The organism is Brevundimonas intermedia, from assembly GCF_027922165.1.
GTDB lineage: Bacteria > Pseudomonadota > Alphaproteobacteria > Caulobacterales > Caulobacteraceae > Brevundimonas > Brevundimonas intermedia.
In genome coordinates this window covers 68,727-122,248 of sequence record NZ_BSFD01000003.1, presented here as the reverse complement: position 1 = coordinate 122,248, position 53,522 = coordinate 68,727, and the positions used below count along the sequence as shown (strand labels likewise).

Annotated in this window: 57 protein-coding genes and 1 other annotated feature (1 of these 58 only partly in view); of the genes, 17 read left to right on the top strand and 40 right to left on the bottom strand. The window is 67.3% G+C overall.

Annotated elements, in window-relative coordinates; genetic code table 11:
* Window positions 1-286, bottom strand: partial view of a murein L,D-transpeptidase catalytic domain family protein gene (locus tag PKE72_RS07805; RefSeq protein WP_271164813.1) — the start only. It extends 362 nt beyond the left edge of the window; 286 of the gene's 648 nt are visible here — the first part of the coding sequence; it begins with the start codon at window positions 284-286; its stop codon lies off the left edge, out of view.
* A 156-nt stretch (window positions 287-442) separates the two neighbouring features.
* On the opposite strand from PKE72_RS07805, the gene PKE72_RS07800 reads away from it, so the two are divergent.
* Window positions 443-1,768 carry a metal-dependent hydrolase family protein gene (locus PKE72_RS07800; protein WP_271164812.1) on the top strand — a complete coding sequence of 442 codons (1,326 nt, stop codon included), beginning with the start codon at window positions 443-445 and terminating at the stop codon, window positions 1,766-1,768.
* Here the strand turns inward: PKE72_RS07800 and lpxK are convergent.
* The 5 genes from lpxK to PKE72_RS07775 are packed head-to-tail and all read right to left on the bottom strand — an operon-like array spanning window position 1,753 to window position 7,117.
* Window positions 1,753-2,769: a tetraacyldisaccharide 4'-kinase gene (gene lpxK / locus PKE72_RS07795; RefSeq protein ID WP_271164887.1), complete on the bottom strand. Its 1,017-nt coding sequence runs from the start codon at window positions 2,767-2,769 to the stop codon at window positions 1,753-1,755. The genes PKE72_RS07800 and lpxK overlap by 16 nt on opposite strands.
* Window positions 2,766-4,058 (bottom strand): 3-deoxy-D-manno-octulosonic acid transferase, encoded by a 1,293-nt coding sequence (locus tag PKE72_RS07790; protein ID WP_271164811.1) that lies wholly within the window; start codon window positions 4,056-4,058, stop codon window positions 2,766-2,768. The genes lpxK and PKE72_RS07790 overlap by 4 nt, the downstream gene beginning before the upstream one ends.
* Window positions 4,055-4,738, bottom strand: coding sequence for a lysophospholipid acyltransferase family protein (locus tag PKE72_RS07785; RefSeq protein WP_271164810.1), 684 nt, complete (start codon window positions 4,736-4,738; stop codon window positions 4,055-4,057). The genes PKE72_RS07790 and PKE72_RS07785 overlap by 4 nt, the downstream gene beginning before the upstream one ends.
* On the bottom strand, window positions 4,735-6,564 hold the full coding sequence (locus PKE72_RS07780) for an ABC transporter ATP-binding protein (protein ID WP_271164809.1): 1,830 nt from the start codon (window positions 6,562-6,564) through the stop codon (window positions 4,735-4,737). The genes PKE72_RS07785 and PKE72_RS07780 overlap by 4 nt, the downstream gene beginning before the upstream one ends.
* 31 nt (window positions 6,565-6,595) lie before the next feature.
* Window positions 6,596-7,117: a COG3650 family protein gene (locus PKE72_RS07775; protein WP_271164808.1), complete on the bottom strand. Its 522-nt coding sequence runs from the start codon at window positions 7,115-7,117 to the stop codon at window positions 6,596-6,598.
* Between the two features lie 86 nt (window positions 7,118-7,203).
* Between PKE72_RS07775 and PKE72_RS07770 the strand changes: the two genes are divergently transcribed.
* Window positions 7,204-7,869 carry a protein tyrosine phosphatase family protein gene (locus tag PKE72_RS07770; protein WP_271164886.1) on the top strand — a complete coding sequence of 222 codons (666 nt, stop codon included), beginning with the start codon at window positions 7,204-7,206 and terminating at the stop codon, window positions 7,867-7,869.
* Between the two features lie 3 nt (window positions 7,870-7,872).
* Here PKE72_RS07770 and PKE72_RS07765 read toward each other — a convergent pair whose 3' ends face one another.
* From PKE72_RS07765 to PKE72_RS07735, 7 genes are all read right to left on the bottom strand, one after another.
* Window positions 7,873-8,076 carry a hypothetical protein gene (locus tag PKE72_RS07765; protein WP_271164807.1) on the bottom strand — a complete coding sequence of 68 codons (204 nt, stop codon included), beginning with the start codon at window positions 8,074-8,076 and terminating at the stop codon, window positions 7,873-7,875.
* A 52-nt stretch (window positions 8,077-8,128) separates the two neighbouring features.
* Complete coding sequence (locus tag PKE72_RS07760; protein ID WP_271164806.1) at window positions 8,129-8,374, bottom strand: DUF4170 domain-containing protein; 246 nt, start codon at window positions 8,372-8,374, stop codon at window positions 8,129-8,131.
* A gap of 93 nt (window positions 8,375-8,467) precedes the next feature.
* Window positions 8,468-9,262: a 3'(2'),5'-bisphosphate nucleotidase CysQ gene (locus tag PKE72_RS07755; protein WP_271164805.1), complete on the bottom strand. Its 795-nt coding sequence runs from the start codon at window positions 9,260-9,262 to the stop codon at window positions 8,468-8,470.
* A complete protein-coding gene (locus PKE72_RS07750) occupies window positions 9,259-10,614 on the bottom strand; it encodes a TldD/PmbA family protein (RefSeq protein WP_271164804.1) in 1,356 nt (451 codons plus the stop codon). Before PKE72_RS07750 ends, PKE72_RS07755 begins: the two co-directional genes overlap by 4 nt.
* A 43-nt stretch (window positions 10,615-10,657) precedes the next feature.
* On the bottom strand, window positions 10,658-11,065 hold the full coding sequence (locus PKE72_RS07745; RefSeq protein WP_271164803.1) for an MAPEG family protein: 408 nt from the start codon (window positions 11,063-11,065) through the stop codon (window positions 10,658-10,660).
* 3 nt (window positions 11,066-11,068) lie between these two features.
* Window positions 11,069-12,901 carry a M14 family metallopeptidase gene (locus tag PKE72_RS07740; RefSeq protein ID WP_271164802.1) on the bottom strand — a complete coding sequence of 611 codons (1,833 nt, stop codon included), beginning with the start codon at window positions 12,899-12,901 and terminating at the stop codon, window positions 11,069-11,071.
* A gap of 38 nt (window positions 12,902-12,939) precedes the next feature.
* Window positions 12,940-13,572, bottom strand: a complete 633-nt coding sequence (locus PKE72_RS07735; protein ID WP_271164801.1) for a hypothetical protein — start codon at window positions 13,570-13,572, stop codon at window positions 12,940-12,942.
* 135 nt (window positions 13,573-13,707) lie between these two features.
* Between PKE72_RS07735 and PKE72_RS07730 the strand changes: the two genes are divergently transcribed.
* Window positions 13,708-13,992, top strand: a complete 285-nt coding sequence (locus PKE72_RS07730; RefSeq protein WP_271164800.1) for a hypothetical protein — start codon at window positions 13,708-13,710, stop codon at window positions 13,990-13,992.
* A gap of 1 nt (window position 13,993) precedes the next feature.
* Here the strand turns inward: PKE72_RS07730 and PKE72_RS07725 are convergent, their stop codons facing one another.
* From PKE72_RS07725 to folE, 8 genes are all read right to left on the bottom strand, one after another.
* Complete coding sequence (locus PKE72_RS07725; RefSeq protein ID WP_271164799.1) at window positions 13,994-15,523, bottom strand: UbiD family decarboxylase; 1,530 nt, start codon at window positions 15,521-15,523, stop codon at window positions 13,994-13,996.
* A gap of 165 nt (window positions 15,524-15,688) precedes the next feature.
* The gene (locus PKE72_RS07720; RefSeq protein WP_271164798.1) at window positions 15,689-16,351 is read right to left on the bottom strand and encodes a Pr6Pr family membrane protein; all 663 of its coding nucleotides are present in this window, start codon (window positions 16,349-16,351) and stop codon (window positions 15,689-15,691) included.
* A 27-nt stretch (window positions 16,352-16,378) separates the two neighbouring features.
* The gene (locus PKE72_RS07715) at window positions 16,379-17,221 is read right to left on the bottom strand and encodes an aldo/keto reductase (protein ID WP_271164797.1); all 843 of its coding nucleotides are present in this window, start codon (window positions 17,219-17,221) and stop codon (window positions 16,379-16,381) included.
* A gap of 33 nt (window positions 17,222-17,254) precedes the next feature.
* On the bottom strand, window positions 17,255-18,139 hold the full coding sequence (locus PKE72_RS07710; RefSeq protein ID WP_271164796.1) for an alpha/beta hydrolase family protein: 885 nt from the start codon (window positions 18,137-18,139) through the stop codon (window positions 17,255-17,257).
* A gap of 59 nt (window positions 18,140-18,198) precedes the next feature.
* Entirely contained in the window at window positions 18,199-18,540 is a 342-nt protein-coding gene (locus tag PKE72_RS07705) for an MmcQ/YjbR family DNA-binding protein (RefSeq protein WP_271164795.1), read from the bottom strand.
* Window positions 18,541-18,555: 15 nt separating this feature from the next.
* The gene (locus tag PKE72_RS07700; RefSeq protein ID WP_271164794.1) at window positions 18,556-20,385 is read right to left on the bottom strand and encodes a gamma-glutamyltransferase family protein; all 1,830 of its coding nucleotides are present in this window, start codon (window positions 20,383-20,385) and stop codon (window positions 18,556-18,558) included.
* A 142-nt stretch (window positions 20,386-20,527) separates the two neighbouring features.
* The gene (locus tag PKE72_RS07695) at window positions 20,528-20,962 is read right to left on the bottom strand and encodes a biopolymer transporter ExbD (protein ID WP_271164793.1); all 435 of its coding nucleotides are present in this window, start codon (window positions 20,960-20,962) and stop codon (window positions 20,528-20,530) included.
* A 157-nt stretch (window positions 20,963-21,119) separates the two neighbouring features.
* Window positions 21,120-21,734, bottom strand: coding sequence for a GTP cyclohydrolase I FolE (folE, locus tag PKE72_RS07690; protein ID WP_271164792.1), 615 nt, complete (start codon window positions 21,732-21,734; stop codon window positions 21,120-21,122).
* 130 nt (window positions 21,735-21,864) lie between these two features.
* Between folE and cysS the strand changes: the two genes are divergently transcribed.
* Window positions 21,865-23,316 carry a cysteine--tRNA ligase gene (gene cysS / locus PKE72_RS07685; protein WP_271164791.1) on the top strand — a complete coding sequence of 484 codons (1,452 nt, stop codon included), beginning with the start codon at window positions 21,865-21,867 and terminating at the stop codon, window positions 23,314-23,316.
* Between the two features lie 161 nt (window positions 23,317-23,477).
* Here cysS and PKE72_RS07680 read toward each other — a convergent pair whose 3' ends face one another.
* Both PKE72_RS07680 and PKE72_RS07675 read right to left on the bottom strand, forming a co-directional pair.
* On the bottom strand, window positions 23,478-25,868 hold the full coding sequence (locus PKE72_RS07680; protein ID WP_271164790.1) for a TonB-dependent receptor: 2,391 nt from the start codon (window positions 25,866-25,868) through the stop codon (window positions 23,478-23,480).
* Between the two features lie 106 nt (window positions 25,869-25,974).
* Window positions 25,975-27,009 (bottom strand): DNA topoisomerase IB, encoded by a 1,035-nt coding sequence (locus tag PKE72_RS07675; protein ID WP_271164789.1) that lies wholly within the window; start codon window positions 27,007-27,009, stop codon window positions 25,975-25,977.
* Between the two features lie 115 nt (window positions 27,010-27,124).
* On the opposite strand from PKE72_RS07675, the gene rlmJ reads away from it, so the two are divergent.
* Both rlmJ and PKE72_RS07665 read left to right on the top strand, forming a co-directional pair.
* On the top strand, window positions 27,125-27,940 hold the full coding sequence (gene rlmJ, locus PKE72_RS07670; protein ID WP_271164788.1) for a 23S rRNA (adenine(2030)-N(6))-methyltransferase RlmJ: 816 nt from the start codon (window positions 27,125-27,127) through the stop codon (window positions 27,938-27,940).
* 29 nt (window positions 27,941-27,969) lie between these two features.
* Window positions 27,970-28,701, top strand: a complete 732-nt coding sequence (locus PKE72_RS07665) for a glutamine amidotransferase-related protein (RefSeq protein WP_271164787.1) — start codon at window positions 27,970-27,972, stop codon at window positions 28,699-28,701.
* Window positions 28,702-28,932: 231 nt separating this feature from the next.
* Here the strand turns inward: PKE72_RS07665 and PKE72_RS07660 are convergent, their stop codons facing one another.
* On the bottom strand, window positions 28,933-30,009 hold the full coding sequence (locus PKE72_RS07660; RefSeq protein WP_271164786.1) for a YeiH family protein: 1,077 nt from the start codon (window positions 30,007-30,009) through the stop codon (window positions 28,933-28,935).
* Window positions 30,010-30,088: 79 nt separating this feature from the next.
* On the opposite strand from PKE72_RS07660, the gene PKE72_RS07655 reads away from it, so the two are divergent.
* Entirely contained in the window at window positions 30,089-30,964 is an 876-nt protein-coding gene (locus PKE72_RS07655; RefSeq protein WP_271164785.1) for a LysR family transcriptional regulator, read from the top strand.
* Window positions 30,965-31,418: 454 nt separating this feature from the next.
* Here the strand turns inward: PKE72_RS07655 and PKE72_RS07650 are convergent, their stop codons facing one another.
* Both PKE72_RS07650 and hemF read right to left on the bottom strand, forming a co-directional pair.
* Window positions 31,419-31,610 carry a hypothetical protein gene (locus PKE72_RS07650; protein WP_271164784.1) on the bottom strand — a complete coding sequence of 64 codons (192 nt, stop codon included), beginning with the start codon at window positions 31,608-31,610 and terminating at the stop codon, window positions 31,419-31,421.
* The gene (gene hemF / locus PKE72_RS07645; RefSeq protein WP_271164783.1) at window positions 31,607-32,488 is read right to left on the bottom strand and encodes an oxygen-dependent coproporphyrinogen oxidase; all 882 of its coding nucleotides are present in this window, start codon (window positions 32,486-32,488) and stop codon (window positions 31,607-31,609) included. Before hemF ends, PKE72_RS07650 begins: the two co-directional genes overlap by 4 nt.
* Before the next feature lie 146 nt (window positions 32,489-32,634).
* On the opposite strand from hemF, the gene PKE72_RS07640 reads away from it, so the two are divergent.
* Window positions 32,635-33,879: a dipeptidase gene (locus tag PKE72_RS07640; protein WP_271164782.1), complete on the top strand. Its 1,245-nt coding sequence runs from the start codon at window positions 32,635-32,637 to the stop codon at window positions 33,877-33,879.
* Window positions 33,880-33,924: 45 nt separating this feature from the next.
* Window positions 33,925-33,986: a sequence feature (sul1 is cis-regulatory element that is thought to sense ions involved in sulfur or methionine metabolism; They are found in Alphaproteobacteria), on the top strand.
* Between the two features lie 59 nt (window positions 33,987-34,045).
* Complete coding sequence (locus PKE72_RS07635) at window positions 34,046-35,527, top strand: SulP family inorganic anion transporter (protein WP_271164781.1); 1,482 nt, start codon at window positions 34,046-34,048, stop codon at window positions 35,525-35,527.
* On the opposite strand, the gene PKE72_RS07630 is transcribed toward PKE72_RS07635, so the two are convergent.
* From PKE72_RS07630 to PKE72_RS07615, 4 genes are all read right to left on the bottom strand, one after another.
* Window positions 35,524-37,095: an EAL domain-containing protein gene (locus tag PKE72_RS07630; RefSeq protein ID WP_271164780.1), complete on the bottom strand. Its 1,572-nt coding sequence runs from the start codon at window positions 37,093-37,095 to the stop codon at window positions 35,524-35,526. The two genes, PKE72_RS07635 and PKE72_RS07630, sit on opposite strands and share 4 nt — an antisense overlap.
* A 78-nt stretch (window positions 37,096-37,173) precedes the next feature.
* A complete protein-coding gene (locus tag PKE72_RS07625) occupies window positions 37,174-37,611 on the bottom strand; it encodes a flagellar basal-body protein FlbY (RefSeq protein ID WP_271164779.1) in 438 nt (145 codons plus the stop codon).
* Window positions 37,608-37,919, bottom strand: a complete 312-nt coding sequence (locus PKE72_RS07620; protein WP_271164778.1) for a rod-binding protein — start codon at window positions 37,917-37,919, stop codon at window positions 37,608-37,610. Before PKE72_RS07620 ends, PKE72_RS07625 begins: the two co-directional genes overlap by 4 nt.
* Before the next feature lie 2 nt (window positions 37,920-37,921).
* Window positions 37,922-39,037 carry a flagellar basal body P-ring protein FlgI gene (locus PKE72_RS07615; RefSeq protein ID WP_271164777.1) on the bottom strand — a complete coding sequence of 372 codons (1,116 nt, stop codon included), beginning with the start codon at window positions 39,035-39,037 and terminating at the stop codon, window positions 37,922-37,924.
* A gap of 183 nt (window positions 39,038-39,220) precedes the next feature.
* Between PKE72_RS07615 and PKE72_RS07610 the strand changes: the two genes are divergently transcribed.
* The 3 genes from PKE72_RS07610 (at window position 39,221) to gltX (ending at window position 41,684) form a co-directional block, all read left to right on the top strand.
* Window positions 39,221-39,646 (top strand): flagellar assembly protein FliX, encoded by a 426-nt coding sequence (locus PKE72_RS07610; protein ID WP_271164776.1) that lies wholly within the window; start codon window positions 39,221-39,223, stop codon window positions 39,644-39,646.
* 176 nt (window positions 39,647-39,822) lie between these two features.
* The gene (gene dksA, locus PKE72_RS07605; RefSeq protein WP_271164775.1) at window positions 39,823-40,257 is read left to right on the top strand and encodes an RNA polymerase-binding protein DksA; all 435 of its coding nucleotides are present in this window, start codon (window positions 39,823-39,825) and stop codon (window positions 40,255-40,257) included.
* Window positions 40,258-40,349: 92 nt separating this feature from the next.
* Window positions 40,350-41,684 carry a glutamate--tRNA ligase gene (gene gltX / locus PKE72_RS07600; RefSeq protein ID WP_271164774.1) on the top strand — a complete coding sequence of 445 codons (1,335 nt, stop codon included), beginning with the start codon at window positions 40,350-40,352 and terminating at the stop codon, window positions 41,682-41,684.
* Window positions 41,685-41,700: 16 nt separating this feature from the next.
* On the opposite strand, the gene PKE72_RS07595 is transcribed toward gltX, so the two are convergent.
* Window positions 41,701-41,994, bottom strand: a complete 294-nt coding sequence (locus PKE72_RS07595; protein WP_271164773.1) for a DUF8200 family protein — start codon at window positions 41,992-41,994, stop codon at window positions 41,701-41,703.
* A gap of 105 nt (window positions 41,995-42,099) precedes the next feature.
* Window positions 42,100-42,705: an LOG family protein gene (locus tag PKE72_RS07590; RefSeq protein ID WP_271164772.1), complete on the bottom strand. Its 606-nt coding sequence runs from the start codon at window positions 42,703-42,705 to the stop codon at window positions 42,100-42,102.
* Window positions 42,706-42,816: 111 nt separating this feature from the next.
* Here PKE72_RS07590 and PKE72_RS07585 point away from each other — a divergent pair, with 111 nt between their 5' ends.
* Window positions 42,817-43,560: a hypothetical protein gene (locus PKE72_RS07585; protein ID WP_271164771.1), complete on the top strand. Its 744-nt coding sequence runs from the start codon at window positions 42,817-42,819 to the stop codon at window positions 43,558-43,560.
* A gap of 109 nt (window positions 43,561-43,669) precedes the next feature.
* On the opposite strand, the gene panC is transcribed toward PKE72_RS07585, so the two are convergent.
* A complete protein-coding gene (gene panC, locus PKE72_RS07580) occupies window positions 43,670-44,530 on the bottom strand; it encodes a pantoate--beta-alanine ligase (RefSeq protein WP_271164770.1) in 861 nt (286 codons plus the stop codon).
* 75 nt (window positions 44,531-44,605) lie between these two features.
* Here panC and PKE72_RS07575 point away from each other — a divergent pair, with 75 nt between their 5' ends.
* The 3 genes from PKE72_RS07575 (at window position 44,606) to PKE72_RS07565 (ending at window position 46,711) form a co-directional block, all read left to right on the top strand.
* The gene (locus PKE72_RS07575) at window positions 44,606-45,310 is read left to right on the top strand and encodes an SPOR domain-containing protein (protein ID WP_271164769.1); all 705 of its coding nucleotides are present in this window, start codon (window positions 44,606-44,608) and stop codon (window positions 45,308-45,310) included.
* A gap of 128 nt (window positions 45,311-45,438) precedes the next feature.
* Window positions 45,439-46,275: a division plane positioning ATPase MipZ gene (locus PKE72_RS07570; protein WP_271164768.1), complete on the top strand. Its 837-nt coding sequence runs from the start codon at window positions 45,439-45,441 to the stop codon at window positions 46,273-46,275.
* 16 nt (window positions 46,276-46,291) lie between these two features.
* Window positions 46,292-46,711 (top strand): J domain-containing protein, encoded by a 420-nt coding sequence (locus tag PKE72_RS07565; RefSeq protein WP_271164767.1) that lies wholly within the window; start codon window positions 46,292-46,294, stop codon window positions 46,709-46,711.
* 21 nt (window positions 46,712-46,732) lie between these two features.
* Here the strand turns inward: PKE72_RS07565 and PKE72_RS07560 are convergent, their stop codons facing one another.
* The 7 genes from PKE72_RS07560 to PKE72_RS07530 form a co-directional block, all read right to left on the bottom strand.
* Window positions 46,733-48,088, bottom strand: a complete 1,356-nt coding sequence (locus PKE72_RS07560) for an ABC transporter permease (protein WP_271164766.1) — start codon at window positions 48,086-48,088, stop codon at window positions 46,733-46,735.
* Window positions 48,085-49,035, bottom strand: coding sequence for an ABC transporter ATP-binding protein (locus PKE72_RS07555; protein WP_271164765.1), 951 nt, complete (start codon window positions 49,033-49,035; stop codon window positions 48,085-48,087). Before PKE72_RS07555 ends, PKE72_RS07560 begins: the two co-directional genes overlap by 4 nt.
* 75 nt (window positions 49,036-49,110) lie before the next feature.
* Window positions 49,111-50,997 (bottom strand): CocE/NonD family hydrolase, encoded by a 1,887-nt coding sequence (locus PKE72_RS07550; protein ID WP_271164764.1) that lies wholly within the window; start codon window positions 50,995-50,997, stop codon window positions 49,111-49,113.
* Between the two features lie 67 nt (window positions 50,998-51,064).
* Window positions 51,065-51,700, bottom strand: coding sequence for a M23 family metallopeptidase (locus PKE72_RS07545; protein ID WP_271164763.1), 636 nt, complete (start codon window positions 51,698-51,700; stop codon window positions 51,065-51,067).
* A 163-nt stretch (window positions 51,701-51,863) separates the two neighbouring features.
* Window positions 51,864-52,088 (bottom strand): YdcH family protein, encoded by a 225-nt coding sequence (locus tag PKE72_RS07540; protein ID WP_271164762.1) that lies wholly within the window; start codon window positions 52,086-52,088, stop codon window positions 51,864-51,866.
* Window positions 52,089-52,124: 36 nt separating this feature from the next.
* A complete protein-coding gene (locus PKE72_RS07535) occupies window positions 52,125-52,607 on the bottom strand; it encodes a TIGR02444 family protein (RefSeq protein WP_271164761.1) in 483 nt (160 codons plus the stop codon).
* A complete protein-coding gene (locus PKE72_RS07530) occupies window positions 52,604-53,203 on the bottom strand; it encodes a UbiX family flavin prenyltransferase (protein WP_271164760.1) in 600 nt (199 codons plus the stop codon). The genes PKE72_RS07535 and PKE72_RS07530 overlap by 4 nt, the downstream gene beginning before the upstream one ends.
* 116 nt (window positions 53,204-53,319) lie before the next feature.
* On the opposite strand from PKE72_RS07530, the gene PKE72_RS07525 reads away from it, so the two are divergent.
* The gene (locus tag PKE72_RS07525; protein ID WP_267516034.1) at window positions 53,320-53,493 is read left to right on the top strand and encodes a YdcH family protein; all 174 of its coding nucleotides are present in this window, start codon (window positions 53,320-53,322) and stop codon (window positions 53,491-53,493) included.
* The last annotated feature ends 29 nt before the right edge of the window (window positions 53,494-53,522 follow it).

Below are 53,522 nucleotides of genomic sequence, written 5' to 3'. Positions count from 1 at the left end.
CGCCGGCGATCAGATCGACCTCGTACAGCCGTTCTTCACCCGAGAATTTCTTGAAGTCGACCAGGTACATCCGGTCGCGAAGCGGGATCTTCCGGTGATGGATGTCCAAGGCCGCCATAGCCCGCTCCATCAACTCCTTACGCACATGACCGCGCGGGTCGAGTGGGGGCGGAGTGACGACGAGGGCTTCGACGACGGGGGCAGGGGGCGGCGGTGCAACCGGCTTGGCAGCGGCCAACGTCGTGACCGGGACCGACGCCCCGGCGCTGGCGCAACCGGCCAGCATGGCCGATCCGCCCAGAATGAGTCCTCGTCTTGAAAGCCGCATGCGACGCCCTCGTTGCGGTTTATCTTCGGAGATGTTTGTTTCAAATGGTTACGGGCGAGGCAACCTGAGCCTTGTGGGGCATTTTTGCGGCGCCGCGCCGCAGGGGAGACATCGATGATGCGTTTCGGTCTGGCGCTGGGCGCGCTGATAGCCTCGGCCACGGTCGCAGTTGCGCAGCAAATCCCCACTGGGCCTCAGGTTTCCCCGATCCAGGCGACGACGTTTGTCGAAGCTGGCCGACTACTCGCCGACCCGTCGAACGGCGTTGTGCAGCGCGGTAAAACTCTCGTGATCAGAGGGAACCAAGTCGTGGAGATCCGCGACGGCTTCGTCGGCGACCCCTCTCAGGGTGCGGTCGTAAACCTTCGCGAATCCTTCGTCCTCCCGGGTTTGATCGACAGCCACGTCCATCTGACGGGCCAACAGAACCCCAATTCCCGCCTTGAGGAAGTCACCCAGTCGGATGCGACCCAGGCCATGGTCGGCGCACGTTACGCCCGCCGCACCCTGATGGCGGGCTTCACCACGGTGGCGGATCTGGGCGCCAGCAACGAAGCCATCTTCGCCCTGCGCGAGGCGGTGAAGGCCGGCGACGTGCCCGGTCCGCGCATCATAGCGGCTGGGTCTTCGGTCTCGATCCACGGCGGCCACGGCGACGCCAATGGTTTCCGCGAGGACGTTCTGCATCTGCTGTCGCCGGAAAGCGTCTGTTCAGGGCCTGAGGACTGCATGCGCGCGGTCCGCACCCAGGTTCGCTCGGGCGCCGACATCATCAAGATCACCGCCACAGGCGGGGTTCTGTCCAACACCGCCGCCGGCCTGAACCAGCAGTTCAGCGATCCCGAGCTGACCGCCATCGTCGAAAGCGCTCACCGCATGGGTCGCCAGGTGACCGCCCACGCCCATGGCGTGGACGGGATCAACGCCTTCCTGCGCGCGGGCGGCGATTCCATCGAACATGGCACCTATCTGGACGACCAGTCGATCCGACTGTTCAAGACCAACGGCGCCTGGCTGGTGCCGACCTTGCTGGCTGGGGACTTCGTCGCCCGGATCGCCTCGGGACCGAACAATTTCTTCACGCCCGCCCAGACCGCCAAGGCGCTGGAGGCGGGGCCGAAGATGCTGGACATGGCCCGCCGCGCCCATGAGGGCGGGGTGAAGATCGCCTTCGGCACGGACAGCGGCGTCTCCGCCCATGGCGACAATGCTCAGGAGTTCGCCCTTCTGGTCCGCGCAGGCCTGACGCCGCTGGAGGCCATCCAGGCCGCCACCGTCGGCGCCGCCGAGCATCTGCGCATCGCCAGCGAAGCCGGCAAGATCGCGCCGGGCATGCCGGCCGACATCGTCGCCGTGACGGGCGATCCGCTGACCGACGTCACCGAACTGGAGCGGATGAAGTTTGTGATGAAGTCCGGCGTGGTCTACCGCGCCGACTGAATTCTGGCGGTTAGGAAGGCGGCGAAAGCCGCCTCATCCTCGAACCGGGCGACGACCGGCCAGGCCGTCACGCGCGCGCGCTGTTCCGGCGTCAGCCGCACCCAGTCCTTTTCCGTGGTCACCAGACCGGCGTCATAGACCGCCGCCCGATCCAGCAGGAAGTCCATGTCGGAGGTGGTATAGGCGGCATGGTCGGGGAAGGGGACGAAGTCCGCCAGGTCGCACCCCGCCGCCTTCAGCGACCGCTCGACCTTCCACGGCTTGGCGATGCCGGCGAACCCGACCTGAGGCCCAGGCGGCGGCGGCCCTTCGGGCGTCAGGCGCGCGACGAAGATGGGCAGCCCGTCGAACATGGCCAGCAGTTCGGGATCGGCCGTCTCCAGATCGGTCGGCAACATCACCACCACCGCATCGGCGCGAGCCAATCCGGCCTTCAGCGGCTCGCGCATCGGACCGGACGGAAAGACCGAGCCGTCGCCGAACGGCCATTCGTCGCCCCGTGTCTCGCCGTCCACGACGATCAGGCTGACGGTCTTCTTCAAGGCGGGGTTCTGATGTCCGTCGTCCAGCACCAGCGCCCGCGCGCCTTCCGAAACGGCGGCCCGCGCCCCGGCGATGCGGTCGCGCGAAATCCAGGCCGGGGCGTCCTGCGCCAGCATCAGGGGTTCGTCGCCGACGTCCTCGGCCGTGTGGCTCCCCAGATCGACCCGCACCGGGCCTTCCAGCTTGCCGCCATAGCCGCGCGACAAACCCTGCGCTTCCAGGCCCGCCGCGCGCAGAAGCCGCAGCACCTCGCGCGTCACCGGGGTCTTGCCCGATCCGCCGACGGTCAGATTGCCGACCGAGATCACCGCGCAGCCCGGATCGACCGGGACCGTCCGTGCGATCCGCCGCGCCGTTACTCCGGCCCAGAGCCAGCCCAGCGGCTTTAATACGGTGCGCGTCAACCGCGCATGATCACGGTCCCGGACATACCACCAGCGAGGCGTGTTCAGCTTCATCGCCTGGGCCTCTTCTGCGGCGTGAGCGGCGAGAGCCAGTTCCACAGCCGGTCCAGACCGCCGCCCGCCTCGGCCGCCGCGCGTCGGGCGCGCTCGCCCATGGCCTTGGCCGTCGCCGGATCGGCCAGCAGGGGCGCCACCGCCTCGGGCAGGTCCCAAGGGGCCTGGACCAGGATCAGACCGCCGGCCTCGGCCAGGGCCGAGGTGACGGTCGCCCAGTTCGAGGCGTCCGGCCCCGTCACTGTCGGTCGGCCCAGCCGCGCGGGCTCCAGCGGATTATGCCCGCCCACCGTCGGCAGGCCCAGGGCCGGAGCGAACGATCCGCCCATCACCACGACGTCCGCCAGTCGCAGGAACAGGCCCATCTCGTTCAGGGTGTCGGCCAGATAGACGTCGGTATCACGCCTGATGGTCTCGCCGCGCGACCGCATGGCGAAGACCACGCCCTCGCGCTGCAAGGCCGTAGCGATATGCGGCCCCCGTTCCGGATGGCGGGGAAGCAGGATCAGACAGGCGCGGTCGGCCAGCTTGTCCAGCGCACGGACGATGGCGATCTCTTCGCCTTCGTGGGTGCTAGCGGCGACCACCACGGGCCGGTCGCCGATGGCGGCGCTCAGGCGGCTGAAGGCGGCCGTATCATGGGGCAGGGGCTCGCCCGCCAGCTTCAGATTGACCAGGCCGTCGATACGCGCGCCCAGGCTTTCCAGCCGCTGTGCCGACAACTGATCTTGAGGCAGCACCAGGTCGAACGCGCCGGTCACCGCCCGCGCCGAGGCCGGGAAACGCGCCCATCCGTCGACCGTCTTTTCGGTCACACGCGCGCTCACTAAGGCCAGCTTCACTCCCCGCTGATGCGCCTCCAGCAGCATGTTGGGCCACAGTTCGCTCTCGACAAAGATCGCCAGGCCGGGCCGCCAGTGATCCAGGAACCGCGCCACAACGCCCGGCCCATCGACCGGCGCATACTGATGGATGACGCCCTTCGGCAGACGGTCGGCCAAGATCTTGGCCGAGGTCACCGTGCCCGATGTGACCAGAACCGTCAGGTCGGGCCGCGTCCTCACGAACCGCTCGACCAGCGGCAGAAGGGACAGCGTCTCGCCCACGCTGACGCCGTGCAGCCAGACCAGATCGCCCTGCGGTCGCTCGATCCCGGTGAAACCCATCCGTTCATCGACGCGTGCCGGATCTTCCTTGCCTTTGGCCGCGCGGGCGTCCAGCAGGCGCGGGGCCAGCGGCTCCAGCGCCCGGGTCATCAGCCGATAGGCCAGCAACGGCACGGGCGTCACGATTTCAGACCCGTAATGGTGTCTGCACGCGCTTCGACAGCGGTCAGGCGAGCAGTCCATTCGGAGACGACGTGGGCCATCTCGGCGCCCTGAGGGTAGTCGGCGCGGTCCCAGACGATGGCGCCCCGGCCGAAAGGCAGGGGCAGCACGGCGCTGTCCCAACTGTTCAGGCGGATCGCGGGCTTGCAGGACAGGCCGATGAACAGGGCCGGCGCACCGGACAGCTTAGCCATCAGGGGCAGACCTTCGGCCATAACCCTTGCCGGTCCACGCGGACCGTCTGGCGTTACGGCCAGGGCGCCGACCTTCAACTGCTTCAGCCCATCACGCAAAGCTTGCGACCCGCCCTTGGCCCGATCGGCCTTGTCCTTGTTGGCGGAGGACCCGCGGACGGCGGGAAAGCCTTGGCGCGCCACGGCTTTGGCGATGAACTCTCCGTCAGCCGACAGCGAGATCAGCCCCTTGGCCGGTTGCGCCCGATCCAGCGGCCACGACGCCGGCGCCAGGCCGATGCGCGAGTGCCAGAAGACGCACAGCACACCGCCGCCCTTGGCCCAGATTTCTTCGGCGACCGACCGGTTCTCATGGGTCCATCGGATCGTGGCGAAACAGAACTGCATCCACTGCGCCAGGACCCAGGCCAGGGCGGACTGGATGAAGGGATTGCGCAGCGGCCTCAAGCGACGGCCTCGACGGTCGGCGCGCCGCCGTCCAGCGACTGCTGACGCGCCAGGCGGGAGTAGAGACCGCCCCGGGCCACCAGGGCGTCGTGCGACCCTTGCTCGACCACCCGCCCGGCCTCGATCACATAGATCCGGTCGGCGTTGCGGACGGTGGACAGACGGTGCGCGATCATCAGTGTGGCTCGGCCTTCCATCAGCCGCTCCAGCGCCGCCTGGACCAGGGCTTCGCTCTCGGTGTCCAGAGCGCTGGTCGCCTCGTCCAGCAACAGGATCGGCGCGTCCTTCAGGAAGGCGCGGGCGATGGCGATACGCTGGCGCTGCCCACCCGAAAGCCGCAGCCCCGCCTCGCCGGCGCGGGTCTCATACCCCTCTGGCAGGGCGGTTATGAAGTCGTGCGCGGCGGCGGACCGCGCGGCGTCCTCGATCTGCTCTTGCGTCGCGCCCGGCCGGCCATAGGCGATGTTGGCGGCGATGGTGTCGTCGAACAGGAAGGGCTCCTGTGTCACCAGGGCGATATGGTCGCGCAGATCGTGGATCCGCAGCGACCGCACATCGGCGCCGTTGATCGTCACCGCCCCGCCCGTCACATCATAGAAGCGCGGCAACAGGCTCAAGATCGTGCTCTTGCCTCCGCCCGACGGCCCGACCAGGGCCACCGTCTCGCCCGGCGCGACCCGCAACGAGACTGCGTCCAGCGTCGGCGCCCCGCCGGGGGCGTAGGCGAACGACACCCGATCCAGCACGACCTCGACTGGACCGGCGGCCAGGGGCGCGGCGTCCGGGGCCTCGCGAATCTCGGCTTCTATGTCCAATGCACCGAACAGGCGACGCGCGGCGGTGAAGCCCTCGCTCATGACGGTCGCCAGATTGGTGACCTGCCGCAGGGCTTGGCCGGCGGCCAGCAGCATGCCGATGAAGGCGGCGAATCCGCCCACCGTCATCTCACCCGACTGCGCCCGCCATCCGGCATAGGCCATTACAGCGGCGACGACGATATAGGCGACTAGATCGCTGGACGGCCCTGCGAAGGCGCGGGCGTTGGCGCCCTTGATGACGTGGCGCTGGCGACGGGCCACCACCTCGGCGACGCGGTCCTGCTCGGCGGCCTCTCGGTTTTCGATCTTGATCAGCCGGACCCCGTCCAGATTCTCCATCAGGGCGGTGGACAGGTTCTCGGTCTCGGCCATGGCGCCGCGCGCCGCCTTGCGGGTCTTGCGCCCGAACCGGCGCAGCACCAGCGCCACCAGAGGCACCCCCAGCAGCACGACCATGGTCAGCTGCCAGTCGATGAACCCCATGTAGATCAGCACGGCGATCAGGGTCAGCAGGTTCTGGGTGTAGTTGACCACGCCCGAGGTAAAAGCTTCGCGCACCATATTGGCGTCGAACAGGACGGAAGAGACGAAGCCGCCTGAATGCTGACTGCGCAGCCGGGCAAGGTCAGCGCGGATCATGGCCCCGAACAGACGGATCTGAATATCGCCGACGATGGTGTGACCCAGACGGTTGACCAGAGCCGCTTGGCCGATGGCGGCCAGGGTCCGCATCACGGCGACCGCCAGGATGGCGGCCGGGATCCAGATAATCGCCTTGTCCGCCGGGAAGCTGACGACCCCGAACAGGGTGATCGGCTCGGTCCCGCCCAGGAAGAGGCCGTTGACGGCCGGCTCCAGCAGCTTCAGCAGGGCCGCGGTCAGCAGGCCCGTCATCGCGGCGCACAGCACCGACAGGATCAGCGATCCCTTGTGCCGGGACAGGTAGTCCCGCCAGATGCGCGCCAGCAAGGCGCGCAGGGGCATGGTCTCGGAAGCGGGCGCGGTCATCGGCTCTCGGTCGTCCGAGCCGCCGTTCAAGTCAAGGCTTGTCAGGCGCCGGTTCTAGCAGCCGCCCCTGTTCATCCGCACGGATCAGGGTTTCGCCCGGTGCGTCCTCGACCCTGACGGCGGGGGAGACGGTCGGATTTGACGCGTAGCGACGGCCGTCGAACGGCACAGCGGCCTCGTAGCCCTCGGTTATCCCGCCACCGACGACGTAGACGCCCAGATCGCGACGCCCATGGGTCTGCTGCTCCAGCAGCCGGATCGGCGCCCGTGCGACGCTGATTTCGCCGATCGACACATAGGCGTCGTCCTCGCGGCTGAGGACCAGCAACTGGCATCCGCCCGACCCGCACCAATTCGGTCCTGTCAGATAGACGAGGGTGGTCGCACCATCCGGCGTGATCGCTGCCGTGTATCGCGTGGCGCCCACCGCGCCCCGCGCTTTCTCGCGCAGATAGGCGGTCAGGGCAGGGTCCTCCGGCGGCGGGGTCTGTGCGGCGGCGACGCTGGCCCAAAGGCCCAAGGCGACGGCTGCGGTTGCGGCGATGGTCTTCATGTCGGCCTCCTGTTTTCGGCAAACAATCCAACGCGCGAACGTCGAGTTTGGATGACGCGGTCGGCTCGGGACGCTATCTGGCGGCCATGGCGCGCTTTGATCTTTCGACCGCAATGGGCCGTTTCCGGGCGCATTGGCATTATTTCTGGGCGGACCACGCCTTTCTGCGCCTGGCGTTTTCGAACGCCCACTGGCTGGGCCCAGACCTCGTGCGCACCAATCAGCCGTCGCCGCGCCAACTGGCCTATTGGAAGGCAAAGGGCGTCCGCACCGTCATCAACCTGCGTGGACAGCGGGACGAGGGCTATTACTGGCTGGAGAAGGAGGCTTGTGAGCGGCTGGGCCTGACCTTGATCGACGCCCCGCTGGACTCCCGCGACCCGCCCCAGACCGACCGCATCCACCGCGCCCGCGACCTGTTCAAGACCATAGAATATCCTGTCCTGATCCACTGCAAATCCGGGGCGGACCGGGCGGGGATGATGGCGGTCTTCTATCGCCACTTCCATCTGGGTGAACCGATCTCGGTCGCCATGAACCAGTTGTCCAAGAAATACCTGCACTCGCGCGAGGGGCTGACCGGCGTGCTGGACTATACGCTCGAGAAATACGTCAATGAGATCGAGCCGCGCGGGATCAGTTTTATCGACTGGGTCGACAGCCCCGACTACGATCCCAAAGCGATCCGCGCCGAGTTCAAGGCCGGCTGGTGGGGCACGCTGCTGACCGAGAAGCTGCTGAAGCGAGAATAGGGCTCAGCCCCAGGGGCCGCGCGGCGTATCCTCGCCGCGTTCGCGGGCTTCGGCCTCCAGCTCGGCGTCGCGCCGCGCCTTGCGGTCGGCTTCCCACTTTTTGAACCAGCGCGCATAGCCGATCTGTCCCCGCAGCGAAAAGCTGAAGAGCGCCAGCACGGCCAGCAGGCTCACCAGTTGGAAAATCTGTTGCGGTTCCAGGTTCATCTTCGTTCAGCGTCCAGGTCAGGGAACGGGTTCCCGTTCCCTGACGTCGCACTCAAGCCGCGTCGCCGCGCGGATCGATCAGCTTGTGGGCGTGGAGGATGAAATAACGCATGTGGGCGTTGTCCACCGTCGCCTGGGCGCGGGCTTTCCACGCCTGTTTGGCCTCGTCATAGCTGCCGAAGGCGCCGACGAATTCGATCTGCGACAGATCGCGGAACGTCGGCTCGCCCAGGTGGCGCAGTTCGCCGCCGATGACGAGGTGAAGCAACTGGGGCGGGACGGAGGATTGATCGACCATCGGATGTCCTTGGGGCTTGGGGAGGGCTTTTGCCGGGGCATAGGCCCAGAACGCCTAAGGATCAATGTATGGCAGGGTTTTTCAGCCCAAGACCTAGGTCGAAATCGGCACGTTTTTACAGCGTCGCACGATCAACGGATGCAGGGCCGGGGCGGCGCAGACCAGGCTGGCCTGGCGCGGGTCGGGCCGGTTGAAGCGCCAGGGGCGACCATGGTGGTCGCTGACCCGCGCTCCGGCCTCCTCGGCGATCAGACTGCCCGCCGCCACGTCCCAATCCCATTTCGGCGTCAGGGCCAGGGCGGCGTCGAAGGCCCCCGCGGCGACCAGAGCCATCCGATAGGCCAGGGCGTTGCGTTTCGAAAAGCGCAGCGCCGGCCACGGCTCGTCCCAGTGCGACCCCTCGATCATCCGGGCGTCGCCCAGCACGGAGGCGTCATCCAAAGTCTCGGCGTCCGACGCCCGCACGAGGATCCCGTTGCGCCGCGCCCCGCCGCCGCGCGTCGCCACATAGGTCTCCTGAACCTCCGGCGCATGAATGACGGCGGCGACCACTTGGCCGTCCTCGACGACCGCGATCGGCACACACCACCAGGGCTGGCGCTTCATATAGGCGACGGTGCCGTCCACCGGATCGACGACGAAAATCCGTCGTTTCGACAAGCGCTCGGGCGAATCCGCCGTCTCTTCCGACAGCCAGCCATAGTCGGGGCGAGCGGCCAGCAGCCTGTCCTTCAGCATGGCGTCCACCGCCAGATCGCCGCTGGTGACGGGCGACCCACCGACCTTGGACTCGATCCTCAGCCCGGCCTCGCGTTCGGCGACCGCCAGGGCGCCGGCGTCGATCGCCGCCTGGCGGATCAGTTCGAGATCGGCGTTCAGGTCGGTCATTTTCCCGCTATGGCCACCGCGTCGAACATCAGGCTCGGCACATTGAATCCGCCCCGGAACTCCAGGTCCGACCCGCGTTGGAGGCGCAGATAAAGCTCGGGCAGCTTGCCCGCCACCGTGACCTCGTTGACCGGATAGGCGATCGCGCCATTCTCGAACCAGAAGCCGGACACCCCGGCGGACCAGTCGCCGGTGTTCCCGTTCAACGACGGCCCGAACATCGACGTGACCAGAAGCCCGGTCCCCGCGTCGGCCATCAGCCCCGCCAGATCGCGCTCGCCCGGCTCCATGTGCAGATTGTGGGTTCCGACCCCCGCCGGTCCCGCCAGGCCGCGCGAGGCGTGACCGGTGGACTCCAGCCCCAGCTGCCGGGCCGAGGCGCTGTTCAGCAGCCAGGTGGTCAGCACACCGTCGTCGAACAGGGCTCGCCGCTCAACCGCCACCCCCTCGTCATCAAACGGGGTGGAGCCCATGCCGCGCGGCCGGAACGGATCGTCAATCAGGGTCACCCCTTCGGCGAACACCCTCTGGCCCATCCGGTCCTTCAGAAAGGAGGTGCCGCGCGCGATCGACGGCCCCGAAATGGCGCCGATCGCCGGCGAGACGATTTGGCCGGCCATGCGGTTGTCGAAGATGACCGGGGCGGTGGTTGAGGCGATCTTGCGCGCCCCCGTTCGAGCGACAGCGCGCTCACCGGCCTTCCGACCAATGATATCGGCGCCCGGCAGATCGGACAGATGCCGGGTCGACCGGCTCTCGCCGCCCCGCTCCATGGCGCCGTCCTTCTCGGCGATGACGCCGACGCCCAGTGAAAAGGCCGAACCTTGATAATCGCCGTCGAACCCGTGCGACGTCACCAGCCGCCACCGGCTGGACGACCAGGACGCATGCCCGCCCTCGGATCGGGCCACGCCCTCCACCGCCAGGGCTGCGGCCTCGGCTTCGGCCGACACCTGCTCCAGAGCTTCGGCGCTGCGCGCGCTCGGGTCGAACAGGTCCAGTTCGGCGAAGGGCCCGCGCGCCAGCCGATCCTCGGGGGCGAAACCGGCATAGGGGTCTTCCGGCGCCAGTCGGGCCATGGCCACCGCCCGTTCCACCAGGCGCGCCTGGGTCTCGGGCGACAAGTCCGAAGCCGACACCGACGCCTGGCGCTGTCCGACAAGGACCCGCAGGCCCAGGTCGCGCGATTCCTCGCGTTCGACGTCTTCCAGCTTGCCGTTGCGCACTCCGACCGACAGGGAGCGGCGATCCGCGCTGACCGCCTCGGCGGCGTCGGCCCCGGCCTTCAGGGCCGCCTTGACGATGTCATTCAGCAGATCGGTGGAAACAGGCGCGTACAGGGTTTCAGTCATGCCCCGATATGGCGGACCCTTTGCTGCGCCGCAACCTTGCGCCTCAGACGACGGCGAAGGCGATCAATCCCACGGCGGCCGTCAGCAGCGCCACCCAGGTCAGCAGCATGCCGATCACGCGGCCCAGCGACGGTCCCGTCTGGAACAACAGGCCCAGGGCATGGACGATGCGACCGACCAGCAGGGTCGCCCCCACGGCATGGACCATCCACGCCGGCGTCCCGACGGCGGCCAGCAGCAGCAGGGCGACCATGCCCGGCGTCGCATACTCTGCACAGTTGCCGAAGGCGCGGCTCGCGGCCAGCAGGTCGGGGTTCCCGCCGTCGCCGAACGAAACCATATGCTTGCGTCGCCCGCTGACGACGACGCCGGACAGCACCAGCATCAGCAGGATCAGCAGGCCGCTCCAAAGTGCGGCCGCCTGAACGGCTTGCATCAGGGGGGTGGGCATCGATCAGTCCTCGCGGCCGATGGGATAAAGCAGATAGCGGTCGTCATAGAAGGGCGTCCGCTCATAGAACCAGGCCAGCCGGGCCTGCGGATTGGCCTCAAACTCAGGCTCGGCCGCCAGCTTGGCCTCGAACGCGGTCTTCAGCGCCGGATCCGCCGCCAGCATCTTCTCCGCCAGGGGGGCGATGGCGTAGGCCTCGATATATTCGACCCGGCTCATCACCTCGGGGAACATGCCCCAGGCGAAGAAACTCTCGCTGGACTGCGGCTCCAGCAGCAGTACGACGATGTCGCCCAGCGGCTGATCGGTCGGCACACGAACCGAGCCGGTCGGGAAGGTCCAGTCGCGGCGCTCGATCTCCACCGTCTTCACCGAGGCCTGGACGTGCCCCTCGTTGGCGCGTGTCGCCAGCTTGGGCTCGACCAGACGCAGCATCGACAGGTTGACCGTGCGCGGCGCCTCCAGCGTCTCCATCTCGACGCCGTGGATCTTCAGCCGCTCGATGATGTCGGTGCGATAGCTCGGCACCCAATAGGCGGCCGGCCGGGTCAGGCTCAGCGTCGGCTTGGACCCATAGAAGGGCATCTGCCACAGTTCGGGATCAGGCCGGCCCAGCCAGCGCACCTCGTCGCGACCGGAGGCGGCGCTGGGATACATCTCGTACAGCACGCCCTTGAACGGACGGGTGGAGGAGGGGGCCTCCTCCGCCTCGAAGTTTGCTGCGATCTGCGCCGGTCGCAGGGCCCGGTCCTGGTCCGTCGCCGCCTTCAGCGCCGCGCCCTGGTCGGCCAGCAACCGCATCGCCTCTTCGATGAAGACATAGGCTCCCAGCACCCGCTGCTCATGCGGCTTTAGGCTGTGGTTCTCGATCAGGATGGTCGGCACATGGGCGGCCGCGCCCCAGCCGTTCGAGAACCGCTCGCCCAGTCCGCCGTCTGACAGCCCCTTCTTTGGCTCGTCGTCGTCGATGCCGAACACCAGCTCGCCGGGGATATGACCCTCCCGCTCCAGGGCCGCATTCATCGCCGGCTTGAACACCGAATCCAGCCAGGCCGAACTGTTCGGCGACCGGCTGAATGACCCGTCCTCGCCGTTAAAGCCGTAGGTGACGTCATACTGGTAATCCAGACCGTCGGTGACGTGGACGTCCACATACAGGTCCGGCCGGTATTTCAGGATCAGGCCCCGCACCGCCCGCATCTCGGGCTGGTCCAGCTTCAGATAGTCGCGGTTCAGGTTCTGGTTGGTCGCCGTATTGCGCCAGCCCTGGATGCGCGGCCCGCGCTGGTTCGGCCGGGAATAGGCGCTGGCCCGCTCGTGCCCGTCCACGCTCAGGATCGGGATCAGGATCAGGTTTACCCGGTCCAGCAGGGCGTCCTTGCCGTAAAAGGCGATGTCGCGCAGCACCATCATGCCCGCGTCCTTGCCGTCGATCTCGCCCGGATGGATGCCGGCCTGGATCATCAGCACCGGCTTGGCCGGATCGAAAGCCGCTCCGTCCTTCGAGGCGATCACCGCATAGATGGGCCGTCCCTCGGGCGAGACGCCGAACTGTTCGATGCGGATCAGGTCGCTGGCGGCGTCCAGACGGTCGAACCAGGCGCGGGTGTCGGCATAGTTGGGCGAGAAATCATGCGCCGGATCAGCCTCGAACGGGGTGACCCAGGGATCGGAGGCGTCGCGCAACAGGGCCTTTGACGCCCCGTCCCAGGCGGGCGTCGGCGGCAGGAAGGCTCGGTCCCAAGGCGCGGTGTTGGGAAGCGTCTGGGACATGGCGGGGCTCACGCTACAGGCTAGGGCGGCAAGAAGGGCCGAAATCAGGGAAGTGGATCGCATGGCCTTTCGTGAGCCGATTGCCTCGACCTGACAAGGCGTCACCCGCCGCCGCCCAGCGCGGGCGCCCACCCGCCGGCCTTGACCAGCAGGGCGGCCGAGTTCGCCGCGCCCCACAGGCTGTAGAGCAGCACCACGACCAGGGCGCCGACGGCGACCTTGCGCCATGGTGCGAACGCCGCCGTCGCCGTCCCGGTCACGAAGATCGCGACCCCGACCCAAAGCCGCAGCGAACCGGCCAACCGCGCGAACTCCGCATTCATCTGCGCCAGGATGATCACCACCACCGCCACGATCAGATTGGCCGCCAGGACACAACCGAACACCAGCCGCCGGTGGGCCCAGAAGTGGTCGTCCAGGTCGATCCGCTCGTCGCCGCCCTCGGCCGACACGCGCGGAAAGGTCACGCTGGCCGCCACATAGAAGGTCGCCGCAATGCTCAGCGAGACCAGCAGGACGAAGGTGTTGAACGGCGCTCCTCGGAAGATCACCCAGGCCTGGTTCCAGAAGGTGGCGATGTCGATGGCCACGAACAGGGCCAGCAGCGGCGTCAACCAGCCGAACCGGATTCGCCGCTTCTCATGCAGCACCCGCGCGAACCCGCCGACCAGTTCGGCGACCGACAGGCCCAGCAGCAGGCCGTAGAAGCTGAAGAAGAATTCGAACGCGCTCAAGACAGCCCCCCGATGTCACGTCGGATAGCTAGACCGTTTGGCGATACGCGGCCAGTCTCGCGCGACACGGGGGGTGGGAGCCAATCAAGCTTGACCGCGTTTGTCGGATATCAGCCTCGCCGCTCAGGACCTGTAATGCACCAGATGATCGCTCTTGGCCTGAGCCTGATCGTTGCCGTGTTGCTCAACGGCGGCGTTGCAGCGCAGATGATTTCGGCAGGCTACTGGGGCGGGGCGATTGGCTCGCTGCTCTTCGGCCCGCTGATGACCTTCTACGTCGTCCATACCCTTGTGTATTTCGTCGTGCGGCTGATCCGAGGTAAGGACCGGGTGGGGTCCTACACCCGGTCACGGCTCAACTACGTCGCCGCCGGCCTGACGATTCTGGGCGTGGTCGGCGCGGCCGCCGCCCCCGTCTGATCTACTTCCAGATCGGCGTTCCGTCGCCCGGCAACCCCAGCCGGCCCCACAGGTCGTTGACCCGTTCGACCACCGCCTCGTCCATCCGGATTTCCTCGCCCCATTCGCGCTTGGTCTCGGGCGGCCATTTGTCGGTGGCGTCCAGACCGATCTTGGAGCCCAGGCCGCTCTCGGGGCTGGCGAAATCCAGATAGTCGATGGGCGTCGACTCGATCACGGTGATGTCGCGCGCCGGGTCCATCTTGGTCGAGATGGCCCACATGACGTCCTTCCAGTCGCGGGCGTCGATGTCGTGGTCCACGACGATGACCCATTTGGTGTACATGAACTGGCGCAGATAGCTCCAGACGCCCAGCATCACCCGCTTGGCGTGGCCCGGATAGGCCTTCTTCATCGACACCACCGCAATCCGATAGCTGCACCCCTCGGGCGGCAGCCAGAAGTCGACGATCTCGGGGAACTGCTGGCGCAGCAGCGGGATGAAGACCTCGTTCAGCGCCTCGCCCAGCACGCTGGGCTCGTCCGGCGGCCGCCCGGTGAAGGTGGTCAGATAGATCGGGTTCTTGCGCATGGTGATCGCGCTGACCTGGAAGACCGGGAATTTCTCGACCGAGTTGTAATAGCCGGTGTGGTCGCCGTAAGGCCCTTCGTCCTCGAACTCGTCCAGCAGGACATGGCCTTCCAGCACGATCTCGGCCTGCGCCGGCACCATCAGCGGCACGGTCTTGCAAGCGACCAGTTCGGCCTTGGCCCCCCGCATCAGTCCGGCGAACTGATATTCCGACAGGGTGTCCGGCACCGGCGTCACCGCCGCCAGGATGGTGCCCGGATCGGCCCCCAGCACCACCGCGCAGGGCAGGGGCTCCTTGGGCCGGGCTTTCTTGTGCCGCGCATAGTGTTGCGCCCCGCCGCGGTGCGCCAGCCAGCGCATGATGGCCTTGTCCTTGCCCAGCACCTGCATCCGATAGATGCCCAGGTTAAAGTCGTCCTCGCGGTCCTCGCTCGGCCCCTTGGTCACGACCAGGCCCCAGGTGATCAGGGGCGCGGGCTCGCCGGGCCAGCAGGACTGAACAGGCAGGGCGGTCAGGTCGATCTGGTCGCCCTTCAGCACCACCTCCTGCACCGGCGCCTTCTTCACCGTCTTGGGCCGCATCGACATGACGGTCTGCGCCAGCGGCAGCATCTCCATCGCGTCGCTCAGGCCGCGCGGCGGCGTCGGATTGCGCAGGAAGGCCAGCAGCTCCCCGACCTCGCGCAGCTCGCCCGCCGTCGTGCGGTTCTTGCCCTCCAGCGTCACCCCCATGGCGACCCGTTTCACCGTGCCGAACAGATTGGCCAGGCAGGGAATAGGGCTGATCGTCCCGTCCGGCATGACCGGTTTTTCGAACAGCACCGCCGGCCCGCCGTTCCGCAACAGCCGGGTCTGGATCTCGGTCATCTCCAGCACGGTGGAGACGGGTTCGGACACCCGCACCAGCTCGCCCTGGGCTTCCAGCTGGTCGATGAAGTCACGCAGGGATTTGTAGGCCATGGAGCGTCCGGTCTTTTCCTTTTCCGCTCATCCCCGCGAAAGCGGGGACCCAGTACTGTGGGCGTTGTGACGCCGACATCGCAACTCAGCCCTCAATCCCCGACGGCCTTGTTCGCAAAAGAACTGGGTCCCCGCTTTCGCGGGGATGAGCGGTGTTGGGGATGCCTAAAGCGCCGGCGCGGAACTGTCACGCACCGTTCGAGCGAACGCCCGATCCAACCCGACCAGCGCCAGCCCGACCAGCAGGAAGAAGACTAGCAGCCCGCCAAAGATCGCCAGCACCCGGCCCAGCCCCAGCTCATCAACATTGACGAACCCATAGGGCCACCAGTGGCTCGTCAGCCCGTGCGCCAGGGTCCAACCTGCATAAACCAGCGGAAAGGCCAGCCATTTTACTGGATCTATCCACCGCAACCGCCCCTTGGGCGTGAACCACAGCCAGTCCAGCAGGAAGGCGGCGGGCATCACATAGTGAAGCACCAGATTGACCCCGAATGTCAGGCCCTCGGGCTTCCAGTAGGGGGCGATCATGAAATGGTACACGACGCCGACCACCACGATGTACATGGCGATCGCCGCCCGCACTCCCTCGCCGGCGGTCCACCGCGCCACCCGTCGACGTGGATTCATCAGCGGCCCGATGAGGGCCAGGGCGACCAGGATATTGGTCAGAATGGTGAAAAAGCTGAAGTAGTTGACCGTGCGGTCCAGCACGGCCCAACCCTCTACCGGCGCGACCATCAGCAGATATTGCAGCGCCAGCGCCGCCCAGCCGATCACGGCGAAGGTGGCGCGCCACAGACGCGGTCGATCCCGTTCACGCAACATGCGCGCCCCCTTCACTCAGTCAGTCGATCAGGCGGCCGCCTTGTCCCATTCGTAGGCGTCGTCCAGCCACTGACCCAGGCGTTCGCCGCGATCCAGGGCGTCCATCCGCTGCATCTCCTCGCCCGAAAGTTCGAAGTCGAAGATGTCGAAATTCTCGCGCGCGCGGCTTTCCTTCGTCGTACGCGGAATGGCGATGATCCGGTTCTGGATCAGCCAGCGCAGCGTGACCTGACCGTTGGTCTTGCCGTGCGCCTCGGCGATCTCGGAGATCGTCTTGTCGTCGGCGATCTTGCCTTGGGCCAGGGGCGACCAGGCGGTGATCGACGACCCCAGCTCGGCCGCCGTCGCTACCAGTTGATCGATCCCCAGATAGGGATGGTGCTCGACCTGGTTGGTCAGCAACCGGGCCTTGGACAGGCTCTGCGCCTGCCGGAACTCCTTGGACGGGAAGTTGGACAGACCGATCGACTTCGTCAGGCCCTGGTCCTTGGCTTCGTTCAGCGCGCCCAGGGTCTCCTCGAACGTCGGCGTCGGCTTGGGCCAGTGCAGCAGCAGCAGATCCGGCGTCGTCCCCAGGCTCTCGGCCGATTCCTTGGCCTGTTTCAGCAGGGCGTCGTGGGTGAAATGCTCGACCCAGATCTTGGTGGTCAGGAAGATGTCCTCGCGGGCCACGCCCGAATCGACGATGCCTTCGCCGACCGCCTTCTCGTTCTTGTAGATCCAGGCGGTGTCGATATGGCGATAACCGATCCGCAGCGCCTCGGCGACCATTCGGCGGGCGTCCGCCGGCTCCAGCTGCCAGGTGCCGAAGCCGAGCAGGGGGATCTCGACGCCATCGACGGTGATTGTGGGCTGATCGCCGTAAGCCATGGGGAAATCCTTCATTCTCGGGGAGCAGCACAGTTAGGCGCCGGGTGCGGCCTTCGAAACCCCCGCGTCGAACCAATCCAGAATTTCCTGCCACAGCGGCTCCAGTCCCTTGCGGAAGGCGCCCTCGTGGCCGATCCGTCGCGCGCCATAGTCGCCGGCGCGGCGCACCAGGATTTCGGAGGGGGCGTTGGGATAGGCCTTCAGCAGCGCCGCCCCCGTCCCCGGCGTGGCGATGGGGTCGTCCGGAAAGATCCAGGACCGGATCGGCGCCCGCACCGCATCGAACCCCTGGGGCTCCAGCGCGCCGGATTTCAGCTCGTCGAGGAAATAGGCGGGCTTCAGGCACCACCGCTTCCAGGTCTCGAACACCCCGCGCGGCAGATCCGTCCCCCGCCACAGCTTGCCGGCCCGGACATAGCCGTGGCGGCGCAGATGGCTCGGGCCGAAACCGAACCAGAAGAACAGCTCCATCGGATTATAGGTCCGGTGGTGTCCGCCCCACCATCCGGTCCCGACCGAGACGAAGGCGTGCCGCTCGATATCGGCCTGGTTCGGCATGAAGCCGACGAAATGGCCCCCGACGCTGTGCCCCACATGGAAGACCGGCAGCCCGGGCGCCGCCTTCTTCAACGCCTTCAACGCGGCCGGCATGTCCAGCCGCCCCCAGTCGGGATAGTCCATCTCCATCGCCGCCAGATCCTCGGGCCGCGATCCGCCAATGCCGCGGTAGTCATAGGTCAGAACCACGCAGTCGCGCTCGGCCATCCAGCGCGCGAACCTCGCATAGAAGCCGCGCGGAAAGCCTGTGCCCGCCGAAACCAGCACCGCCATCCTCGGCGCGTCGCCCCGGAACAGCGTCGCTTCCAGCGGCCAACCGTCCAAGGCCTTTATGACCCGATCTTCGACCGCCAGCCCCATGTCGTTTCCCCGTCCGTTCTTATTTTAAACGGACCCTGCATGGTTTCCCCAACGTCAGGTCAAGCGGCGTCGTAGGCCTTCACCATCCGCTTCGGCGCCACCTTGCGCCACCGCTTTTCCAAGGCCGCCTTCAGCCAGACGGGATCGACCGCCGCGATCCGCGCCAGCACGATCGGATAGTCGCGGTAGTGATCGGTGAAGTGAAAGGCGGCCGGGTCCATCTCGATCAGCAAATCTCGCTCATCCAGATTGTCCAGATGGACCACGATACTGTCGTCCAGCTTCGGACGCAGCCAGGTGAAGAACTTCTCGGCCACCTTGAACGACGGCTCCCCATAGGAGACGCCGTCCTCCACGCCGGGGAAGGACAGCAACAGGGCGCGCACCTCGTCATGGGTCATGTCAGCACGCCAATCTCAATAAGCCAGCGCGATGCCGTCCTTACGCATCTCCGTCGCCGCGCCATAGGTCCAGCGCCCGCCGGGGTTCATCTGTTTCATGACGTTCTGATAGCCGCCGAACCCGCCGTCCGGCTCGCCCAGGGTCCAGCCCATGGCCCGCAGCTGCGCCTTGGTCGCCTCGGGCACGCCGCTCTCCAGGTGCAGCACGCCGGTCCCTTCCTGCGGCTGGCCGGTCGGCTCGGACGAGCCATAGTGTTGCCAGCGCGGGGCGTCGCCTGCCGCCTGGGGCTCCAGGCCGTAGTCGACCATGTTGATGATGATCTGAGCCTGGCCCTGGGGCTGCATGGCGCCGCCCATGACCCCGAACGCCATCCAGGGCTCGCCGTCCTTGACCGCGAAACCGGGTATGATGGTCTGGAACGGCCGCTTGCCGGGCGCATAGACATTGGGATGACCGTCGGTCAGGGCGAACAACTCGCCCCGGTCCTGGAACATGAAGCCCAGCGGCTCCGAACCATTGTCCGGCGCCAGGCCCGAGCCCATGCCGCGATAGTTGGACTGGATCCAGCTGACCATCATGCCGTCGCTGTCGGCGACGCTGAAATAGGTGGTGTCGCCATGGTGCGGGGCGTCGCCCGGCATGACCCGATCCATCACCCGGTCCGGCCGGATCAGCCTGGCCCGCTCGGCGGCATAAGCCTTTGAGTTCAGCCATTCCACCGGGGTCTTGGAGAAGCGGTCGTCGGCGAACCAGCGCGCCCGGTCCTCGAACGCCAGCCGCTTGGCCTCGGCCTGGACGTGCAGCGAGGCGGCGGACTGAAAGCCCATGGATTTCAGGTCGAACTGTTCGCAGATGTTCAGGATCTGGTTGGTCGACAGGCCCTGGGTGTTGGGCCCCAGGCCGAAGACGTCCACGCCGCGATAGTTCGTCTGGATCGGCTCAACCCATTCGGTGTGGTGGGCGGCCATGTCGGCGCGGGTCATCCAACCGCCGATCCGCTTGAAATAGGCCTCGATCTGATCGGCGATCGGCCCGTCATAGAAGGCGTCGCGCCCGCCCTCTGCGATCATCCGCAGGGTCTTGCCCAGGAAGGGGTTGGCGAAGACCTCGCCCACCTTGGGCGTCACGCCTCCCGCGGCCCAGATGCGCTTGCGGTTTTCGTTCTCCTCGATCGGGATCACGCCCCGGTCGAAGCCCGCCATGTTGCGTTCCAGGTAATAGGCGATGACCTGGGGCACGGGCGCGCCCTGTTCGCACAGCTCGGCGACCGGCAGCAGCACATCCTTCCACGGCAACTTGCCATAGCGCTGGTGCGCGCTCCACCAGGCGTCCACCGTGCCCGGCACATTCACCGTCACCGCGCCATAGCGTGGGAGATAGCCGTCGATGGCCTTGGAGCGCGCGGTCTCCAGGCTCAAGGCGCGCGGACTGGCGCCGGACCCATTCAGACCGATCACCTTCTTCTGTTTCGGGTCCCACAGCAGGCAGTAGGCGTCGCCGCCGATGCCGTTGGCCACCGGCTCCAGGAAGCCCAGGGCCGCATTGATGGCGATGGCCGCGTCTATGGCCGATCCGCCGCGCCTCAGGGTGTCGATCCCGATCAGGCTGGCCGCCGGGTGCGCCGTCGCCGCCGCCCCGTTCGCGCCCCAGACGGTCGAGCGGCCCATGAATTTCGGTCCCGTAATCCGGTCGCCAATGCCGACGCCGGCATAGGGATCGGCGGGACGGGCAGGGGCGGGGGCCGCCTCGGTCGGCTTTGCGGTCGAAGACGACTGTCGCGCTTGAGCGGCTGTCGCCGCCAGGGCTCCGGCAGGCAGGGCGGACAGGAAGGTGCGACGACGCATGGGCGGACTCCTCGAACAGCCGATGGGCCATCAAGGCGGGAGCCGGTCCATCCGGCAAGCCCCTATCTTGTAGATTTAACCGCAAAGAAAAAGGCCGCGTCCCTGTCGGAACGCGGCCCAAATCTTGGCAAGGACGGCTGTCCTATTCGATGTCTTCGTTCAGCAGGCCGACCTTGAAGAAGCCGTTCTCCTGCATCTTGTTCATGACTTCCATGAACTGCGAGTATTTCACTTCCGGCTGAGCGCGCACGAACACGCGCTCTTCCTGGCAGGAACCGCCGCCCAGGGCGGTGCAGACGTCGGCGGCCAGATTGTCGATCGAGGTCTGCTTCTCGGCGATGAACAGCTGACCGGTGTCCTGGATGGTGATGTACACCGGTTCCTTTTCTTCGGTCGGGTTCACCGGCGGCTGCGCCGGCGGCAGGTCGAGGCGGATGGACACCGTCGCCATCGGGGCGGCGACCATGAAGATGATCATCAGCACCAGCAGAATGTCGATGAACGGCGTGATGTTGATATCCGCCGTTTGTTCGATCGTGTGCTTGTCCCCGCCGGAACCACCGAGCTTGGCAGCCATGCATCGTCTCCGTTACTCGCCGCCGCGCTTCGCGCCGGCATATCCCATGGGTCCCCGAAGGGCTTGATCGGTTCTTGGCGTCCCGATGCGCGCTTGTAAAGCGGTTCTAAACGATCCGGCGTTCCTGAACGTCAATTACCCGCGACAGGCGAGGGGTTTACGCCTTCGCCAGCTTCAGGAAACGGTCCATCAGGGCCGGATCGTCCTTGAAGGCGCCGGTGAACCGGGTGGTGACGGTCGAAACATGCCGGTGGTGCACCCCGCGCGTGGTCATGCACTGGTGGGCGGCGTCGATCATCACCGCGACGCCCTTTGGCTGCAGGTGCGATTCGATGGCCTCGATGATGTCGTTGGTCAGGGTTTCCTGATTCTGCAGCCGCCGGGCGAAGATCTCGACCACCCGCGCCAGCTTGGAGATGCCGACCACCTTCTCGCCGGGCAGATAGGCGACATAGGCCTTGCCCAGGAAGGGGGCCAGATGGTGCTCGCAATGGCTCTCCACCTCGATCTCGCGCAGGATGACCATATCGTCATAGCCGGTCACGTCCTCGAAGGTGCGGCTCAGCTCCTTGGCCGCATCGGCGTCATAGCCGTCGAACCATTCCCCGTAAGCGTCCACCACCCGCTTGGGCGTGTCGATCAGGCCCGGACGGTCGGGATTGTCGCCGGCCCAGGCGATCAGGGTGCGCACGGCGTCCAGCGCCTGTTCACGGCTGGGACGCTGCACGGTTTCGTCGCTGACGAGGACGGGCTTGGCGGGGATGAGGCTCATGAACTCGATTTTCCGGCCGGTGCGGTCGGGGCCGCCCGGTATAGCTTCTACAATCCGTCGGGACTGTATATCAGGCCGCTATATGGGACGGACCCTCCGTCCCGCAAGAAAACCCGCTGAAGACTTATCCATGCCGCTGCACATCCACGACACCCTGCGCCGTGAAAAGCGCCTGTTCGAACCGCGCGATCCGAACCGGGTGACCCTCTATGTCTGCGGCCCGACGGTCTATGACTACGCCCATATCGGCAATGCCCGGCCGCCGGTGGTGTTCGACGTCCTGGTGCGGCTGCTGCGCCGGACCTATGGGGCGGACCATGTGATCTACGCCCGCAACGTCACCGACGTGGACGACAAGATCAATCAGAAGGCCGCCCGCGAAGGCGTGCCCATCGGCGAGGTCACGGCCCGCTACGAGGCCGCCTATCTCGCCGACATGGGCCTGCTGAACGTCAGTCCGCCCGACCTCGCCCCCCACGTCACCGACTATATCCCGGCCATCGTCGACCAGATCCAGGCCATCGTCGACGCCGGCTGCGCCTATGCGGCCGAGGGGCACGTCCTGTTCGATGTCTCGTCCTATCCGTCCTACGGCGCCCTGTCGGGCCGGAACCTGGACGACATGATCGCCGGCGCCCGCGTCGAGGTCGCCCCCTACAAGAAGAACCCCCACGACTTTGTCCTGTGGAAGCCGTCCAAGCCGGACGAGCCGTCCTGGCCGTCGCCCTGGGGCGAGGGGCGTCCCGGCTGGCATATCGAATGCTCGGCCATGATCGAACAGGCCCTCGGCCTGCCCATCGACATCCACGGCGGCGGCATCGACCTGGTCTTCCCGCACCACGAGAACGAGATCGCCCAGGGCGTCTGCGCCCACGGTCATGCCCATGACGACCAGGCCCACGACGAATACGCCCGCTACTGGATGCACAACGGTTTCCTGACCGTGGACGCCGAGAAGATGTCCAAGTCCATCGGCAACGTCCTGCTGCTGCACGACCTGGTCCAGGCCATGCCGGGCGAGGTCGTCCGCTGGGCGCTGCTGTCGGCCCACTATCGCCAGCCTCTGGACTGGAACCAGGGCCTGCTGGACCAGAGCCGAAAGAACCTCGACCGGCTGTACGGCGTCTTGCGCGACGCCGACGCGGCCCTGGCCGACTTCGATCCGGCCACGCTGGACGAGGCCGAGATGGAGCTGGCCGAGAACGCCCTGGACCCGGTGCTCAATGCGCTTGAGGACGATCTCAACACGCCGGGCGCCATCGCCCAGTTGTTCGGTCTTGGAAACACCTTGCGCGATTTGCTCAACGACGGCGAGGCCGACATCAACGACGTCGCCATGGCCCGCTGGAGTCTGGTCGAAGCGGCCGGCCTGCTCGGCGTGCTGTCTCTGACGCCCGATGCCTGGTTCGAGGGCGGCGATCCCGCTCTGAAGGCCGAGGTCGAGGCCTTGCTTGAGCAACGCGCCGCCGCCCGCGCCGACAAGAACTGGCCCGAGGCCGACCGCATCCGCGACCGTCTGAACGCCCTGAACGTCGTCGTCATGGACGGTCCCGACGGCGCGACCTGGCGGATGAAGAACTAACGTCTCCATTAATCCCGTCACCCTCGGGCTTGTCCCGACGGCCCACCCCAACGACGCACGAAGCAGAAGAGGGGCGCACGATCCGTGCGCCCCTCATTCGTTTTGGATCAGATCGAACCATAGGCCCTCGGGACAAACCCGAGGGTGACGGGCTCAGGCGATCAATACCGCGCCCGCAGCGTAATCCCCACTGTACGCGGATCGCCGGGATTGCCGATCACCAGGCCCGAGTTGCCGGACTGGACGCTGACGAACTGAAGATAGTCCTCGTCCAGCGCGTTCCGGACCCACACCGACGCCTCCCAGCCGTTGTCGGCGCGGAAGCCCGCCCGCAGGTTCAGGATCGTATAGCCGTCGATCTCGGTATAGCGCGAGACCGAGGCGTCGGAGTTGTAGGTCGAGCGGAAGCTGGCGTCCGCCCCGCCGTAGAACTGACCCGGCAGGCCCAGGAAGCCGCCGTGCCCGTGCACCTCGCCGCCCACCGACGCCGCCCAGGGCGACACCCCCGGCAGGTCCTTGCCCGACAGGTCGCAGGCCACGGTCGAGGTCCCGATCTGCTCCAGCGGGCAGGGGCCGTTGGCGAAGGAGTCGTATTTCGCGTCGGTCCAGGCGACGTTGGCGTAAAGGTCCAGGTGTTCGTTCGGTCGCGCCACAGCGTCCAGTTCGACGCCCTGAATCACCACCTTCTCCGCATTGGCCAGATAGCCCCGCAAGGCGCCAGGGCCGCTATCGACCACATTGGCCTGATAGTCCTCAACGTCGGTGCGATAGGCGGCCAGGTTGGCCGTCACCCGCCGGTCGAAGCCTTGCGTCTTCAGCCCCAGCTCATAGGTCGTCACCACCTCGGGCTTGACCACAGCATTGGTCAGCGAAGGCTGGCCGTTCGGCAGGTTGGGGATGCCAGCCATATTGATGCCGCCCGACTTGTAGCCCCGCGCGGCGCTGCCATAGGCCAGGACATCGTCGCTGACGTCGTAGGACAGCGACACCTGGCCGGACAGGTCGTCGTCCGACAGGTCGGCCGCATAGGCTTGCGGACGGGCGATGCCGAGGCGTCGGTTGATCAGGGTGGTGTCCGTCGTCGCCAGCCCGCCGGTCGTCGTGGCGGCATAGGTCCCCGACTTCTCCTCATAGGTGTAGCGCAGCCCCGGCGTTAGGTGCAGCCGGTCGGTGATGTTCCAGGTCAGCTGGCCGAAGACGGCGTAGGAATCCGTCACGATCCGGCTGTCGTTGAAGACGGTGTAGCCGTCCAACAGGGCGTCCGGCAGGCTGGGGCTCAGCAGCCAATAGGTGGCGTCCGCGCCGTATTCCGTAACCCCGTGCGTCTCCACCGCCTGATGGAAGGCGTAGAGGCCGCCGGTCCAGTCGATGCGGTTGCTTCCGTTCGAGGACAGGCGCAGCTCCTGACTCCACTGGTCCTGCCACGACGGATTGGCCGACTGGCGGGTGATGTCCAGGGCGGTGTAGTCCCGGTCGTTCCGCGGCCCCCAGTCCCACGCCCGCCAGGCCGAGACCGAGGTCAGGGTCGCCCAGCCGAAATCATAGTCGACGATGGCAGACACCCCGCGGTGGATCTGATCGGCCTGGATCGCGCTGTCCACGTCGGCCAGCCGGTCATAGGGATTGGTGCTGGCCGGCGTATAGCCGCGACCGGCGGCCAGGGCGGCGAACTGCTGGGCGGCGGGCTTTAGCGTCTGGCCCGCCGTCACATAGACCTGGGTGCAGCAGTCCGGCGTCAGGTCGGCATAGTCGGCAAACAGCCGCACCCTTAGCTGGTCCGTAGGCTGGAACAGCAGTTGCCCGCGTAGACTGATCGAGTCCTGTGCATTCTGCTTCTCGCCGACGGTGACATTGTCCAGCACCCCGTCGCGCCGGGTCGAGACGACCGAGAACCGCGCCGCGACCTTGTCGTCCACGATGGGGCCGGAGAAGGTCGCCTTGGCTTGCAGGAAGCCATAGTCGCCAAAGCTCAGCTCGGCCTGGCCTTCGGGCGTGAAGCTCGGGTCGCGGGTGGTGATATTCAGGGCGCCGGCGGTGGTGTTCTTGCCGAACAGGGTCCCCTGCGGCCCGCGCAGGATCTCGATCCGGTCCAGATCGACGAAGTCCAGCGTCGCCGTGGCGGGACGGCCGTAATAGACCTGGTCTACATAGATGCCGACCCCCTGTTCCAGCCCGTCATTGGCCAGTCCGTAGCTGGCCCCCAGCCCCCGGATGGTGATGGCGGTGTTGCGCGGGTTCGAGGTCAGCAACTGCACGCTGGGCGCCAACTGGGTGATCTGGCCGACATTGTAGGCGCCGGTCCGGTCCAGCAGTTCCTCGTTCACCACCGTCAGGGCGATGGGCACGTCCTGCGCCCGCTCGTCCCGCCGACGGGCAGTAACGACGATGTCGCCCAGACCGGCGGTGGGCGGGGTGGCGGACTGCGGCGCGGCGGCCTCGTCCGGCGCGTCCCCCTCAGGCGCGGCGAAGGCGACGGCGGGCGCCCCGAGGCACGCCGCCAGGGCTGTGACTGAAACCAGACTACGGGCAAGCGCCCGGGTGACGTTGGACATATTCCCCTCCTGTGTATCCGAGGGGAAATGAGGTCCTATTTAAATCTAGCCAGCAACTAGGAATTTCTAACACCGGCGGATAGCGCGCCTTACAACCGCAGCCTCGTCAGGTCGCCCTCAACAACCGGATCAGCGCCGTCTCGAACCCTTTGGCGTCGGGCCCGGGCAGGGCTGTCTTCAGCGCGCCGCTCTCGAACAGAGCCATCACCCTGGGGTGCACATAGGAGGCCCGGCACACCGTCGGCGTATTGCCCAGCAGACCCGACACCGCCTTGACGCAGACGGTGATCTTGCGTTTCGCGTCGGTGGGCGAGGTCGGGGGCTCCATCTCGCGCAGGGCGCGCGCCGCCGAGACCGTGCCGGCCCAGGTGCGGAAATCCTTGGCCGAGAACTGGTCGCCCATGGCCGCGCGGATATAGGCGTTCACATCGTCCGAGGTGACGGGGCACAGGTCGCCGTCGGCCGTGCGGTATTTGAACAGGTGCTGACCCGGCAGTTCCTCCAGCGCCCGCACCAGCCGCGCGAGCCGCCGATCGCGGACGCTGACCCGGTGGTCCTTGCCGCTCTTGCCCCGGAACTCGAAGGTCAGGGCCGACCCGTCCACCTCCAGATGCCGCTTGTTCAGGGTCGTGAGGCCATAGCTGCGGTTCTGCCGGGCGTAGGTCGCATTGCCGACCCGGATCAGGGTGATCTCCAGCAGGCGCACGGCGGTGGCCAGCACCTTTTCCTTCACCGGCCCCCTCAGGCCCAGATCATGCTCCACCTGGGCGCGCAGCTTGGGCAGGGCGCGCGAAAAGGCCGGCAGCTTGTCGAACTTGTTCTCCGACCGGGCCGAACTCCAGCCCGCGTGATAGCGGTACTGTTTTCGTCCCTTCACGTCGCGCCCGGTCGCCTGGATATGGCCGTTGGCCTTGGGGCAGATCCAGACGTCGGTCCAGGCGGGCGGAATGGCCAGGGCCCGGATCCGGTCCAGAACCCTGGGATCCTTGATCGGTTGATCCTTGGCGTCGCGATAGGACCAGCCCTTGCCGGCGCGTCGGCGGGTCAGGCCGGGGTTGTCGTCGCTGCACCAGCTCAACCCCTGCGGAACCTCGACCGCCCCGTCGAAGGCCGTGTCGAAGCTATGCGATCCGTCCGCCATCGCGGCGTTTCCTTTTCATCGGTCTTTCAGCGGCTTGCCTCAGACCGGCGACCAACGCGGCGTCGCGCCCGCGAGTTCCCCTTGACCCCGCGCGCCCGGCGCGACACGAGGCGGCATGAATTATCGCCACAGCTTCCACGCCGGGAATTTCGCCGACCTGGTCAAACACGCCCTGGTCCTGTGGCTGGTAAAGACCCGCGCAGCCTCGGGCCCGCTGACGGTGCTCGATACCCACGCCGGCGCCGGCCTCTATGACCTGTCCGGCGACGCCGCGCGGTCGAAGGAGGCCGAGGCCGGGGTCGCGCGTCTGATGACGGACCCGGATCTGCCGCCGCTTATGCAGGCCCTGGCGGAACGGGTGGCGGCGCTGAACCCCGACGGCGGCGCCCGCTTCTATCCCGGCTCGCCCCTGCTGATCGCCGACACGCTCGCGAGCGAGGGCCGCTATGTCGGCTATGAACTGAACCCGCCCGTCCGCGCCCTGCTGGCCCAGGCCCTGGCCGACCGCCCCAACGCCGAGGCGCGCGAGGGCGACGGCTACGCCCTGGCCACGGCCGAGGCGGCGCGGGCCAAGGCGCCCCTGATCCTGATCGATCCGCCTTTCGAAAAGCCCGACGACTATATCCGTTCGGCCGAAACCGCCGTGGCTGTCGTCCGCCGCGACCCGGCTGCGACCGTCGCGGTCTGGACCCCGCTGAAGGATCTGGAGACCTTCGACGGCTTCATCCGCCGGCTCCAAGGCAAAGCCGGCCCAACCCTGGTCGCCGAGGCGCGCCTGCGCCCCCTGACCAATCCGATGAAGATGAACGGCTGCGCCCTGGTGATCGTCAATCCGCCGCCGGGCGCCGACGCCGCCGCGCAGCAGATCTGCGCCTGGGTCGCCGACCGTCTGGGCGATCCGGGCGGCAAGGCCGAAATCTGGTCCTTCTGATCCGCGCGCGGCGCCCCTATGTTGGCGCCATGACCCGCATCGCCATCCTGGAAACCGGCCATCCGCCCGAGGCCCTGAAGGACAGTTTCGACGACTATCCGGCCCGGTTCCGCGCCCTGCTGGGCGAGACCGTCCCGACCACCCGTTTCAACGTCCAGTCCGGCCACCTGCCGTCGGACCCCGCCGCGTTTCAGGGCGTGATCGTCACGGGTTCGGCCGCCGGGGTCTATGACGATCTGCCGTGGATTCCCCAGCTGATCGACTGGCTGCGCGCGGCGCGGGGTCGGACCCGGATCGTCGGCATCTGCTTCGGCCACCAGGTCCTGGCCCACGCCTTCGGCGGCGCGGTCGAGAAGTCGGACAAGGGCTGGGGCGTCGGCCTGCATCGCTACGACGTCCACACCGACGAGCCGTGGATGCAGCCCCGCGCCCGCACCCTCGCCATTCCGGTCTCGCACCAGGATCAGGTGACGGCCATCTCGCCCGATGCGCGGATCATCGCCTCCAGCGGCTTCACCCCCTACGCCGGTCTGGCCTGGGGCGACGACGCCATCTCCTTCCAGTGCCATCCTGAGTTCCAGCCCGACTACGCCGCCGCCCTGGTCGAGGTCCGGCGCGGCTCGCGCATTCCCGAACCCCTGGCCGACGCCGCCATCGACAGCCTGAAACGCCCCAACGACCGCGCCGTCCTCACCGCCTGGATCCGCGCCTTCCTGCTGCTCACCCCGCCGCCAGTCGAGGATCACGGCAGCGGGATCTAGCTCAACTTTCCTTTCGTCATTCCGGGCGCAGCGCAGCGCAGCGGAGACCCGGAACCCAGCAGCGCGCGAGAGCGCGAACCTGTCTCGGCCTCGGTCGTCCCGCACCGCGAGGCGGTCCCATTTCGCCTTCGGCGCCTCCTCCGGTCCCGCTTCGCGGGCCGGAGGATGACGAGGGGTTCCGGGTCTACGGGCCAAGCGGCCCTTCGCCCGGAATGACGAAAGTGGAAGGGACTAAACCCCCAACACCCCAATCAGCCCCAGGCTCAGCCCCACCAGCGCCGCCAGCGATAGCACCACGGCCGCCGCCACCCGCCCGCCGGCCCGCGCCACGGCCCGGATGTCGGTCTGCAGCCCCAGGGCCGCCATGGCCGCCACGGTCAGCAGGCCGGACGCCGCCGCCATGGGCGAAAGCGCCGCCTGCGGGATCAGGTCCAGGTTCCGCAGGGCGATCATGGCCAGGAAGCCGAGGATGAACCACGGCAGCAACCGATGCAGACCCGGCCCCGACTTGGCCGCCGCCCGATCCCGGAAAATCAGCGACAGCACCAGGATCACCGGCCCCAGCATCAGCACCCGCGCCAGCTTGACCACCGTCCCCGTCTGGGTCGCGACCGCGCCAAACGGGGCGGCGGCCGCCAGCACCTGGGGCACGGCATAGACGGTCAGACCCGCCAGGGCGCCGAACTGCAGCCCGCTCATCGCCATAAGCCCGCCCAGCAGCGGCAGGGTCAGCACGACCACCACACCCAGCAAGGCCGTAAAGGCGATGGAGGCGGCCACCTCTTCCCCGTCGGCGTCGATCACCGGGGCCACGGCGGCGATGGCCGAGTTGCCGCAGATGGCGTTGCCGCAGGCCACCAACAGGGCCATGCGTGGGTTCAGACCCAGCAGACGCCCGATCCCGAAGCCCACCAGGATGGCGGCGGCGACCAGGGCGAAGACCCCCGCCACGAACCCCAGCCCTAGCGACGACAGGGTCGCCGCACTGACCGAGGCGCCCAGCAGGACCACCGCCACCTCCAGCAGGATCTTGCCCGAAAAATCGATCCCGGCCCTGAACCGGGCGTCCGGCGTCCAGGCCGCCCGCACGCCCGCGCCCAGCAGGATGGCCAGGACCAGCGGTTCCAGCCAGGCCTTGCCGAAGACGTCTCGCTCCAGACTGGTCAGGCCGACCGCCGCCAAGGCGACCACCAGGCTCATCATCAGGCCGGGCCAGACCGAACGTCCGAACGCGCCCAGCCGCGCACCCAAGCCAACGGGGCGGGGCAGGGGCGGGCTCAGCACGGCGGCAGGGGCGGCGGACTTCATTGTACCGCTTGATGCGCCGCCCCTCGACCACGGTCCAACGGATTGTTATTGTCGTTTCAATCCGATTTGGAGATTGATTGTGACCCTGGAACGCCTGCGAATCTTCGTCGCCGTGGCCGAGCGTCAGCACGTGACGGCCGCCGCGCGGGCGCTGAACCTGACCCAGTCGGCCGTCTCCAACGCCATCGCGGCTCTGGAGGCCGAACATGACGTCCATCTGTTCGACCGGGTCGGCCGGGGCGTGGTCCTGAACCAGACCGGTCTGGCCTTCCTGCCCGAGGCCAAGGCCGTGCTGGCGCGGGCCGCTGCGGCCGAAGCGGCCCTCGCGGATATGAGCGCCTTGCGACGCGGCCGCCTGACCATCTTCGCCAGCCAGACCATCGCCAGCGCCTGGCTGCCACGCCGGCTGGCCGCCTTTCACGCGGCCCATCCCGGCGTCGAACTGGACGTGGCCATCGGCAATACGCGAGAAGTGGCCGAGGGGGTGTTGAGCGGCGCGGCCGAACTGGGTCTGGTCGAGGGCGAGATCGACCAGCCCTTGCTGGATCAGACGGTGGTGGGCTCGGACCGGCTGGCGGTCTTGGTCACGCCCGACCATCCCTGGGCCGGACTGCGCCGACTGGAGACCCAGACCCTGGCGACCCAGGCCTGGGTCCTGCGCGAGGCGGGCTCGGGCACCCGCTCGACCCTGGAGGCCGCCCTACGAAACGCGGGCGTGGACCCCGCCGCCCTGTCCATCGCCATGACCCTGCCGTCGAACGAGGCGGTGCTGGCGGCGGCAGAGGCGGGGGCGGGGGCCACGGCCCTGTCCGAGAGCGTCGCCTACGCCTCGGTCGCCGCCGGCCGTCTGGTCACCGCCGCCTTTTCCCTGCCGGAACGCCCGTTCCGCCTGCTGCGCCACTCCGAACGCTACCGCAGCCGCGCCGGCGACGCCTTTGTGGCGGCGATGGGATGAGCGGACACGGCTTGCGCTCCTAATTCCGCACCACCGCATTCTGAATTCTAAGGGATTTCAAAGAAAATTCGGCGATCAACCTATCACCCTTCTGGGCGCGGTTAGACTGGGCGCCCGGTCTTTGACAATTGAATGGAAAACACGCCGACAAACTGCGCTCCTTTGCATATTGCACCGATTTCGACGGTGCAGTGCAATTTGGGCGCGCGGTTTCAAGGGCGCGCGCGTCGCCGGGAAATACACTTAAATAGACTCAAAAAAATTGGAGTCGAAACAGTCTAATCCGCCCGCTCCACCCGCAGCCCGCGCCTCACACCCCACAACCCCGTCATCCTCGGGCTTGACCCGAGGACCGGATGCGGATCGGGCTGTGCGCCCGCCGCTAAGGCAATGCGGCGGATAGCCCGGTCCTCGGCTCAAGCCCGAGGATGACGGGGGTAGGGGGGGCGGCCGCCTACAGTCCAATCCGGGGATAGACGAACCGCTCCAGCAGCAGCGACGCCGCGAAATAGAAGCCGATCACCACGAACAGGGTCAGCGGAATGTCCGGCTGCTTCGCCAGGATCAGATAGACCCCGTACAACACCGCAAACAGGGCCGAGGTGGCCAGGGGCCGCAGCAGGATCTTCGCAAGGGGGGATTTCACGGCCATTTCACCACCGGAGGCATGGAACTGAGGATCGAATCGACGTTGCCGCCGGTCTTGAGGCCAAACATGGTGCCACGGTCGTACAGCAGGTTGAACTCCACATAGCGCCCGCGTCGCACCAACTGCTCTTCGCGTTGCTCCGGCGTCCAGGCCTCGCCCATCCGTCCGGCGACGATCTTCGGATAGACGTCCAGGAAGGCCAGGCCCACGTCGCGGGTGAAGGCGAAGTCCCGGTCGTGGTCGCCGCTGTCGTGGTGGTCATAGAAGATGCCGCCGGTCCCGCGCGGCTCCTGCCGATGCGGCAGGAAGAAATACTCGTCGCACCAGGCCTTGTACTTGGCGTGCCAGTCCGGATCGTGGGCGTCGCAGGCCGCCTTCATCGCGGCGTGGAAAGCCAGGGTGTCCGGATGGTCCTGGCGCCGATCCGCATCCAGCACCGGCGTCAGATCGCCCCCGCCGCCGAACCAGCTCTGGGTCGTGGCGATGAAGCGGGTGTTCATATGCACCGCTGGAATCCGGGGACTGACCGGATGGCAGATCAGGCTGATCCCGGTGGCGAAGAAGCGGGGATCCTCCGCCGCGCCCGGCACCGTCTTGGCGTAGTCGGCCGGAAACGATCCGTGCACGGTCGAGACATGGACCCCGACCTTCTCGAACAGCCGGCCGTGCATCATTCCCATGACGCCCCCGCCGCCGTCCTTGCGGTCCCAGGCCGTCCGGACGAACCGCCCCGGCTCCCCCGGAAACAGCGCGGCCGGCGCCGCATCCTCCAGCGCCTCGAAGGCCGCATGGATGCGGTCGCGCAGATGCTCGAACCAGGCGCGGGTCTCTACCTTCTTCAGGTCGAGGGGATCGGAAAAGGCGGCGTCGCTCATGCCGTCTCTCCTAGCCGTTCGTCGCCCGACCGGGAAACCTCTTCCTTCTCCCCTTGCGGGAGAAGGCAGGCCCGAAGGGCTCGGATGAGGGGTTGCCTGCCGCCTTTCCTCTGTCAGTGTGCGTCGCAACATCAGGGAGTCGCATCATGATCCGTCGTCTGCTGGCCGGCGTCGCCGTCGCCGCCTTCGCCACCACCGCTAACGCCCAATCGGCCGGCGAGGCCCGTGTGCTGGAGATCCTGAAGACCACCCCTTTGATCGACGGCCACAACGACCTGCCCTGGGCCCTGCGCCAGCAGTTCGGCAATGACGTCTACGCCGTTGATCTGACGACCAATCTGGACGCGACGACCCAACTCCACACCGACATCGCCCGCCTGCGCGCCGGCGGCGTCGGCGGCCAGTTCTGGTCGGTCTATGTCCCCGCCAGCCTGACCCCGCTGGAGGCGGTCGAGGAGACCTTCGAACAGATCGACACGGCCAAGCGGATCATCGCCGCCCACCCCGACGTCTTCGGCCTGGCGACCACGGCGGACCAGGTCGACGCCGTCTTCGCCTCGGGTCGGATCGCCAGCCTGATCGGCATGGAGGGCGGCTACTCCATCGACGACTCCCTGGCCCTGCTGCGCGAGTTCCACCGCGCCGGCGCCCGCTACATGACCCTGACCCACTCCAAGACCACCACCTGGGCCGACAGCGCGACCGACGCCCCCAAATGGGGCGGCCTCAGCCCCTTCGGCGAGGACGTGGTGCGCGAGATGAACCGCCTGGGCATGATGGTGGACCTCAGCCACGTGTCCGAGGACACCATGCTGGACGCCATGCGGGTCTCCGACGCCCCGGTCATCTTCTCCCACTCCTCGGCCCGGGCGATCACGGCCCATCCCCGCAACGTGCCCGACCGGGTGCTGCGGATGATGCCGGGGGACGGCGGGATCGTGATGATCAACCTGGCGCCCGGCTTCGTCTCCGAACAGGTCCGCGCCTGGAACGCCGACCGCGCGGGCGAGGAGGCGCGGTTGAAGACCCTGAACCCCGGCGATCCGACCGCCGTAGAGGCCGGACTGACCGCCTGGTCCGCCGCCCATCCGACACCCGAGGCGACCCTGGCCGACGTGGTCGCCCACATCCAGCATGTGCGTCAGGTCGCGGGCATTGACCACGTCGGCCTGGGCGCCGACTTCGACGGCATCGGCAGCCTGCCCGAGGGCATGACCGGCGTGGACGCCTATCCACGCATCCTCGCCGCCCTGATGGGCGCCGGCTGGACCGAGGCCGACATCCGCAAGATCGCCGGCGAGAACCTGCTGCGCGTCATGCGCGCGGTAGAAGCCACCGCCGCCTCCAAGGCGTCCGAGCGACCGTCGCTGGCCAAGCCGACCGCCGGATAGGCGGCTTGCCTTTCGGGTCGGGACCGGGCATCAGGCGCGCCTCACCTTGGACCCGGCCTGATTGAAGCGTCGGGTGGCTATCCCGGCCGCCGATCCGCCGGGAAACCCGCCGCATACGACCCATGGCCGCGCGCCAGGTCGGCGGCAGACCCCAGATGAACCCCACATGTCCCTGATCGCCTCCGCGCGCCAGCAATGGCTCGCCAACCCTCGCCGCGACCTGCTGGCGGGGACCGTCGTCGCCCTGGCCCTGATCCCCGAGGCCATCGCCTTCTCCATCATCGCCGGCGTCGATCCCGCCGTCGGCCTCTACGCCAGCGTCGTCATCGCGGTGACCATCGCCTTCGTCGGCGGTCGCCCGGCCATGATCTCGGCCGCCACAGGGGCCATGGCCCTGCTGATGGTCGGCCTGGTCCGCGACCACGGCCTCGAATACCTGTTCGCCGCCTCCATCCTGTGCGGCGTGTTTCAGATCATCATCGGCCTGCTGAAGCTGGGCCGCTACATCAAGTTCGTCAGCCGCAGCGTGATGACCGGATTCGTCAACTCCCTGGCGATCCTGATCTTCCTGGCCCAGATGCCCGAGCTGATCGGCGCCAACTGGCAGACCTTCGCCCTGGTCGGGGCGGCCCTGATCGTCATCTACGGCTTCCCGCGCCTGACCAAGGCCGTGCCGTCGCCCCTGGTCGCCATCATCCTGATCAGCGTCTTCGTCATGATGACCGGGCTGGACGTCCGCACCGTCGGCGACATGGGCCAGATGCCCTCGACCCTGCCGGTCTTCCACCTGCCGGCCGTGCCCCTGACCTGGGAGACCCTGGCCATCATCGCTCCGATCTCGGCGACCCTGGCCTTCGTCGGTCTGCTGGAAAGCCTGCTGACCGCCAATCTACTGGACGACCTCACCGACACCCCGTCGGACAAGGACCGCGAGACGCGCGGCCAGGGCATCGCCAACATCCTGTCTCCCCTGTTCGGCGGCATGGCCGGCTGCGCCATGATCGGCCAGTCGATCATCAACGTCACCTCCGGCGCCCGTGGGCGCCTGTCCACCCTGTGGGCGGGCCTGTTCCTGCTGTTCCTGATCCTGGTGCTGCGCGACTGGGTGGCCCAAATCCCGATGGCGGCCCTGGTCGCTGTCATGATCATGGTCTCCATCGGCACCTTCGACTGGGGCTCGGTGCTGAAGCTGCGTTCGACCCCGGTCCAGTCGTCGGTCGTCATGATCGCGACGACCGTCACCGTGGTCGCCACCCATGACCTGTCAAAGGGCGTGATCCTAGGCGTGCTGCTGTCGGCGGTCTTCTTCATGCGCAAGGTCGGCAAGACCATCGCCGTGACCGAGATCGAGACCCCGGAGGAGGGCGTGCTGCACTATCGCGTCACCGGCCAGTTGTTCTTCGCCTCAGCCGATCTGTTCGCAGCCAGCTTCGAACACCACGGCCATCCCAAGCGCGTCGAGATCGACATGACTGAGGCCCATCTATGGGATCTGACCGGCGTCGCGGCCGTGGACAAGGTCGTCTTCCGCTATCGCCGCCAAGGCGCTCAGGTGGACGTCATCGGCATGAACCAGGCCGCCAGAACCCTCGTTGACCGCGTCGGCCGCTTCGAGAAGGAGCATCTGCCCGTAGGCGCCGCTCACTAGCCCCAGGCTTCGACGGCGCCGCGGCGACGGACAGGCGCGGCGCTCGCCAGCTGGGTGCGCGGCTCCGCCTCGGCGCGACCGAACAGCCAGCCCTGGCCGTACTCGACGCCCAACCCCTTGAGCTCAGTGACCACCTCTTCGGTCTCGATCATCTCGGCGATGGTCTCGAGCTTCAGCGACCGGCTCAACTCGACGATGCTGCGCACCATATTACGCACCACCTCGTCGGTTTGGACCTCCCGGATCAGCGCCCCGTCGATCTTGACGGCGTCGACCGACAGCTTGCGCAGGTAGTCATACGAGGCCGCCCCCGAGCCGAAGTCGTCGATACAGACCTTGATGCCCGTTTCGCGCAGGGCCGCCAGTCGGCGATTGGCGGCGCCGATGTCCGCCAGGGCGGAGGTTTCGGTGATCTCGACGATAAGGCGTTTGCGATCGGCAGGCGACCCGGCGGTCATCTGCAGCAGGTGTTCGACATAGGTGTCGTCGCCCAGCGAGGCGCCGGACACGTTGATCGCCATCTTCAGCAGACCGGCGCCCGGCGCGCGCATCCGCTTCAGCACCTTCTCAGCCACGGCCAGATCGAAGGACTCGATCATGTCCAGCTCCTCGGCCATGCGGATGGCGTTGGCGGGGCCGGCGCCGGCGCTGAAACGAGCCAGGGCTTCGAAATGGTGAACCGCACGCGAGCTCAACTGCACGATCGGTTGGTAGTGGACCTGGAACTCCCGAGACTTCACCACCGCGCGGAAAGCCTCTGCGTCACGGAAGGTCCGCTTCAGCGCTTCGGAGAAGGCGACCTGCGGGTTGGCGAGACCATCGTCCTTCAGACAGGCCTCGATCGCGTACCGCATGGCGCGCAGGACACACAGGGTGTCTCCTCCGTCGGGGAGGTTGGAGGCGAAAGACTCGGCGTCGAGGTCCACCCCTTCCGCGCGGCCGGCCTCAACGACTTCGGCGGCCAGGTCGCGGGTGTCGCCGGGAGAGCGGAACAGGGCGTACCGCTCCGAGGTGATCTGGGCAGCCGACGATCCTTGAGCGGCTGCAGATTGAAGCGTGGCTTCGATCCGGCGCTGGACCTTTTCGGCGACCTCAGCAGCCAGGTCTTCGAGTCCGCGAATATCAAGGAAGGCGAGTGAAAGGCTGGGCGATAACGCGACGACGCGAGCGGCGTCCGCAAGGAAGGTCTCGGCGTCTAAAAGAGGGGGTGTCTCAAGCGAATCCACCGCGATGGCGGGGCCTTCATAGGCGATCGAGCACGAGATGGACGGCGCCAACTGGGGTAGGATGAATGCCCTCAGGGAGGCCCGTCGCACGCGCCCAGGCCCTGCCTGGACCAGAATTTGGGCGGCGGGGCTGCGTGCGCCAGCCTTGGTCTGCAGCAGAAGCTCGAGCGCGCCATAACCTTCATGAAGGAAGGTCACCAGGGGCTTGCCCGTCCAAAGCGCCCCAACATCCGTGCCGGGCAAAGGGCCGGCGCCGAGCGCAAAGGCAACGCGGCCTTCGGCGTCAATTTCGACCAGGGCATCCGCAGATGCGAAGGCCAGACCGAGAAGGCGAGTTGTCATCGACATGCCGCCACCATGCCTCTCGCCGCTTAAAAAATCGGCAACACCGGCGCGATTCTGAAACGCCGCTTTTTGATCTCAAGCCTTGCGGTTGAAGGCGACCGCGCGGCCGTCGCCCTGAGCCGCGCGGCCATCGGCCGCATAGGCCGAAGCGGGCGTCCTGGCGGCGGCGACCTCGTGGGCGATCGCGCGCACCAGACCCTCTGAGATCTTGCGCGCCGCATCCACCGCGCCGGCATGACGCGCCAGAACCGCTTCGAAAGCGCGGGTCGCCTCGATTAAGGCCATGCGCTCGGTCGCGAGCGCGCCCGCCAACAGTGCGGGGTTGGCTTTCACATGGCCGGAGTCGCGACGATAGAGGTTCGCCATCTCCTGGGTCTCGGTCAGGCTGGCGGCGACGTCTTGCGGTCGACCCTCCTCAAAGGCACGGGTCTCGGTCGCCAGCCGATCGGTCAAACGCCGGGTCAGTTCGAGAAGTTGGCGCACCCGAGCGGTGGCGAGGTCTGCATCGCTCATTGCGCGCCCTCCTGCATCTTCAGCATTTCGTTCATGACCGAATCCGAAAGACCTATCCCCCCTGCGGAGACCGTCTTCTTGGCCATTTCGTCCAGCAGGAAGCTGCGCCAGGTCGCCTCGGCCTGGCCTCCACCGAAAAGCCCGTCAGTGGAAAGGCCTTCGAACATCGGCTTCAGCATCTGCGACAGGAAGGAGGCTTCGAAAGCTTCGGCGGTTTCCTTGACCTTGTCCTTGGATGCGCCGGCCGCGTTGGCGGTCGGGCCCTGAACGGGGCGGAGCAGATCGGTGGAGACAGCGAGGTCAGTCATGTTCACATCACCTCGATGTCGGCTTGCAGGGCGCCGGACGCCTTGATCGCCTGCAGGATGCTGATCATGTCGCGCGGGCTGACGCCCAGGGCGTTGAGTCCGTTGACCAGGGTGGACAGGCTGGTTCCGCCGCCGACAAGCCGCATCTGGGTGCCCAGATCTTCTTCGACGCTGACCTGGGTGCTGGGGACGACAGCCGTTTGGCCCTGGCTGAACGGGGCGGGCTGGCTGACGAACGGTTGTTCATCGACCGAGATGGTCAGGTTGCCCTGGGCGATGGCGACCCGCGAAATGCGGACCGCGTCGCCCATGACGATGACGCCGTTCACTTCGTCAATGATGACCTTGGCCGGAGAGTCGACGGTGACGGGCAGGTTCTCGACGCGGCTGATGAAGCCGGCCATGCCCATCTGACCGGGCGCGCGCAGGGCCACCACCGTCCCGTTCTCGGCGAGCGCCGTGCCCGGGTAGGCGGCGTTGACGGCGGCGGCCACCCGCTGGGCCGTGGTGAAGTCGGGATTGCGCAGGTTCAGGCGCACCTCGTTCATATTGGCCATCTGGAAGCCGGTCTCGCGCTCGACCGAGGCGCCCGATGCGATACGACCGGCGGTCGGCACGCCACGTGTCACTGACGAACCGGAACCGCCCGAGGCCGAGACGGAGCCGGTCTGAACCGAGCCTTGCGCCACCGCATAGACCTGCCCGTCGGCGCCTTGCAGACTGGTCACGACCAGTGATCCGCCCAACAGGCTCTTGGCGTCGCACATCGACGAGACGTTGACGTCGATCCGCGAGCCGGGTGTGGCGAAGGCCGGCAATTCGGCCGAGACCATGACGGCGGCCATGTTCTTCGTATTGGCGTTGGCGCCGCGGATGTTGACGCCCAGACGCTCGGTCATGCCTTCCAACGACTGTCGGGTGAACGGGCAGTTGCGCAGGCTGTCACCGGTGCCGTTCAGACCCATGACCATGCCATAGCCGACCAGTTGGTTGCCGCGCACCCCCTCGACGGCGGCGATGTCCTTGATGCGCGATTGGGCCAGCGCCGGCGACGCCACGGCGCCCAGAGCGGCGACGACGGCGAGGGGGGCGACAAGGCGGGCAAGCAGATTCTGCATCGGTCGGACGTCCTTACGGCGTTTCATTCGATGTGTTGCGAGGATCGTGCCGCAGGCTAAGACTTTGAAAACAATGAGACCGGTGGCTGAGCAGCGCCTTGCTTTCGGCAGTATTTGCCGGGCCGTTAACCAAACGGTCATTCCGTTCGCTAAGGATGCCAGCATGAGCCGGAGCACGCGCCGATGAAGGTCACAGGGACGACGGGACCCAGCGCCCCTGCCGGCGGCAAGGCCGCACGTTCCGCGTCCGGTTTTTCGCTGGGCCAGACTTCGGCGACTCCCGGGGCAGCCGCCCCGGCGGCCAGCGCTGCAGCCTCGACCGTCGCGGACGTCTCGGCCCTGATGGCGCTACAGGGGGTCGAGGGGCCGCTTGAGAAACGGCGTCGCGCCGTGAAGCGGGGTGCGGGCCTGCTGGATCGTCTTGACGAAATGAAGCTGGCCCTGCTGTCCGGTGAGGCGGACGACGCGACTTTGGACCGACTCGCTCGGACGTTGCGCGAAGAGCGTCCGGATGATGGGAACCCCGAGTTGAACGCCCTGCTGGACCAGATAGACCTGCGGGCGTCGGTCGAGTTGGCCAAGGCAGAGCTTAGACGCGGCGGCGTCTGAAGCTAAAAACTTCGGGTTTTCAAAATTTACGGCCGAAACTGCGCGACAAATGTCACGCGGGCCACGCCCTTCGCCTAATCGTGATCACGGAATCGCGAGCGCCGTTGCCGGGACTCTCCGGGCTGACTATACGGCCCTTACGCCACAGGGGGGCGTGCTTAGAGAGCGTGAGTGCGATGAACGCTTTGGCGTCCGTTGTGTCCGACGAATCCGGTCTTTATCGGCCGTCTGACAATGAGCCGTTCATGAGTGAACGGCAGCTTGCCTATTTCAAAAAGAAGCTGCTGGACTGGAAGGATGAGATCCTTCGCGAGTCCAAGGGCACGGTGGTCAATCTGAAGGCCGAGACTGAGAATCACCCCGATCTGGTGGATCGGGCGTCGTCGGAATCGGATCGCGCGCTGGAGTTGCGCACCCGTGATCGTCAGCGCAAGCTGATCTCCAAGATCGATGACGCGCTGCGTCGGATCGAGGACGGTTCGTACGGCTATTGCGAGGACACCGGTGAACCGATCGGTTTGGGGCGTCTCGAAGCCCGTCCGACGGCGACGCTGTCGGTCGAAGCCCAGGAACGCCACGAACGCCGCGAACGCGTCCACCGCGACGACTGATCGTTCTATTGACGGCGCTTGGCGGCCCTGCGGCCTTGACTTCGCCGGGTTGCGGCGCGACCTAGCCGCCTCGCTTTCAAGGTCGCTCCCCTATGTCCGTCAAGGTCCGTTTCGCCCCGTCGCCTACGGGTAAGTTGCACGTCGGCAATGTCCGCACCGCCCTGGTGAACTGGCTGTTCGCCAAGGGACAGGGCGGTTCCTTCGTGCTGCGGATCGACGACACCGACCTGGCGCGCTCCACGCCCGAGTTCGAACAGGGGATCGAGGACGATCTGACCTGGCTGGGGATGCCGTGGGACGAGCGTTACAACCAGTCCAAGCGGTTCGACCGCTACGAAGAGGCCGCCGCCAAGCTCAAGGCGTCGGGACGGCTGTATCCCGCCTATGAGACCGCTGACGAACTGGACCGTCGTCGCAAGGTTCAGCTGTCGCGCGGCCTGCCGCCGATCTACGACCGCGCCGCCCTGGAGCTGACCGAAGACCAGAAGGCCGCCTACGAGGCCGAGGGCCGCCGTCCGCACTGGCGGTTCAAGCTGGAAGGCAAGCGTGTCGCCTGGGAAGACCTGGCGCGCGGCCATGCCGAGGTGGACACCGCCTCCATGTCGGACCCGGTTTTGATCCGCGAGGACGGCCTGTTCCTCTACACCCTGCCGTCCGTGGTCGACGATATCGATATGGCCATCACCCACATCATCCGGGGCGAGGATCACGTCACCAACACCGGCGCGCAGATCGAGATCTTCGAAGCCCTGGGCGCCACGGTTCCCGGTTTCGCCCACATGCCGCTGCTGGTCGGCGCCGACGGCGCGGCCCTGTCCAAACGCCTGGGCTCGCTGTCGATCAGCGACATGCGCGACCAGGGCTATGAGCCGATCGCCATCACCAGCCATCTGGGCCGGATCGGCACCTCGGATCCGCTGGAAGTCGGCGAGTCGGTCCAGGCCTTGGGCGCCAGCTTCGCCTTCACCAAGATGGGACGTTCGCCGGCGCGCTATGATACCGCGGATCTGGACCGGCTCAACGCCCAGGCGCTGCACGTGATGGACTATGCGACGGCCCAACCGCGGCTACAGGCATTGGACGCCGACCTGGGCGAAGCCTTCTGGTCGATCGTGCGTGGAAACCTGAACAAGTTCGCCGATGTGGTTGAAATGGCGAAGATCGTACGTGGCCCGATCCAGCCGGTAATCGAGGACGCGGCCTTCATCGCCGCCGCCGCCGCCCTGCTGCCTGAAGTGATCGACGACACCGCCTGGTCCACCTGGACCAACGCCGTCAAGGCTGAGACGGGGGCCAAGGGAAAGGCGTTGTTCATGCCGCTGCGTCTGGCGCTGACGGGGCAGGCGCATGGGCCGGATATGGCGGCCATGGCGCCGCTGATCGGTCGTGAAACCATACAGCGGCGTCTGAAAGGCGAGGCGGCCTAAACCGCCTCGACCTGGATCAGGCGTTGCAGACGGCCAGTTCGTCGGCGCCCAGGGCGACGCCCTTGTAGGAGAAGGCCGTCACGCGGCCGAACTTCTGCACGACGCGACGGCAGGCGCGCGTCGCCGGCTGTTCCGTCCCGCCCGCAGCGGTGCAGGTCGCGCCTTCGCAGGACCAGCGGGCGCCGTCGATGATGGTGGCGCGCACGGGTGCGGTGGCGGCGTCGGCCAGGGTCAGGCGGGTGGCGGCGGGGGCTTCGGCCATCGCGGGGGCGGCGGCGAACAAGGCTGCGGCGACGAGCAGGACGCGCATGATAAATCTCCGGATTGAAGAACGGCGTCGTGCCGTCGTGGCCAATGTCAGTTTTCGATAAAAACTGTCAACCCGGCCCGGCAAATATTTATGAGCGACGATAACCTATCGACGATCATACTTCCTTTCGGTTGCGCCGTTCCCGCCCTGAATCTGGGCCATGGCTTCCTCGACCGTTTCGGCCACGGTCCAGGCCTCCAGGAAGTCGGCGGGGGTCATGCCCTCTTCGACACTGTGGCGCATTAGGGCGAAGAAGCCGTCCCAGAAGCCGTTCAGATTGAGGAAGACGACCGGCTTCTGATGCAGGTCCAGCCGCTTCCACGACAGCAGTTCCACGACCTCTTCCAGGGTGCCGATGCCCCCGGGCGCGACCACGAAGGCGTCGGACTGATCGTACATCAGCTGTTTGCGCTCGTGCATCGAGGTCACGACGACGGTCTCGACCTCGTCGAACAGGCGTTCACGGCTGCGCAGGAAGGCGGGCATGATGCCGACGACGCGGCCGCCGGCTTCGTGCGCGCCGCGCGCCGAGGCGCCCATCAGGCCGACGCCGCCACCGCCATAGACGAGCCGCCAACCGGCTTGCGCCGTCGCCCTGCCGAAGGCGTGCGCGGCCTCGGTGTAGGCCGGGTCGGCCCGGTCGGAAGAGCCGCAGAACAGGCAGACGGACGGGCCGTCGAAGGGAAGGAACGAAACGGGGGGCAGGGACATGGAGCCTCGGACTGAACGAATGCGCGATCGACCCATGGTCAAACCGGCGGCGCCCGGGGTAACAGATTCTCGGGCGGCTTGGCCGTCAGCCATATATCGTTGAGGCGCAGGATGAAACGCCGGATCACCGCCACGGTCGTCTTGGCCGCGACCCTGGTCGCGGCGGCCTCCGGCTGCTCGAAGCAAGGCGAGGGCGCGGCGAAGGCCGTGGACGAACCGACGGCGTCCGTCTGGGTGCAGCCGCCCCTCGTCGAGGCGGCCATGCGCGACGGGGCCGACGTCGTCGTGCGAGGGCGGGCGGGGCCGAACGCCAGGGTCGTTCTGCGCGGGACTGACGGCGCCGCCGTCGCTGTCGCCGCCGATGCGGCAGGGCGCTTCGAACTGCGCGTTCCGGTCGGGACGGGCGACCTCCGATTGACGCCCGAAGTTCAGGTGGGCGAGGACGCCGCGCCGTCCCCGGAAACGCTTGTACTTATTGGGGGCGGCGCCGGCCCGCTGTTGTTGATTGCGTCGGGCGAACCGACGCGGCGTCTGGACGGCCGGGGCGTTCTGGACGCTGTCGATTCGGACGGGGCCGCCGTCATTCTGTCCGGTCGAACCGCCGGCGATCTGCCGAATGTCTTGATCGATGGGGCGCGTATCTCGGTCATGCGAGGTCCTGAAGGCGCTTGGCGCGCCACGGCGCCCGGCGGCGGCACAGCCGTCATCGAAGTTGATGGCGCGAGGTTCGCCTTTCCCGGTTTCGGGGCGCAGTCCGACTTTACGCCGGTCCGCGCCGGCGACGGCTGGCGTCTGACCTGGCCCACAGGACAGAGCGGCCGTCAGACGGCCTGGCTGCCAGACCGACGTTCGTAATACATTGTTAACCGAAGCGCTCAATGAAGGATCTGTCCCTTTTTGGGACGCACCATCACCGAACCTTTTCAAAGCCCGGCGCTCGCGTCGGGTTCTTTTTTGCGGCGTCTCAGACGGCCCTGTTGTCGATCAGCCGAGTCTTGCCCAGCCAGGCGGCGACCAGGATGCGCGCCGGCCCGTCCACCACGCCGTCGCGGAACGGCGACAGATCTTCGGCGTGTCGGACCGTGACATAGTCGATCCGTTCGAACCCGGCCTTCAGGATGGCGGAATAGGCGTCCCGCTCAACGCCCGGCAGGGGGCGTCCTGCAGAGGCTGCTGCGGCGGCCTCAGCCAGAATCTGGTTCAGGCGTCGCGCGACGCCCAGCTCGGCTTCGGACAGATAGTCGTTGCGTGAAGACAGGGCCAAGCCGGCCGCGTCACGTTCGGTCGGCGCCGCGACGATCTCGACCGGCAGGTCCAGGTCGCGCACAAAACGACGAATGACCATCAGCTGCTGGTAGTCCTTCTCGCCGAACACGGCGAGGTCCGGCTGAACCTGGTTGAACAGCTTGGTGACGACCAGGGCGACCCCGCCGAACATCTGGGGACGGAAGTCGCCCTCCAGCCCAAGCGCCGGCCCGGCAACGGCGACGCTGGTGGCGAAGCCCTGCGGGTACATCTCCTCCGGCGTCGGGGCGAACATCAGATGGCAGCCCGCCCCGGACAGCAGGCGGGCGTCTTCTTCCTGACGGCGGGGATAGCGGCCCAGATCCTCGTGGGCGGCGAACTGGGTCGGATTGACGAAGTTCGAGGCCACGACACGGTCCGCCCGGCGGCCGGCCTCGCGCACGAGAGTCAGATGGCCTTCGTGCAAGGCCCCCATGGTCGGAACCATGCCCACTGTCAGGCCTTGTCTTTTCCAGTCGCGCACGACGGCGCGTAGATCCGCCACGGTGTGGACGACGGGGAGGGACGCAGGCTCGGTCATGGTGAAGCGGTTAACCCTTCGGCTTAAGCGTGTTGATGCACCAGACCTCAAACCCTGGCGGCTAGGGTCGTGCTTATGACGCCAGCACGAGCGACCCGTCCAGTTCTGATCACGCTCGCCCTGACCCTCGCAGGGTGTGGGGCCGTCGATGGTACGCCCCAGAGCTTCCGCGCCATGGCCGAGCACGTGGCCGCCATCGACATTCCCATGGACCCTGGGTCCGCGACGTCGAGCGGCGACACGCCCCGCCCGACCGCCAAGGACCAGGGGCTGCGCCCCCTAAAGTTTTCGCCCGCCCATGTGGCCGTGATGAGCCCACATGAAATGTGGGACGCGCGGGACGCACTGAGCAGCGGGGGCTCCATCGTCTCGGCGGACGCCGATGGCGACGGACTTCGCGACGCCGTGGTGCGGATGGTGCGCCCGGCGGTCGAAAGCGCTGTCGAAGCGGCCCCGGCGGTGATGGTCAAGGCTGTCGCCGAACGCGCCGCGCCGGTTGAAGCGCCTCGGCTGCGTGCCGCCGTGGTTCGGACCGAGCCTCGCCCTGCCGGGCGAATGATCCAGCTGGGCGCCTTTTCCAGTCCGGCCGGAGCCCAGGCGGCCTGGGCCCGATTGAAAGCCCGCGCGGACCTGTCCAACCTGTCGCCGGTGTTCGAGCGGGTCGAAGTCAACGGTCGCAGTCTGACCCGTTTGAAAGTCGGCCCGATTCCGACCGAGGCGGCGTCGGCCCTGTGCGCCGCCGCCCAGGTGGCGGACCCCTGGTGCCGCCGCGCCGGTTGAGCGGCAGGACCGAAGTCCACAGATACGCGTTAACGCCTCGTTGACGTTTGGCCTCCGTGGGCCGACTCTGACCCGTCCAAAGGCCGCGCAGTGTTGAGTCGCGTCGGTCGCCAAAGAGGGTTTCCTCCATGACGCAGCCTCACGTGATCGTCCTCGGCAACGAAAAGGGCGGGGCAGGCAAGTCCACCCTGGCGATCCATATCGTCACGGGCCTGCTGCATGCGGGCCGTTCGGTGGCCATTATCGACCTGGATTTGCGCCAGCGGTCGATGCAGAGGTTCTTCACCAACCGTCTGGCCTGGCTGGCCGCGAACAATCAGCAACTGCCCCAGCCCTTCATGCCCGACATGGGCGACGGCAAGGCCTTGGCGAAAGGCGGGACGGTTGAGCAGATCGCCGCCTTCGAGCGCGCCTTCGATGAAGCCGTGGCGGCCGGCGTGGACGCCATCCTCATCGACACCCCTGGCGGCGACACTGCCGTGTCCAACGCCGCTCACGCCCGGGCTGACCAGATCGTGACGCCGATGAACGACAGTTTCGTCGATTTCGACCTGCTGGGCGAAGTGGATCCGGTGACGCTGGACCTGCTGAAACCCTCGATCTATTCCGAAAGCGTCTGGGAGGCGCGCAAGGTCCGCGCGATCAGCCAGGGCCGGAACGCCACCATCGACTGGCTGGTCGTGACCAACCGCCTGGCGGTCGCCGAGGCGCGCAACCGCAAACGTCTGGAAGAGCGGATGAACAAGCTGGCCAAACGGGTCGGTTTCCGTGTCGGCCCCGGCCTGCGCGATCGCGTCATCTATCGCGAGCTGTTCCCGTTCGGCCTGACGGTCGCGGACCTGTCCAACGACATCCGTCCGGTGGCCGTGTCCCTGGCCCACGTCGCCGCGCGGCAGGAGCTGCGCAACCTGATGAAGGCCATGGGGCTGGAACAGGCTCTGGCCCCGCTGGACGTGGCGGCCTGAACGACCGGATAAGGTCGTGAATCTGATCGCCCTGGCCCTGGCGGCGATCGCCCTTTGGACCCTGGTGCGGCTGGGCCGCCAGACGGAACGGCGGGGCAGTGCCCACTGGCGTGTGACCGCGACCCTGCTGGGATCGGTGCTGCTGGCCGGCGGCGCCCTGGCGGCCTTCAGGGGCGCCTGGCTATGGGCTGTGGTCCTGGCGGCGACGGGCCTCTATCTGGCCTGGTCTTCGCGCCTGCGCAGCCCCATCCGCTCCGAACCGATCAGCGAGGCCGACGCCCGCGCCGTCCTGGGCGTCGGCCGCGACGCGACCGAGGCCGAAATCCGCGCCGCCTGGAAAAAGGCCATGGGCCGCGCCCACCCCGACCAGGGCGGCACGGAAGGTTTGGCGACCCGCGTCAACGCGGCGCGCGACAGGCTGCTGAAGAAGCCCTGACCCCACCGAAGCCGCACGCCTTCAGCGCCCGGTGATCGCCCGCCCGAAGCTCTTCCAGCTCAGCTTCACGTCCGACAGAGCGCCGGCGCGGAAGGCCCGTCCGGCGATCCAGACCATGAAGCCGGCGGTGGCGAACATGCCGATCAGGGTCAGGACGATCTCGATCAGCGGCGGATCGCTGGGCGCCCGGGCGCTCATCAGGAAGGGCGTGAAGAAGGGGATCCAGGACAGAACCTTGACCGCCGGCGCATCGGGGCTGGCCAGGGCCATCTGCATGACGATGATCGGCACGACCAGCACCATCATGATCGGCCCCATCAGGGTCTGGGCGTCGCGCGGCGTCTCGCAAAAGGCGCCGATGGCCGCGAACAGCACGGCGTACATCAGATAGCCGCCGACCATATAGGCGATGAAATAGAAGATCAGTCCGTCGTCCATCAGCACCTGACCCACCGTCGCCGCCATGTCGGGCGATGCGGACACCAGGCCGAACGTGCCGATCCCGCCCCAGACCGCCAGCACGCTCAGGGTCAGCATCGCCACCCCCAGCACCTTGCCGGTCAGGATCTCGGTCGCTGAGGCCGACGACAGCAGCACCTCCAGGATCTTGTTCGACTTCTCCTCCATCACGCTGTTCAGCAGGATGGAGGCCCCGGTGATCACCAGGGACCACAGCAGGAAGCCGGCGCCCAGGCCGATATAGGACGGGATGCGGTCACGCATCGAAACCTCGCCCCCGCTCGCAGCATTGGGCGAGAAGGCCTTCACCTCGGGGCGGAAGTTCTGAACCTCGGCGGCCACGGCGGGCGCCACCCCGGCGGCGGTCAGCAGTTCGGTGCGGCGGGCGTCACGCAGGGCGCCGCGGATGAACCCGGAAACGTCTCCATCGTTGGCGCGGCCGGTCCAGACCTGGGCGGCGGGCTTGCCCTCGACCCGGCTCAGGAAGACCACCGCGTCCAGGCGGCGGTCCTTCGGCGTCTCCTTGTCCAGGGCCGTCTTGATGGCGGCGTCGCGCGCCGGGCCGGTCGCTTCGGCGATGGCGGCAGGCGGGGCGACCAGGCGGATCTTGGGCCCGCTGATCGAGGCGACCGCGCGGCCGGCGCCGGCCTGTCCCTTTTCGGCGGCCTCGCGCAGACGCTCGTTCTGCCGGTCCAGATCGGACTGCAGCGAGGCGCGTACAGCGGCCGCCAGGCCTGCGGCGGCCGGGCCCTCCTCGATCACGGCCACGGCCTTGATCGGCTCGGCCGACTGGATCAGCAGCGGAATGCCGCCGCCGAGGACCGCGAACAGCGGGAAGGCCAGCAGCGACAGCCAGAAGCCGACGGTCTTGGCGTAGGCGACAAATTCGCGCCGGGCGATCAGCAGGGTGCGTTTCATTGGCTCGCCTCCGAGGGGGTGGCCGGTTGATCGGGATGGTCCCCGGTCAGGCCGATGAAGGCGTCGTGCAGCGTCGGCTCCTTCAGAGCAAAGCCGCGCACGTCCAGCCCGTTCAGGAAGGCCGCCTTCAGCGTCTCCTGGCCGCCCGCGCCGGGCGCCAGGGCGATCTTCAGCCGCCGCACCCCGTCCGTTTCTGACAGGGTCTCGACCCCCGCCACGCCGGGCAGGGTCGCCGCAGCCTCGGGCGTGATGGCGCCGTTCAGATCAAGGAAACGCGGCGAGGTGGCCTTGGCTTCGTCCACCGATCCCTCGAACGCCTTCTTGCCCCGCGCCAGCAGCACGACCTTGTCGCATAGCCGCTCGGCGTGTTGCATCACATGGGTCGAGAACAGGACGGTGGCTCCGTCCGCCGCCAGCCCCCGGATCATCTCTTCCAGACCCTGCTGGTTCATCGGGTCCAGGCCCGAGAAGGGCTCGTCCAGGATGACGAATTCGGGCTTGTGGACCACGGCGGCGATCAGCTGGACCTTCTGGGCCATCCCCTTGGACAGCTCCTTCATCTTCTTTTTCTGCGCCGCGCCCAGTCCCTGTTGCTCCAGCAGCAGCTTCGCGCGCTTCTTGCCCTCGTGCGTCGGCAGGCCCTTCAGGGCGCCGAAGAAGGCGATGGCCTCGACCGGCGTCATCTTCTTATAGAGGCCCCGCTCTTCGGGCAGGAAGCCGATCCGGTCCCGCACCGACCGACCATTTGGCGCGCCCAGAATGTCGATCCGGCCCGCCGTCGCCTCCTGCAGCCCCAGGATCATCCGCAGGGTCGAGGTCTTGCCCGCCCCGTTCGGCCCCAGGAAGCCGCAGATCGAGCCCTTGGGCACCTGGAAACTCAGATCGCGCACGGCGTCGAACCCGCCGTACCGCTTGCTTACGCTCTCCAGCGTCAACGCCGCCGTCATCTCGTCTCCCCCCACAGTTGCAGACAGCCTAGCAAGGCCGAAGCGGTTCAGGCCAGCCGCTTCGGCGTCGCGCTCCTACTTCAGGACGGGCAGTTCGATATAGGAGGCGTCCTCGCCCGCATGGTGGATGGCGTTATCGGCGATCACGCCCTGGGTTTCCGTCTCGTTGGGGCCGCCCGTGTTGAGGTTGCGCACGAACTTCGGGAAGTTGGAGCTGGTCACTTCCACGCGGATACGGTGGCCGGGCTGGAAGGTGTTGCTGACCGTCATCGGCGTGGGCTGCACCGTCGCCACCTGACCGGGCGTAAGCGGCTTCGGCTGCGCATAGCCGTCGCGGTACCGGGCCCGCATGATGGTGTCGCCCAGGATATAGGCCGTCCCGTCCGGCGCCACGTCCACCAGCTTGACGGCGAAGTCTGTGTCCTGCGCCGACGACGACACCTTCAGCACCGCATCGATGAAGCCCGTCACCTGCATCGGGGCCGTCAGCGGCTCGGACGTATAGACCAGCACGTCGTTGCGGGCCTCGATCGGCCGCTGGTCGAAGGCGCCGGCCGTGACCAGGCCGCCGTTGCAGCAGTCGCCGCCGCCGATGGTCTGGACCGGGTTCATCGGATCATAGCGATAGCGGTCGGCCGCCTCGCCGGCGGGCGGCGCCTCGAGGCTGAGGCGGCCGTCGCCGTTCAAGCTGTTGGCCGCTCCGCCCGAGCGCAGATACATCCGCACCGTCTCCACGCCCTGCGGCGGCCACTGGGCGGCGGTGCGCCACCTGTTCTCGCCCATGTTGAAATACTGGACGTGCGGGGTGGCGGCGGGGAAGGCGCGCGCCTCGCCCTTCAGCCACCGGTCGAACCAGGCGGCGACCAGGGCGTCGCTGTCAAAGCTGGCGTCGCCCAGGTCCCGGTCGCCCGAACGGAAGTTCGGTCCCAGGCCGCCAAAGGCGCAGTGGTTGTTCGGCCCCACCACCACATACTGGTTCTCGGCCGCCTCGCGGTCCTGCGTCGTCGAGCGGGCGTGGTTGAACAGTTCCATGTTCGGGCCGATGGACACATCATACCAGCTGTTGAACCACAGCGACGGCACGCCCCAGCCCATGTCGTCATGATACAGCCCCCCTTCGCGCCACGTCGGATCGTTCGGCGTGCGCGCGATCAGTTCCTCGAACGTCGCCGGCGGCTCGCCCAGGTCCTTCAGCATCTCGTTGACGGGCAGGTGGCGGATCTGGCTGGGCCAGTTCACCTCCGGCTTCTTGGCGTCCAGATCGTTGTAGCGGACCAGCCGGGCGCGGGTTTCCTGATCGATGTCGCCGGGGATCTGCGCTCGCAGCGGATTGTCCACACCGTACAGCCAGACGAAGAACAGGTTCCGGGGCACGCCGCCGGTGTACCAGTTGCCCTGTTCCTGGAACCGGCCGACCTTGCCGATGCCGGCGCCGGACGCTTGGGGGACCATGGCGGCGTGGGCCGGGTGGTTCTGAGCGGCCAGGGCCAACTGCCACTCGGCCGAGGACGAACAGCCCAGGGTGCCGACCTTGCCGTTCGACCAGGGCTGGGCCGCGATCCAGGTCAGAGCGTCATAACCGTCTTCCTGGGGATAGCCCAGAATCTCGTAATCGCCCTGCGAGAAGTAGCGCCCTCGCTCGTTCTGCATCACCAGCGCATAGCCCCGGCTGACCCAGGTCAGGGCGCTACGCGTCGTGCGGGCGTTATTGGCCAGCTCATTATAGGGCGTCCTGACGAAGACGGTGGGCAGGGGGCCCTTGGCGCCCTTGGGTCGGTATACATTGGTCGCCAGACCCACCCCGTCCCGCATCGGGACCATCACCGCCATTTCGACATCGGCGATGCGGGACAGTTCGGACTGGGCCGCCGCGTCGCTGTAGCGGTTGTAGTTCTCGGCCGAGGCGGCCATGGGCGCAGCCGCGAGGATCCCCGCGACGACGGCGGCGACAAATCTGTTCATGCTTGGGTCCCTCCCGAAGACGGAAGGTTAGGCCGACCCCGGCCCCTGTCGCAACACGCGTTCGGCTTCAGGTCGCCGTTTTGACCGCCACGGCGAAATGCCGACCCACCACCTTCGCCGGGTTGACCTGTCCGTCGCCGCGCCGGACTTCGAAATGCAGGTGGGGGCCGGTGGAATAGCCAGTAGAGCCGACCAGTCCGATCCGTTGGCCGTGCGTCACCGCATCGCCGCTGGCCACGTCGATCCGGCTGAGGTGCCCATACACGGTGCTGAGGCCGTTGGGGTGGCGGACCTCGATGAAATTGCCGTATCCGCCCGCGTCATAGCCGGTGCGAATGACCCGGCCCTCGGCTGCCGAGAACACGGACGTCCCCTTGGGGGCGGCGATATCGACGCCCTTGTGCGCGCGGGCGCGGGCCTCGATCGCCAACTTGCGCAGGCCGAAAGGGGAGTTGATCGCATAGCCGCGCACGGGCGCCGAGAATTCGATCTGGCGCATCACGGGACCGGCGGCCTCAACCTCGGCCTTGACGGGCGGGGCGACAGGGGCGGCGGCCAGGGCGGGCGGCGGAGTTTCGCGCGTTACGGCTGGCGCGGCGGCGGCGGCCAGCAAGGCCACAGCGGCGAAGGCGGCCGTCTGGCCGGACTGGATCAAAAGGGTCTTGCAACGCGCCAGGGGCGCATCGGTCAGCAGGCGTCGCATTCGGCGGCGTCTCCAGCGTGTTCACGCTCTGGATTGGCGGGAGGCGGCGACCAAAAGGCCGACCGGGCGTCCCGTGGGAGACGGGCTTATGCCTGCAGGCTGGGGCGACTTTTGGACCGCTATCCGGCGGCAGATGGTCGCATTTGACCGCCGTCGAACCGCGTCAGGCGATGATGTCCGGCAGAATCTGGTCCTCGATCTTCACGATCTCGTCCTTGATCGCCAGCTTCTTGCGCTTCAGCCGGGCGATCATCAGCTGGTCGGGAATGGCGGCCTCTGACAGGGCCTCGATGGAGGCCGAGAGGTCGGCGTGTTCGAGGCGCAGCAGTTTCAGGCGAGCCTGAAGGATCGCTTCTTCCTTGCTGATTACCGGTGCGTCGTCATTCATGGTGCAATCCCCGCCGCGCTTATAACCACCCGCGGCTCAGGCCGGAAGGGCGTCGGCGAGGCGGATCAAGGCCGGACGCGGCGTCACCTGCGCCCACACCCGCGCCGTGGCGACCAAGGCCTCTATGGCAGGACGAGGCGTCCCGGCCGCTTGTGGTGCGCCGTTGTTGGAAACCAAACCTTCCAGCGCCTCCAGCAGATGGCGTTCCGCCTCCAGCTCCAACGCCTTCACACGGTTCCGCACGGCCTCGCGCGGGCCGTCGTCGATGTCGGGGATCGGCGCCTTCAGGGTGCGACGGACCGCGCGCAGCGGCGCGACCACCACGCTGTCCCAGGCGCGGGCTGTGTCGCAGGCGGCCTCTATGGTTTCCGCATCCGGCTTCAGGCCGACGGCGGCGCTCCAGGCGGACCACAGCAGCAGCGGCACGTTCTGCTCATGATTGTCCTGCAAGGCGACGCAGGCCTCGCCGACGCCCGGCGCCCCATAGGCCGCGACCGCCCAATCCCAAAGGGGGGTCACTTCAGGCCCTCCCACCGCCGGACCGCGCTCCAGTCCAGCCCGAACAGATCCAGGGTGCGGCCGACCGACTGGTCCACCATCTCCATGATCGAATCTGGCCGGGCGTAGAAGGCGGGCAGGGGCGGGGCGATGGTGGCCCCCATCTCAGCCAGGGCGGTCATGGTCCGCAGATGGCCCAGATGGAACGGCGTCTCGCGCACCATCAACACCAGCGGCCGACGTTCCTTCAGCGTGACGTCGGCGGCGCGCGTCAGCAGGGACGAGGTCACGCCCGTGGCGACCTCGCTCATCGTCTTGACCGAACAGGGGGCGACGATCATGCCCAGGGTCTTGAACGAGCCCGAGGCGATGGTGGCGCCGACGTCGGCCAGCTTGTGAACCACCGAGGCCTTGGCGGTCAGGTCGGCGGGTGACAGATCCGTCTCCTGCGACAATGTGAGCAGGGCCGCCTTGGTGACGACCAAATGGCTCTCGACCCCCAGGTCCTTCAGCGCGTCCAGCACCCGCGCGCCGTAGATCGCTCCGGAAGCCCCTGAAATTCCAACCACCATTCGATAGGGAGGCTTGCGTATGGCTCCGTTCACATCATCGACCATTTTTGGGGTCAGCCTCCGTCGGGTTCGGCCAGGCGGGCCGTCACCGGAATGTGATTCCACAGCTCGCCAAACCGGGCGCTCACTCTACTGGTCCCTAACCTAAGGAGGCGCAAGCCATGACCATCGAGGCTCGTATTCGCGAACTGGGTAATCGTCATCGCACCCTGGATCAGACGATCCAGAAGGAGCTCACCCGTCCGTCCGTGGACACGTTGCAGGTCAGGGAGCTGAAGCAGAAGAAGCTTCGGTTGAAGGAACAGATCACCAGTCTGGAGGCGCGGGCCCACTAGGGGCGCACGACCTCCCGAAATGACGACGG

Excerpts from the sequence above, each read along its gene's own strand:
- PKE72_RS07800 (WP_271164812.1), top strand. The coding sequence starts at position 443 with ATGATGCGTTTCGGTCTGGCGCTGGGCGCGCTGATAGCCTCGGCCACG.
- lpxK (WP_271164887.1), bottom strand. The coding sequence starts at position 2,769 with ATGAAGCTGAACACGCCTCGCTGGTGGTATGTCCGGGACCGTGATCAT.
- PKE72_RS07780 (WP_271164809.1), bottom strand. The coding sequence starts at position 6,564 with ATGACCGCGCCCGCTTCCGAGACCATGCCCCTGCGCGCCTTGCTGGCG.
- PKE72_RS07775 (WP_271164808.1), bottom strand. The coding sequence starts at position 7,117 with ATGAAGACCATCGCCGCAACCGCAGCCGTCGCCTTGGGCCTTTGGGCC.
- PKE72_RS07770 (WP_271164886.1), top strand. The coding sequence starts at position 7,204 with ATGGCGCGCTTTGATCTTTCGACCGCAATGGGCCGTTTCCGGGCGCAT.
- PKE72_RS07765 (WP_271164807.1), bottom strand. The coding sequence starts at position 8,076 with ATGAACCTGGAACCGCAACAGATTTTCCAACTGGTGAGCCTGCTGGCC.
- PKE72_RS07760 (WP_271164806.1), bottom strand. The coding sequence starts at position 8,374 with ATGGTCGATCAATCCTCCGTCCCGCCCCAGTTGCTTCACCTCGTCATC.
- PKE72_RS07755 (WP_271164805.1), bottom strand. The coding sequence starts at position 9,262 with ATGACCGACCTGAACGCCGATCTCGAACTGATCCGCCAGGCGGCGATC.
- PKE72_RS07750 (WP_271164804.1), bottom strand. The coding sequence starts at position 10,614 with ATGACTGAAACCCTGTACGCGCCTGTTTCCACCGATCTGCTGAATGAC.
- PKE72_RS07745 (WP_271164803.1), bottom strand. The coding sequence starts at position 11,065 with ATGCCCACCCCCCTGATGCAAGCCGTTCAGGCGGCCGCACTTTGGAGC.
- PKE72_RS07740 (WP_271164802.1), bottom strand. The coding sequence starts at position 12,901 with ATGCGATCCACTTCCCTGATTTCGGCCCTTCTTGCCGCCCTAGCCTGT.
- PKE72_RS07730 (WP_271164800.1), top strand. The coding sequence starts at position 13,708 with ATGCACCAGATGATCGCTCTTGGCCTGAGCCTGATCGTTGCCGTGTTG.
- PKE72_RS07725 (WP_271164799.1), bottom strand. The coding sequence starts at position 15,523 with ATGGCCTACAAATCCCTGCGTGACTTCATCGACCAGCTGGAAGCCCAG.
- PKE72_RS07720 (WP_271164798.1), bottom strand. The coding sequence starts at position 16,351 with ATGTTGCGTGAACGGGATCGACCGCGTCTGTGGCGCGCCACCTTCGCC.
- PKE72_RS07715 (WP_271164797.1), bottom strand. The coding sequence starts at position 17,221 with ATGGCTTACGGCGATCAGCCCACAATCACCGTCGATGGCGTCGAGATC.
- PKE72_RS07710 (WP_271164796.1), bottom strand. The coding sequence starts at position 18,139 with ATGGGGCTGGCGGTCGAAGATCGGGTCATAAAGGCCTTGGACGGTTGG.
- PKE72_RS07705 (WP_271164795.1), bottom strand. The coding sequence starts at position 18,540 with ATGACCCATGACGAGGTGCGCGCCCTGTTGCTGTCCTTCCCCGGCGTG.
- PKE72_RS07700 (WP_271164794.1), bottom strand. The coding sequence starts at position 20,385 with ATGCGTCGTCGCACCTTCCTGTCCGCCCTGCCTGCCGGAGCCCTGGCG.
- PKE72_RS07695 (WP_271164793.1), bottom strand. The coding sequence starts at position 20,962 with ATGGCTGCCAAGCTCGGTGGTTCCGGCGGGGACAAGCACACGATCGAA.
- folE (WP_271164792.1), bottom strand. The coding sequence starts at position 21,734 with ATGAGCCTCATCCCCGCCAAGCCCGTCCTCGTCAGCGACGAAACCGTG.
- cysS (WP_271164791.1), top strand. The coding sequence starts at position 21,865 with ATGCCGCTGCACATCCACGACACCCTGCGCCGTGAAAAGCGCCTGTTC.
- PKE72_RS07680 (WP_271164790.1), bottom strand. The coding sequence starts at position 25,868 with ATGTCCAACGTCACCCGGGCGCTTGCCCGTAGTCTGGTTTCAGTCACA.
- PKE72_RS07675 (WP_271164789.1), bottom strand. The coding sequence starts at position 27,009 with ATGGCGGACGGATCGCATAGCTTCGACACGGCCTTCGACGGGGCGGTC.
- rlmJ (WP_271164788.1), top strand. The coding sequence starts at position 27,125 with ATGAATTATCGCCACAGCTTCCACGCCGGGAATTTCGCCGACCTGGTC.
- PKE72_RS07665 (WP_271164787.1), top strand. The coding sequence starts at position 27,970 with ATGACCCGCATCGCCATCCTGGAAACCGGCCATCCGCCCGAGGCCCTG.
- PKE72_RS07660 (WP_271164786.1), bottom strand. The coding sequence starts at position 30,009 with ATGAAGTCCGCCGCCCCTGCCGCCGTGCTGAGCCCGCCCCTGCCCCGC.
- hemF (WP_271164783.1), bottom strand. The coding sequence starts at position 32,488 with ATGAGCGACGCCGCCTTTTCCGATCCCCTCGACCTGAAGAAGGTAGAG.
- PKE72_RS07640 (WP_271164782.1), top strand. The coding sequence starts at position 32,635 with ATGATCCGTCGTCTGCTGGCCGGCGTCGCCGTCGCCGCCTTCGCCACC.
- PKE72_RS07635 (WP_271164781.1), top strand. The coding sequence starts at position 34,046 with ATGTCCCTGATCGCCTCCGCGCGCCAGCAATGGCTCGCCAACCCTCGC.
- PKE72_RS07630 (WP_271164780.1), bottom strand. The coding sequence starts at position 37,095 with ATGACAACTCGCCTTCTCGGTCTGGCCTTCGCATCTGCGGATGCCCTG.
- PKE72_RS07625 (WP_271164779.1), bottom strand. The coding sequence starts at position 37,611 with ATGAGCGATGCAGACCTCGCCACCGCTCGGGTGCGCCAACTTCTCGAA.
- PKE72_RS07620 (WP_271164778.1), bottom strand. The coding sequence starts at position 37,919 with ATGACTGACCTCGCTGTCTCCACCGATCTGCTCCGCCCCGTTCAGGGC.
- PKE72_RS07615 (WP_271164777.1), bottom strand. The coding sequence starts at position 39,037 with ATGCAGAATCTGCTTGCCCGCCTTGTCGCCCCCCTCGCCGTCGTCGCC.
- PKE72_RS07610 (WP_271164776.1), top strand. The coding sequence starts at position 39,221 with ATGAAGGTCACAGGGACGACGGGACCCAGCGCCCCTGCCGGCGGCAAG.
- dksA (WP_271164775.1), top strand. The coding sequence starts at position 39,823 with ATGAACGCTTTGGCGTCCGTTGTGTCCGACGAATCCGGTCTTTATCGG.
- gltX (WP_271164774.1), top strand. The coding sequence starts at position 40,350 with ATGTCCGTCAAGGTCCGTTTCGCCCCGTCGCCTACGGGTAAGTTGCAC.
- PKE72_RS07595 (WP_271164773.1), bottom strand. The coding sequence starts at position 41,994 with ATGCGCGTCCTGCTCGTCGCCGCAGCCTTGTTCGCCGCCGCCCCCGCG.
- PKE72_RS07590 (WP_271164772.1), bottom strand. The coding sequence starts at position 42,705 with ATGTCCCTGCCCCCCGTTTCGTTCCTTCCCTTCGACGGCCCGTCCGTC.
- PKE72_RS07585 (WP_271164771.1), top strand. The coding sequence starts at position 42,817 with ATGAAACGCCGGATCACCGCCACGGTCGTCTTGGCCGCGACCCTGGTC.
- panC (WP_271164770.1), bottom strand. The coding sequence starts at position 44,530 with ATGACCGAGCCTGCGTCCCTCCCCGTCGTCCACACCGTGGCGGATCTA.
- PKE72_RS07575 (WP_271164769.1), top strand. The coding sequence starts at position 44,606 with ATGACGCCAGCACGAGCGACCCGTCCAGTTCTGATCACGCTCGCCCTG.
- PKE72_RS07570 (WP_271164768.1), top strand. The coding sequence starts at position 45,439 with ATGACGCAGCCTCACGTGATCGTCCTCGGCAACGAAAAGGGCGGGGCA.
- PKE72_RS07560 (WP_271164766.1), bottom strand. The coding sequence starts at position 48,088 with ATGAAACGCACCCTGCTGATCGCCCGGCGCGAATTTGTCGCCTACGCC.
- PKE72_RS07555 (WP_271164765.1), bottom strand. The coding sequence starts at position 49,035 with ATGACGGCGGCGTTGACGCTGGAGAGCGTAAGCAAGCGGTACGGCGGG.
- PKE72_RS07550 (WP_271164764.1), bottom strand. The coding sequence starts at position 50,997 with ATGAACAGATTTGTCGCCGCCGTCGTCGCGGGGATCCTCGCGGCTGCG.
- PKE72_RS07545 (WP_271164763.1), bottom strand. The coding sequence starts at position 51,700 with ATGCGACGCCTGCTGACCGATGCGCCCCTGGCGCGTTGCAAGACCCTT.
- PKE72_RS07540 (WP_271164762.1), bottom strand. The coding sequence starts at position 52,088 with ATGAATGACGACGCACCGGTAATCAGCAAGGAAGAAGCGATCCTTCAG.
- PKE72_RS07530 (WP_271164760.1), bottom strand. The coding sequence starts at position 53,203 with ATGGTCGATGATGTGAACGGAGCCATACGCAAGCCTCCCTATCGAATG.
- PKE72_RS07525 (WP_267516034.1), top strand. The coding sequence starts at position 53,320 with ATGACCATCGAGGCTCGTATTCGCGAACTGGGTAATCGTCATCGCACC.